The organism is Novosphingobium sp. BL-S-33 (assembly GCF_056857025.1).
In genome coordinates this window covers 115,343-171,814 of the sequence record NZ_CM166474.1, presented here as the reverse complement: position 1 = coordinate 171,814, position 56,472 = coordinate 115,343, and the positions used below count along the sequence as shown (strand labels likewise).

Genomic DNA, 56,472 nt, shown 5'->3' with positions numbered 1-56,472 from the left:
CGGCCTCGATCGCGCCGCTGGCCACCGCGCCCATCAGGCCCAGTCTGCCGCCGCCGTAGACAACGCCGATGCCCTTGCGGGCCAGAGTCGCACCCACTTCGCGGGCGAGTTCGATATAGCGCGGATCGGCGGGGGTGGCCGAGCCGCAGTAGACCGCGAGACGCTTCATGTCAGTCGATAACCTTCAATTGGACCGGCGCACCATCCGGCAGATCGCGTGTCTGCCGGGCAAGGTCGCCGGTAAGAAAGATCAGTTTCACGAATTCGATCCTGATCAGATTCTCGTGCGCATAGTCGCCCGCGAGCAAGGCCGGAAGCGTGAGACTGTAGACTTCCCCAATCGCGGGCGGGCCCAGTCGCTTCGCCGCCGCCTCTACCAGGGCCGTGGCGCGCCAGATCGCCTGCGTCTCTTCCAGCGCCATGTGCGCGCTGGCGGCGGCCTCGTCCCCCAGCATCGTCAGTTCGCCAAGGTCGGGGTCGAGGTAGTGGAAGGCGCCGGTGCTGTCGGTGACCAGCGCGTGGCCCATCAGGCTGTGCGCCACCACTTCGGCGAAGGTGACGCCGGTCCAGCCCCATGCGGCGTTCAGCGCATTGACCTCGCGGCTCATCGCAGTTGCTCGACCATCAGCTTGGCCGTGGCCTTGGCACTGGCGACGACGCCGGGAATGCCCGCGCCCGGGTGAGTCCCGGCGCCGACGAGGTAGAAATTCTTCAGCTTGTCGTCCCGATTGTGCCCCCGGAACCATGCGCTCTGCGTCAGCAGCGGCTCAAGGCTGAAGGCATTGCCCTTGTAGGCGCCGAAATCGCGTTCGAAATCGGGCGGGGCATAGTGGAACTTGGTGACGATCCGGTCGTCCAGATCGGGGATCAGGCGGCGGCTCACTTCGGCGAGCACGCGGCGTTCCAGCACCGGGCCCACTTCGTCCCAGTCGACCGGCAGCTTGCCCATGTTGGCCACCGGCACCAGCGCATAGAACGTGCTCTTGCCGGCGGGCGCCATCGAGGGATCGGTGACGCTGGGGTGGTGGAGATAGATCGAGAAGTCGCGCGGCAGCACGCCGTGCTCGTAGATATCGTCCAGCAGGCCCTTGTAGCGCGGGCCGAACAGCACGGAGTGGTGCGGAATGCCCGGCCATGCCCCTTCAAGGCCGAAGTGGACGACGAAGACGCTGGGCGAATACCGCTTGTGCGCCAGCTTCTTCGCCATTTCCTGCCCGCGCATGCTGCCTGCCAGCAAGTCGCGGTAGGAGTGCATGATGTCGCCATTGCTGGCGATGGCGTCGAAGCGAGCTTTCCAGCCGCTCTCGCATTCGACTTCGGTAACCTGATCGCCCACCGTGTGGATGTGCGCGACTTTGTCGCCCAGCCGCAGGGTGCCGCCGATCCGCTCGAACTGGCGGGCCATCGCCTGCGCCAGCTTGTTGGTGCCGCCGCGCGCCCACCAGACGCCGCCGTCCTTTTCCAGCTTGTGGATCAGCGCATAGATCGCGCTGGTGGTCATCGGATTGCCGCCCACCAGCAGCGTGTGGAACGAGAGCGCCTGCCGCAGGTGCTCGTCCTTCACATAGTGGCTGACCATCGAATAGACCGAGCGCCAGGCCTGATAGCGGGCCAGCGCCGGCGCGGCCTTCACCATGCTGCTGAAATCGAGGAATGCCTGGTGCCCCAGCTTGACGTAGCCCTCTTGATAGACCCCGGCGGCATAGCGCGAGAATTCCTCGTAGCCGCCGATGTCATTAGGGGCGACGCGGGCAATCTCGCGGCGCAGCGCGGGCTCGTCGTTCGCGTAATCGAACGTTACGCCGTCGGTCCAGTTGAGCCGGTAGAACGGCATGACCGGCATCAGTTCGATGTCGCTTGCCATGTCGTTGCCGGACAGGGCCCAGAGTTCGCGCAGGGCGGCGGGATCGGTGATGACGGTGGGGCCGCCGTCGAACGTGAAGCCCTCCTGCTCGCGGACCCAGGCCCGGCCGCCCACTTGCTGGCCCGCTTCGACCAGAGTGGTTGCCACGCCCGCGCTTTGCAGGCGGATGGCGAGGGCGAGGCCGCCGAAACCGGCGCCGACGACGCAGGCCCTGCTGGACTCGACAGTATTCATCGCAAAGGTTCCCGTGTGATGCCAAGATCGGCGCCAAGGTCCGCAAGCGCCCTGCCGCCGCCGGAAAGGCTGGCCAGCGCGGCACCCACCGGCACCGGCGGACGACCGATCAGCAGCCGGGCGCGGTCTGCCAGCGTCGATCGGCCCGCGTAGAAACGCTCCACCAGCGGCTCGGGCAGCCGGTAGAAACGTTCGAGCACGCGCCAGCGCGCACCGGGCGGTGCGGCAGCGAACAGCATGCGAGTCAACATCCGATAGTAGCGCCCCCCGCGCCAATGGTTTGCGGCCCATGCATGGCTGGCCCTTCCTAGGCTGTTGCCCGAGAGGTTGTCGAGAGTGGTGAGATGATGCGCGAACCGCACCGCGTCGGGCAGCGAATAGGACGTGAGCGGATGAACCAGCGCTGCACGCGTCCCGGCCCGCGCCATTTCCGGCTCGCCCGTTGCGGCCCAGAACGCCTCGAAATCCCCGGCGGCGATCACCGGCAGCACCCCGGTTTCCTGATAGTCCACAGCCGCCACCTGCCAGCCGCGTTGCCGCGCATAGTCGGCGATGCGGGCGTGCAGCACCGGCAGGTCCAGCACGGGACTATCGGCGTAGTACGTATCCTCGACGAAGACCTCGGTGGGCGAGAAGGGCAGGGCATAGACGAAGCGATAGCCGTCTACCTGCTCGACCCGCGCATCCATCACCACCGGGCGGTCGAGCCCGTGCGGCGCGGAGAGGCGCAGCATCTGCCCCGCAAATTTCTGCCATCCGCCTGCCATGTGGGGCAGAGCCCGCGCGCCGCGCGCGTCGATCACTGCATCGGCGGCAATCTCGGTGCCATCCGCCAGCGTGACCGAGACCGGCGTGGCGTGGCGCACGTCCGCCCCGGTGAGCACGGCTTGCGCAGGCAACGCCGCGCGCACAGCGCTGTCCAGCCGGTCGCTCGTCACGCTGGCGTAGGGGGTGGAGAGCCTGCGCGAAAATGCGGGAAAGTGAATGTCGTATCCGGGCCAGCGCGCCGCCACCAGCGGTTCCACCAGAGCGCGACCCTCCGCGTTCAGGTCGCTTTCGAAGAACGACCAGACATGCTCGCCGCCCAACGTGTTGCCGCGCTCGATCAGCAGCACGCGCAAGTCCGGACGGTGCCGCGCCATCGCGAGCGCGATCAGCGCGCCGGCAAGGCCGCCGCCAAGGATCGCCAGGTTGCAGGTGCGAGCAGTCATCGCACCACGTTTAGGCGGATAATGGATAAATGGAACGGCTCAGTCGGTTACCCGAAGGGATTTAGTGTTCCCGGATGCGCAGCTTGGCAGCCCGTTAGGTTTACGGCATATTTATGACGATGACTGGGGAACTGACTGTTTGCGACGCCCGGCTGGACGATGCCGCCGCGGTCGCCCAAATTTATGCGCATTACGTGCTGGAAAGCACCGCGACTTTCGAAACCGAGCCTCCGAGCGAAGCGGAAACGCGCCGACGCATCGCTGCCACGCTGGAGGCCGGCTATCCCTTCGTGCTGGTGCGCGACGGCGGAGAGACCGGGCGCGTGATCGGTTTCGGCTTCGCGCATCGCTACGGCCCGCGCGTGGGCTATCGCTACAGTGTCGAGACCACGATTTTCGTCGAGCCCACCAGCGTCGGGCGCGGCATCGGCGGCACCCTGCTCGGCGCGGTGCTGGCCCAGTGCGAGGCGCGGGGGTTCCGGCAGGCCTTCGCGGTGATTGCCGAAAGCGAACCGGCCTCGGTCGTGCTCCATGCCCGCGCGGGTTTCCGCCCGGTCGGCACACTTGCGGGTGCCGGGTGGAAGCATGGCAAGTGGCTCGACGTGTTCATCATGCAGCGCCAACTGGACGAGGGAAACCAGTCGCTTCCGCAGGAGACCGTGACCTGAACGGGCGGCGTACCCCGACCCGCTGACGCGCGCTGTCTCGCAACCGCACGGCGCGACAGGCGTTGGTGGGGAAAGGATGGAGAGAAATCCCATGCGTTTCCCGCCGACTACACTTACCCTTGGCCTACCTTTCGCGCTGCTTGCCACAGCCTTTCCGCTTGCCCCCGCAGCAGCGCAGGATGCCGCCGCGCAGGATGGGGCCGGGACCAGCGATGTCAGCAGCGATGCCGCCACTGCCGGCGGCGATAGTGCGGACAGCGCCGCGAAGCCTCACAAGGACGTGATGAAGGGCGATTATCTGCTCATCGGCGTCGGTGCCCTCTATGGGCCGAGCTACCAGGGCTCCAACGATCAGGTCTTCTCGGCGATACCCGTCGTGATGGGCCGGTTTCACGGCGTAAACATCAACCCGCGCCCGCGCGGCGTATCGCTGGACCTGATCCCCGACGGCAAGGACGCGAAGTTCGGCTTCGAACTGGGCCCGGTGGGGTCGATTTCATACAACCGGGTCCGGCATATCGAGGACCCGGTGGTCAAATCGCTCGGCAAGCTCGACCCGGCGATCGAATTCGGCGTCAATACCGGCGTCACCGCCAACCGGCTGCTCAATCCCTACGATTCCCTGACGCTTTCGACGGACGTGATGTGGGATGTGAATGCCTACCACGGCATGACCTGGAGCCCCGGGATCACGTATAAGACCCCGCTCAGCAAGGCGGTGATCGTCGCGCTCAACGTGCGCGCGCACCATGTCGATGACAAATACGCCCGCTATTACTTCTCGGTCACGCCCGAACAGTCGGCCAAGAGCGGCTTGCCGGAATTCGACGCGAAGGGCGGCTGGAGCAGCGTGAGCGCGGGTATCCTCGCAGGCTATGACCTCTCGGGTGACTTCACCGATGGCGGCTTCTCGCTGTTCGCGGCGCTGAACTATTCGGCGATGCTGAATGACGGCAAGCGCACGCCGTTTACGTCATTGCGGGGCAGTTCCAACCAGTGGACGTTGGGCGCGGGTGTCGCCTACACGTTCTAGGGGGCGAGCATATTCGGGCGCGAGTTCTGAGGGCAGGCCTCCCTTGCGGAAGCTGGGATGACGTGGAGGAGGACGAAGTTTTGCATCTTCCCAAATCGGGCCAATGGGCTGACCTCCCAACCTGCTCAGGCTGAGCTTGTCGAAGCCCCCGGCGGGCGTGGCGCTGACCTCACATCCTTCGACAGGCTCAGGATGAGCGGCGAGGGAGGGAATGGGTCAGAAAACCCCAACCTTTCTGCCGTTCAGACTGGAATTTACCCGCTCACCCTAGGCGCGCGCCAGGCGCGTATCAGGCCTCGCCGCATCTGCCCTTTACTCCCTTACTTGTGCGAGGCGCCGCTGGCATCGATCGGCGACATTGCTTTCAGTTTGGCCAACCCTTCCACGCTCAGCTTGGCCCAGACCGAGAAAAGCCTGTCGAAGTCGGACCGGTTGGAAACGCTGGTGCGGCGGAAGGTGGAGTTGTCGCCGGCAATGCGCCGGTCCAGTGCGCGTCCAAGCAGCGTTCCCGAAACGGAATCGCGCGCTTCCAGTGCGAGTGTCGCTTCGCCGGCTTCGTCCGCGTAAGTGCGGGATCTGCCGGCGGTCATCACGTCAGGGGCGACGACATTGACATTGAGGATGGCTGTCGAAACCCGCAAGGCGGCGGGATCGGGCTGCGAGACGACCTCATAGCCTGCCTCGGCGTAGGATTTGGCAAGCATCTCGCGGAACCGCTCACTGGCTTCGTCGATGGCCTTGCGGATATCTTCGTCGGTAATGCGACCGGACGCGCCCCGCCTGTCGTTATTGTAGTCGCGCTGCCAGTTCTTGCGAAACGCGACTTGCGGCGTATCGATGATCACTTTCGTATAAGTGCGAAAGTCGGCGGCGGGCATCAGGTACACGGCGTCGACCTGCTTGGCACTTACGCGCACAAGGCCGTCCCATGTGTCCGGCGGCTTTGCTGCAAATGTCGGGCTGCTCACTGCGATCAGGGCACCTGCAAGCCACGCGATCAGGGACGTGCGCATAGGATTCTCCCGATATGTCAGCGCCGGCTTGGTGGCGCATTGGCGGCAGCTCAAGCGGAGGCTGTTATGAGACTGAACGCAGGGATTTAGCTCTTTTGACTGCATTTTATTATCGGGAGAAACCCGCGTCACCGCAATTTACCGCGACAATTCCATTTCGACAGGCAGCCTTTTGTACAGCGTAACATGGGCTCGCCCAACCTCACCTACCCGCGAAAATCGATCCGGTTGACAAGGATCACTGCCTGCGTCCGGCTGAAGACATAAATCTTCTGCAGAATCGCCGAGACATGGGCCTTCACCGTCGTCATCGAGACATCCAGTTCATAGGCGATCTGCTTGTTGAGCTTGCCCGCCGCAAGCTGGCCGAGCACCACGCGTTGCTGCGGTGTCCAGGCTATCTATCCGCGCGCGGATCGAGGCGTCCTCGGCCGCGTAGGGGTCTCCGGCGAGGAGTTCCGGGCGATAGATCCCGCCCGCCAGTACCAGGCGCAGGGCCTCGACAAGCTGGTCGCGCCTCAGCGATTTCGGCACGACCCCGGCGGCGCCCGCGGCCAGCGCGCTGCGCACGGCCTGTGGGTCGGAGACGCCCGAGACGATCACCACCGGCGCCGTCGGGAAGCGGCCGCGCAGGGTTTCCAGGCCGGATAGCCCCTCGATCCCGGGGATCAGGAGGTCCAGCAGAACAAGATCGACATCGCCGCCCTGTTCACCGATGTCTTTCCCCGAACTCTCCATCCTGTCCAACGCTTCGGCAAGGTCCGCCGCGTCCAGCACCTCGCAGCCCGGGAAGGCCTGTTCGAAGACCGTGCGCAGGCCATCGCGGACCAGCGCATGGTCGTCGACGATCAGCACCCGCTCCGGGCTCACGAAGTCCGCGGCCACATTGTTCTCCCCCTGTGGTCTTTCGGGGTTCTACCCCGCCTGCGGCGGGAGCACCATCGGCGCTGGATCGGGTCTGGAGCAAACACCGCTTTTGGGGGCAGGGAAGGGCGCGAAGGGTCACGGGCCTGTCACACGCGCGCGGCATAGCCGCATAGGTAATGGCTTCTTCGGATCTCCCTGACAGCCGCGACGATGAACCGCAGCCGCTGCGGCTGATCGTGCTTGCCGGGCACGGACCCGGCGCCCCCAGCCGGGGCGCGGATGCGCTGGCCGCGCGGTTCGGCAAGAGCCACCGCTGCCTCGTCCCGTTGGCGGGGCGCCCGCTGATCGCGCACGTATTGCAGACCGCCGCGCAGCATCCGCGTGTCACCAGCCTCGCCATCTGCGTGGAGCGCGAGGCCTTCGATCCCGTGTGGGACGTGCTGACCCAGCTTCCCGGGCGCGGCACCGTGGCACTGGTGGAGGCGCAGGCGGACATCGCCTCCAGCGTGCGCGCGGCGGCAAAGGATTGGGACGGGCCGCTGCTGGTCACCACTGCCGACCATGCGCTGCTGTCCGCAGAGTCGATCGATGTGATGATCGAGGCGCTGGAAACGGCGGATGTCGCTTTCGCGCTGACCAGCCGCGCGGCGGTGGAGGCTGCACATCCGGGCGCCCAGCGCGGCTTCATCACGCTGCATGATGGCGACTATGCGGCTTGCGACCTCTACGGCATGGCCTCCGCGCATTTCGTCGATGCCGTGAAAGTGTTTCGCGGCGTGCGGACGGACCGGGAGGCGCTGCGGATCTGGCGCGCGATCGGGCTTGTGGGCTTCGTGATGGTACGGCTGGGCATGGAGACGCTGGCAGGCGCCATCGTGCGCGCCTCGCGGCGGCTGGGCATGCGGGTGCGCGCGGTGGTGCTGGCGGACGGCACGCAGGCGATCGATGTCGACGACGAGCGGACATACGCGATCGTGCGCGAACTGCTGGGCGATGCCGGTGAAGTGACGGATCTGAAGCGGGAGAGTAGCGGCAGCTCAAAAGCCGCATTCGCCTGACCGGAGCAGGGCCCCTAAGGGTAGTTCCAAGTATCAGGGAAAGAAAATCGGAAGGTGCCCGAAGGCTTTTATCAATTCCGATTTAGGGTGATGGTGCGGTCGAGAAGACTCGAACTTCCACGGGCTTTCGCCCACAACGACCTCAACGTTGCGCGTCTACCAATTCCGCCACGACCGCATAATCACCGGAGCTGTATTGCTACCGCTCCGTGGTAGGAGCGCGCCACTAGCAAGGAGCTTCGGACCCTGCAAGCGATTCGGGTTCGATTATTTATTCACAGGGCATTATTTTCCCAATTTCGGGCTAAAACCCGCGGAATTTCGCGGTTTCCGGCATGAAAGAAAATTGCGGGCCGGGTTGCGAGTGCAGGGACGCCTGATTCGCCGAGCCTCCGGGGCCGCTTCAGTCGGGTGTTCGCGCAACGGGCATTAGCCCTTTGAAGGTGCCCGAAAGGCGGCCGAGAATGCTCCACATCGTCAATGCACCACCCACGACCAGGAGCAGGGACAGGAGGATCGATTCGATCCGGCGGCCGGAACTGGCCGCCGCGCTCACGGCAAATGCCACCGCCAACACGCCGGAAAGTTTGGACGTAAGGTAAAGCGCTGCCGTCGGTCGGTCATCGAGCAGGTTTTCGACATGACGCAGCCGCCACCACAGATAGGGCAGGGGGCTGAGCTTCAGTGCCGCGAAAAGCAGCGTGAGGCCGGTGAAAAGAGTGGGCAAATCGAGCTGAAGATTCATTTCGTCCGCAATTCCCTGTGGCTGCGGACTTTGTCCCGCTCATCGGTACTCTGGCGCGGATATTGTAATGTGATCAAGGGCTGGTGTCGGTCGGACCTGAAATGGTTTCGCGCGGAGGCGCGGAGACGCGGAGAAGAAAAAAGATCCCATGGGCGCGGGTTGGCGCTAGTTAAGGCACACTGACCTCCCCGCTTTATCGTCAAGGAGGCTCTCCATGTCCGGTTTATCCCATGCCGCCGTCAGCACTCAGTTAAATGCGATCTTTGTGTCATTGGAGCTGAGCCGTTCCACTTGGTTGGTGACGTCTCTGTTGCCGGGGCGCGGCGAGCGCATTTCGCGGCACCAGGTGAAGGGCGGTGATGTGCCTGTCCTCCTCGAGCGGTTCGCGCAGTTACAAGCCAAAGCGCGCGAGCGGACCGGCAAGCAGTACCCATTGGTCGTTATTCAGGAGGCTGGACTGGACGGCTTCTGGATACACCGTTGCCTCATGTGCGAAGGAATCGAGAGTTACGTCGTCGATGCAGCCTCGATCGCGGCTTCGCGACGGAGTCGGCGTGCGAAGACGGATAAGCTCGACGGTGAGGCCCTGGTCCGTACGTTGCTCGCCTATAAACGTGGAGAGCCGAGGGTCTGCGCGATGGTCGCAGTACCAAGCGTCGAAGACGAAGACCGCCGTCGCATCTGCCGGGAGCGACGCTCGCTGGTGATCGAGCGCATCCGGCACGTTAACCGAGTGAAAGGCCTGCTGTTCGCGCAAGGAGTGGGCGACTACGAGCCGCTGCGCACCAACCGGCGGGCTCGGTTGGAAGAGCTCACTACCGGCGACGGACGACCGTTGCCACGCCATCTCAAGAATGAGATCGAGCGCGAGCTAGACCGGTTGGAGTTGGTTCTGGGGCAGATCAAAGACGTTGAGCGGGAACGCGATGCGATGCTGGAACTAGACACGGCGATCGAAGAGGCTCCAGCGTCAGCGTCGGCCAGCGCTCGTCTGCTTCAATTGCGCGGTATCGGCCCGGAATTCGCTGGCGTGCTTCATGCCGAGGGGTTGTTCCGCAGCTTCAGTAATCGACGACAGGTCGCCAGCTATGCGGGACTGGCGCCATCGCCGTGGCAAAGTGGTGCGATGGACCGAGAGCAAGGGGTGTCCAAAGCGGGCAATAAACGGCTGCGCGTCACGATGATCCAAGTCGCATGGCTGTGGCTGCGACATCAACCAACATCAGAACTGACACTCTGGTATGAGGAGCGGGTGCGAACCAACGGCGGCCGCGTCCGCCGCGTGATGATAGTGGCTCTCGCGCGCAAGTTGCTGATCGCGCTGTGGCAATTCAATTCCGCTGGCGTCGTGCCAAAGGGCGCAATCCTCAAAGCAGCCTGACTGGGTACTCATAGAAGATTTCCTGCGGGGCGACACCCGCCGGATCCAGGTAGACGGACCGTCGATCCCCCTTGGCTTCGATTGCCGATAAAAAGGTTGGTCCCGTTTTCCTGAGCCAAACCCGACGCAAGCGGGATTGTGGTGTAGCCGTGCATGAGCGGCGACCGGATGTGAGGTTAGAGCGGACCGGTTGATGGGACGCTTGTTGCAACAGGCTCAGACCATGGATCTGATATCGAGAGACAGCAAATGCCGTAGCTAGACCGACGATTGACACAAAGCTCCCCATGTGAGGGGGAAGGCGCAGGTGCGCCGAGGTTACGTGCGACAGGAAAACCGTTTTCTCCGCGTCTCCGCGCCTCCGCGTGAACCCTATTGGCTGGGCGTCGAAGAAAAGCGGGGCCCCCGCCTTCGCGGGGGCGACGGGTGAGTTTTGATAAGCGTGTTGGCAATCGGACGTGGGTGAAGGGCGGCTCTGCCTGCAGGGCCGCCCCTATCACTTCAAAACCTCAACGGCTGCCGAGATCGCCCTTGCCCACCGTGCCGCTCGCCATGTCGAGCATGCGGTCGAGGCTGCGCTTGGCGTCGAGGCGCAGTTGTTCGTCGATCTCCACGCGCGGCTCCAGGTCGCGAAGCGCGATGTAGAGCTTCTCCATCGTGTTGAGCGCCATGTAAGGGCAGATGTTGCAGTTGCAGTTGCCGTCCGCACCCGGCGCGCCGATGAAGGTCTTGTTCGGGATCGCCAGCTGCATCTGGTGGATGATGTGCGGCTCGGTGGCGACGATCAGCGTGTCGGCTTCCACCGTCTTCGCATAGTTCAGAATGCCGCTGGTCGAACCGACATAGTCCGCGTGGTCAACGATATGCGGCGGGCATTCCGGATGCGCCGCGATCGGCGCCGTGGGGTGCTGCGCCTTGAGCTTGAGCAGCTCGGTCTCGCTGAACGCCTCGTGCACGATGCAGACGCCCGGCCACAGCAGCATCTCGCGCCCGAACTTGCGGCTGAGATAGCCGCCAAGGTGACGGTCCGGCCCGAAGATGATCTTCTGGTCGGCAGGGATCTGCTGAAGGATCGTCTCGGCGCTGGAGCTGGTGACGATGATGTCGGACAGCGCCTTCACCTCGGTCGAGCAGTTGATGTAGGTCAGCGCGATATGATCCGGGTGTGCGGCGCGGAAGGCGGCGAACTTTTCCGGCGGGCACGAATCTTCAAGGCTGCAACCGGCTTCCATGTCCGGCAGCACCACGATCTTCTCGGGGCTGAGGATCTTGGCGGTCTCCGCCATGAACTTGACGCCGCAGAACGCGATCACGTCGGCATCGGTTTCGGCCGCCTTGCGGCTGAGTTCGAGGCTGTCGCCCACGAAGTCCGCAATGTCCTGCAATTCCGGGCGCTGGTAATAGTGCGCAAGGATAACCGCGTTGCGCTCCTTGCGCAGCCGTTCGATCTCGGCGCGCAAGTCGAGTCCGGAGAGGTTTGCGGGCATTGCGGTCATGGTGTCTCTCTGTCTGGCCGGTGCGGCCCGGTGTTGGAAAGTCCGGTGCCGGAATTCGGGGCCTATCTAGGGAGGCTTGCCGGAATGCCCAAGCAGAAAAAGCTCAGGCCGCGATGCGGTCCGCCAGAGCGATCCACCAGGGGGTGATCGCCAGCAGTTCGACGATCACGTGGCTGAGGATCACGGTCATGGCCACGGCCATGGTGGCCGGATGGGCATGGCCGATCTCGCGCCGGTCGTGGCGGACGATCAGCAGCACGACGCCAAGCTGGATCACCATCGAGAGCCATTCGCCCCACGGCACGATCAGCGGCATCGGCAGCAGGCGGCCGAGCGCCGGTTCCATCAGGAGCACGGTGGAGCCGACCATCAGCCGCTTGTGCCAGTCGCTCTGCCCGCGCCGCGCCACTGCCATGGCCACCAGCAGCGCGAAGAACGCCGCCTCGACATGGACCAGCGCGAGGAAATAGGCGGGCGTGAAGAACGGTGGATACATGTGCAGCCGAAGCGCGGTGAAGCACAGCGCGCTGGCCAGGGCGACGACCGTCGGCACCATGACCGCGCTGGCCCAGCCAAGCCGGCGATGGATCGCCAGCCCGCCCCTTCCGGCCAGCAAGGACTGCGTAGTCAGCAGCGCCAGCCATGTCAGCATCGCCATGCCATGCAAGTGCATGACCAGCGGCGCATGGGCATAATCGACAAAGCCGCGCAGGCCGAACTGCGCAAAGGCGAAGACGATGAACAGTGAAAGCCCGATTGCCAGCTTCTGCCAGAACGAAAAGGCGCCGATCCGCGCCTGAGGCAAAGTCGCCATGAATTCTCCCCAAGCATTGCATTGTTCTTGCGCCGTATTGCGTTTCGGCGCTGTCAATACTTGCGGAGAATACGTGAATTGGGGTTCAGGTCATATACCCGTTCGACGAATTACGAATTCGGCGCGACGAGCGTCCAGTCCTCTTCTTCGCGCTTTACAAGGCTTCTTCTTTCCAGATCAATCAGATGGGCCAGAACCGAGCGCCCCGCAGCGGGCCAGAGCCGTTCGTCGACGCCCTTGTACATCAGCGGCACCATCTGGCCGATCGAGTGGTGGCCCGCCGCGATCTGCTTCAGGATCTGGCGTTCGCGCTGGCGGCGGTGGCCGATCATGCCGCGCACGAGCTGACGCGGCTTTTCCACGGCCGGACCGTGGGCGGGGAAATAGATCGTGTCCTGCTGGCGCTCGTAGAGCTTGGACAGGCTTTCGAGATAGGCGGTCATGTCGCCGTCGGGCGGGGAGACGACGCTGGTGGACCAGCCCATCACGTGATCGCCGGTGAACACGGCGCCCGTCTCGACGAGTGCGAAGCACAAGTGGTTGGAGGTGTGGCCGGGGGTGGCCACGGCTTCCAGCGTCCAGCCGTCTCCGGAGATCGTCTCGCCATCGGCCAGCACCCGGTCGGGCCGGTAGTCGGCATCGAAGGCGGCGTCGGCGCGAGGGCCATCGTCGTCGAGCGTGAGCGCCGCGCAGCCGATGATTGGCGCGCCGGTGCGGGCCTTGAGCGGGGCGGCGGCGGGCGAATGGTCGCGATGCGTATGGGTGCAGGCGATTGCCACCACACGCGCGGAGCCGACGGCGTGGAGGATGGCCTCGATATGCTCGTCGTCGGCCGGGCCGGGATCGATCACCGCGACTTCGGCGGCGTCGCCGACGATATAAGTCTGCGTGCCGGTATAGGTGAACGGCGAAGGATTGCGCGCGAGCACGCGCCGTACGAGCGGGGCAATCCGCTCGGAGACGGCGTAAGGCTTGTCGATCAGGTCCGGTGCGTTCATCTGGCCGATATGGTCATTCGCGGCTCCGGTGTCGAGGTCGCGTATAAAGGTGCGAAAAGGGGAGTTGCATGGCGGGTGAGGGCGAACTGATCCTGGTGATCGATGCCGGGACCACCTCCAACCGGGCGATGGTCTTCGCGCTCGACGGCAGCGTACGCGCCACCGCGCAGCGCCCGCTGACGCAGCATTACCCGCAGCCCGGCTGGGTGGAGCACGATGCATCGGAAATCTGGCAGAGCGTGCTGGCCTGCGCGCGCCATGCCGTGTCACAAGTGGGCGGGGCGGCCCGGATTGCCGCTGTCGGCCTGGCCAACCAGCGCGAAACCGTGGTGGCCTGGGACAAGGTGAGCGGCGAGCCGCTGGCCCGCGCGCTCGTCTGGCAGGACCGGCGGACCGAGGCGATGTGCGCCGCGCTGCGCGAGGCCGGGCACGAGGCGGCGGTGCAGGGGGCGACCGGGCTGGTGCTCGATCCCTATTTCTCGGCCACGAAGATGCGCTGGCTGATCGATCATGAGCCCGCCGTGTGCGCGGCGGCCGATGCCGGGACGCTGGCGCTGGGCACGATCGATTCGTGGCTGCTGTTCAAGCTGACCGGCGGCGCGCACCTGACCGATGCGGGCAATGCCAGCCGTACGGCGCTGATGGCGCTGGCAGGAGCCTCGTGGGACGCGGGGCTGGGCGATCTTTTCGGGGTGCCGCGCGGCGCCTTGCCGGACGTGTGCGACAGCGCGGGCCTGCTGGGCACGACGCGGCCCGAATGGCTGGGCGCGGCGATCCCGATCACCGGCGTCGCGGGCGATCAGCAGGCGGCGACCATCGGGCAGGGCTGCCTCATGCCCGGCGCGACCAAGGCGACGTATGGCACCGGGGCCTTCGTGCTCGCCAACATGGGCCGCGAAGTGCCCGCCTCGCGCCACCGGCTGCTGGCGACAGTGCTGTACCAGTTGGGCGGAGAGCGGATTTACGCGCTGGAGGGATCGGTCTTCGTGGCGGGCAGTCTGGTCCAGTGGCTGCGCGACGGCCTAGGCCTGATCGACGCGGCGGGCGAGACCGAGGTGCTGGCGCGCTCGGTTCCGGACAGTGGCGGGGTGGTTATCGTTCCGGCGCTATCGGGACTTGGCGCTCCCCATTGGCGGCCGGATGCGCGCGCGGCGATCACCGGGCTGACCTTCGCGAGCAGCCGCGCCCACCTCGCCCGCGCGGCGCTGGAAGCGATGGCGATGCAGACGCGCGATCTGGCCGAGGCTTTCGCCGCCGACGGCGCGCGCTGGACGCACCTCAGGATCGACGGCGGCATGAGCGCCAACGACTGGATGGCACAGGACATCGCCGATGTGCTCGGCATTCCGGTGGAGCGGCCCGGCTTCGTCGAGACCACTGCGCTCGGTGCGGCGATTCTGGCGGCGTATGGGGCAGGGCTCTTTGCGAATCTGGAGGCTGCGGCAAGCGCGATGGCCGGTGAGCGCAGCGGCTTCGCGCCGCATATGACGGAAGAGGAACGCGCCCGCCGGATCGCGGCGTGGAATAAGGCTCTGAGTTCCGTCTGAGCGGGACGAGCGGGCAGACCATTGCCCTGATCGAAAAGCGACCAACCTAATTCCGTCATCCCCGCGCAGGCGGGGATGTGGATTCACATTCGAAGTGCAACGGTTGAAGAGAGCATGCCTCGGCGGGTGTTTTGAAGTCGAGGCATTTTCGCGGTGTATTGTTGTAGCGTTGGATGATGTCCTCAAAGTGGGCAGGCGAGAGATCCTCGATGTTGGTCTTGCGCGGCAGGTCGCGTCTGAGGCGGCCGATGGCGTTTTCGACGCCGCCCTTTTGCCATGGGGCGTGGGGGTCGCAGAAGAACGTATCGATGCCGAGACGGTGCAACCTTTGGTGCTGTGCAAACTCGGTGCCGTTGTCGAGGGTCAGGGTTTGGCGCAAGGCGGCGGGCCAGGGCCGCAGCATGGCGGCGAGCAGGTCGGCGGTGCGCCGGGCCTTTCGGTCGGGCGGATGGCAGATCAGGGTGTAGCGCGAGGAGCGTTCATGGGCGACGAGGATGGCCTGGCCGTATCGGGCGAAGAGCATGAAGTCGGCCTCCCAGTGGCCGGGCCGGGACCGATCCGCGGCCTCGCCCGGGCGCATGGCGATGGGTTGGCGCTTGGCGATGAAGCGGACCGAGGATCCGCCGGGCTTGCGGCGCCATCCGCGGCGGGCCTTGGCGCGGGGCAGATAATGGCGCCATGATCGATCGTTCGTCCGCCTGATCTGGGCATGGATGAAGCGATAGATGCTCTCGTGACTGATGATACGCACGCCGGCCTCGCGGGCCATGCGGCCGGCGATCTGCTCGGGTGACCAGCCGGCCGCGAGGCGGCCCAGCACGCCCTCGCGCAAGGCCTGATCGCGTTCGAGGCGCATGCCCGACCAGCGCCGGGCGCGCGCCTGCTCTTGCGCATAGCCGGGCCGATAGCCCACCGTGCTGCCGCTGTTGCGCTTCAGCTCCCGAAAGATCGTCGATGCCGAGCGATCCAGAGCTGCCGCGATCTGGCGCAGCGATTGCCCGTCTTCATGAAGACGGGCAATCGTACACCGCTCTTCCAGATCAAGCTGGATACCTCGAAGAACTGTCTGAAATCGGCATGATTTTGACGTGACGGCGCGGGAGGGCCCGGTGGGCCTCTGTTTCGTCCTCCTGATCTTGTGATTTTCGGGTGATGGACGGCCTTAAGGCCGGTTTTCGGCGTCACGCGGGCGCAGTTCGCCCCTCAAGCCAGGCGAGGCGTTGGAAATTATAGGCGAGGTTCGCCATTCCGATTTTGATGCGGGCGCGGGCGATGCCGATGGTGCGAACGACAAGCCGCATGCGGTGTTTCTGGCCGGCAAACACGTGCTCGACTGCTGAGCGCACGGCGGAGCGCTTCGCATTGGCCCTGGCGATGCGCTCGGGCATCGGCCGACGTGGCGGCTTCTTCTGATGGATGTGGCTGGTGAACATGCCCTTGGCGAGGAAGGCCTCGTTCTTCTTGGACCGGTAGGCGGTGTCGGCCCAAACGCCCGAGCCGGTGTTGTCCTTGCTGACCACCTCAGGCAGCCGCGCGCCGTCGTGGGCATTGGCGGCGCTCGCGTCCCAGGTGCGGATGAGGCCATGAGCGCGGTCGATGCCGATGTGATTCTTGTAACCGAACATCGGGATAGCGAGGTCAACCGGCTTCGCTGCCTTGGGATCAGCGCCCTCCTTCACCTTGGCCTTGGTGTACTTGACGCTCCAGCGCGCATCGCGATCCTTCTGCCTGATCTTGGCCGGCTTCCAGTCCTCGGGCACTCGGCCATCCTTGATCGCCATCTTCTCGGCCTCGGTGTTCCTCTGCTTGGGTGCCGGCACGACCGTGGCGTCGATGATCTGCCCACCCATGGCGAGATAGCCCCGCTCGGTGAGCGCGGCATCGAAGCGAGCGAACAGCCTGTCGATCGCCTTGGCCTTGACCAGCCTCTCGCGGAACAGCCACACCGTCGTTGCGTCCGGCACCGTGCCGTCGAGCCCGAGCCCTAGGAAGCGCTGGAACGACAAGCGATCCTTAATCTGGAACTCGGTGGCCTCGTCAGACAGCGAGTAGAGCGCCTGCAGTACCAGGATCTTGAACATGAGGACCGGATCGAACGGCGGCCTGCCGCCCTTGCCGCGGACACTCCGCCGCAGTGCTGCTACCAACGGACCGCGGAAAACCTCGAAGTCGACGACAGTCGCAAGCCGTTCAAGTGGATCGCCTGCCGCGCTCAACGCCTCGTATCGGTCCGAAAGATCGAAGAAACTCGGCTGTCCCGCCATCATCGCCTCCACCGTCGTGCAAAGGCAGTGAATCAGCTCAAGCCGCTAGGCGCCAGCGGTTTTTCGAGGTGTCCAGCTGTTCGTAAGCTCTTCGCATGACAACACCATAACCTGGTGTTGCACTTCGTTTGTGAACTTGGCGGATCCCGCTTCTGTTGTGCGGGGCGAGAGGTCGCAAAGAAGCGGGCCCCCCGCCTTCGCGGGGGCGACGATGTTTTGAAACCGAGAGCTCGCCGTCAAAATTGGGGGCATCATCGGGCGACATGTGGCGCCGAATTCTATTGGCCGCTCAGGTCGCTTTAGGTGTCGTTCGGGTACAGTCCGCGACTGTCAGCTGGCGAGGCGCTGTTCGATGCGTTCGCGCAGGCGTTCGATGACGCTGGGCGTGTTTTCGTCGGCCAGTTTCCAACTGCCTTCGAGCCGCAGCAGACGGTCATAGAAGCGGCGGGTGCGTTCGACCAGCCGGATGATTTCAGGCTCCAGCAAGGCCAGTTGCCGGGCATCGGACTGACGCATCACCGGAGACAACCGACCATGACGACGCAATTGGAACTCACTGATTTCGCCCATGAAATAGGCGCGGTGATTGAGCAGCCAGGCGATCGCATGCATCATCCGCGTGGTCGTGCGCAGCCCCTCGCTGGACAGCGCGACGCGGGCGAAATCGTCCTCGCAAGGCGGCACGCCGCTCAGCCGCCCCGAGTACGAGAAGGCATGGCGCACCTCGTCGGAAAGCAGCAGCGCTTCTGCATAGAGCGCTTCGACGATGCGTGGGTTTATGATCGCGGGTTCGGACATTCGACGGTCGATATTTCTTAACAACGACTCGCGAGCAACTGCCCAAAGGTAAATTTCCAAACCTATTTCGCGATTGTCCCCGTTCGGTACGCTTCGTGCCTAACGCTTGTTAACTGAATTCATTGGGAACATTTGGATCTCGAGTCGGATTTCGCGGGCTGGCGTCCAGCTACGGCCGCTCTCCGCTGCCCCTGCAAGAGCACGCCCGGACCATCAAGGCGAAGGCCGCGAGCCAGCGGCGGTCGCAAAGGCGCGGGCCGGGAAGCGACTCGGAGTTGGGCAGGGCCGGTCAGGCGATGATGTCGGGGATCAGGTAGTCCGCGATCAGCGAGATCTGGTCTTTCAGCTTCAGCTTGCGTTTTTTCAGACGGGCAATCTGCAACTGATCACCGGCCCCCGCCGCGTTGAGCGCGTCGATGGCGGCATCGAGATCGCGGTGCTCGATCTTGAGTATTTCGAGGCGCTTGCGCATTTCCTCTTCGGTCACTCAGGGAATCCCTACTCTCGATTTGGCCGTTTCACGGTGATTTTTGCGGGCCCCCGCTTGGCGCAGGTGTCACGCGATTCACCGATATGAAGCATTCACACTCTTCGCAAGATGGCGCGAATATGGTTCGATCCCTTTCGCGCCGCATCTGCACGATGCCGAGTCGCCAAAAGCGCCGTACCAAACCGCGGTGAACAGAACATTCGGTCGTCGGAAATTCGACGATTCAGCCTTCGCAAGAAGGCGGTCGCGGGTACGGGCTTCACCCCCCGAGAAGAGGAGAACTGTCCATGGATAGTCGTCACGTCAGCGCGCTGCAGCTCAAGCATGCCGGAATAGAACGTCAGATTCATGACGAAATGAGCCGCCCGATGCCTGACGCCGTGATGATCCAGGCCCTCAAGAAGCGAAAGCTCAAGCTCAAGGAGGAATTGTCGCGCCACTGAGCGCATTCTGACCGTGCTGTCGGCGGCGCCTTTTTTCGGGCGCCGCCCCCGCACCCAGGCCCCCGAAGGGCGCTCCGGCACGCGAAGCCTTATCGGCCGCTCGTGCGATAAGTGCCGATTTCAAGATAATGGCTGATTTCATGGGTCTGCCGCGTTTCCAAAGCGTGCGCTTTCGGTTAGTCGGGTAGCCATGACCAGCGGAGCCGTCGAAGCAGCCCGGAATATCCTCACCCGCCTCCATGAGGTCATGGCCTCGCGCAACCACGCGCAGTCCAAGCTCAACAACGTGGTGGAAGTGATCGGCGAGTGCCTCAATAGCGAGGTTTGCTCCGTCTATCTGCTGCGCGAGGGGATGCTCGAACTCTATGCCACGCGCGGCCTTGCGCAGGAGGCCGTGCACGTCACCCGCATGGCGGTGGCGGAAGGCCTCGTCGGCATGATCGCCGACCGGATCGAGACGCTCAACCTTGCCGAGGCGGCCGCCCACCCGGACTTTTCCTATCGCCCCGAGACGGGCGAGGATCGCTTCCACTCCTTCGCAGGCGTGCCGATCGTTCGGCGCGAACGGGCGGTGGGCGTGCTCTGCGTCCAGCATGTCGAGCCGCGCCGCTACGAGGAAGTCGAGATCGAGGCGCTGCAGACGGTGGCCATGGTGCTGTCCGAGCTGATCACCAATGCCGACCTCATCGACGAGGAAGATGTCAACGCCGCTGGTTCGCTCCAGTCGGGCCCGCAGCAGCTGCGCGGGCTGGCGCTGGTCAAGGGCCTCGCCTCGGGCGTGGCTGTCTACCATCAGCCGCGCGTCACTATCGAGCATATCGTTGCCGAGGATACCGAGGCCGAACGCCAGCGCGTGATCCTCGCCTTCGACAAGATGCGCGAACAGATCGACCGCATGTCCAGCCAGGCCGAATTCGGCGTCGGCGGCGAGCATGAGGAGGTCCTAGAGACCTATCGCATGTTTGCCTACGACGAAGGCTGGACGCGGCGCATCAACGAAGCGATCGATTCGGGCCTCACCGCCGAAGCCGCCATCGAGCGCGTGCAGCAGCGCACCCGCATGCGCATGCGTCAGATCGACGATCCGCTGCTGGCGGACCGCATGCACGATCTGGAGGATCTGGCGAACCGCCTGCTGCGCATCGTTTCCGGCCAGCTTGGCACGGCGGCCTCGATGGGTTTGCGCAACGACGCCATCCTGATTGCGCGCAACCTCGGCCCGGCGGAACTGCTGGAATACGACAAGCGCCGCCTCAAGGGCGTGATCCTTGAGGAAGGCTCGCTCACCAGCCATGTCGTGATCGTGGCGCGGGCGATGGGTATCCCGGTGCTCGGCCGCGTGCGCGGCCTGCGCGGCGTGGTACGCGAGGGCGACCAGTTGCTGCTCGATGCCGATCAGGCGACCGCGATGGTGCGCCCGCCGGCCGGTGTGGTCGAGGCGTTCGAGGCGCGTTTCGCCAAGAGCCGTGAGCGGCAGGCCGGCTATGCGGCGCTGCGCGACGTGCACCCGACATCGCGCGACGGCACGCGCATCCAGGTCATGATCAACGCGGGCCTGCGCGACGATATCGCCAACCTGACGATGACCGGCGCCGACGGCATCGGCCTGTTCCGCACCGAATTCCAGTTCCTCGTCTCCGCGACGCTGCCCTCGCGCGAGCGGCAGACGCGGCTCTATCGCGACGTGATGGAGGCGGCGGGCGACAAGCCGGTGAAGTTCCGCACGGTCGACATCGGCGGCGACAAGACCCTGCCGTACTTGCGCCACGACGACGGCGAGGGTGAGGAAAACCCGGCGATGGGCTGGCGCGCGCTGCGCGTCGCGCTGGAGCGCGAGGGGCTGCTCAAGGTCCAGGCGCGCGCCTTGCTCGAAGCGGCGGCGGGCCGCACGCTTCACGTCATGTTCCCGCTGGTGGCCGAACCGTGGGAGTTCGATCAGGCCAAGGAAGTCTTCGAGCGGCAGCTTGCCTATCTGCGCAAGCAGAAGAAGACCTTGCCCGAGGCGATCCACTACGGCGTCATGCTGGAAGTGCCCGCGCTGGCGGAGCAGCTGGACATTCTGGCGCCGAAGATCTCGTTCCTGTCGATCGGCACCAACGATCTCACCCAGTTCCTCTTCGCGGCCGACCGCTCCAATCCCAAGCTTGCCGAGCGCTACGACTGGCTGAGCCCGGCGATCCTGCGCTTCCTGCGCCGGGTCGTACGCAGTTGCGAGGGGCACAATGTCGAGATCGCGGTCTGCGGCGAGATGGGCGGCCGCCGGCTCGAAGCCCTGGCGCTGCTGGGGCTGGGTATCCACAGATTGTCGATCACGCCGGCCTCTGTCGGCCCGGTCAAGGAACTGATCGGCAAAGTCGATCTCGCCGAGATCGGTGCCGCGGTCGAGGGATGGCTGGCTTCGCCCCCGCCCGACTTGCGCGCGGCGCTGACGGCATGGGCGGCGGAGCGCGATATAGCGGTGGATTGATCCATTCGCGGCGCTTGTCGTTCCAGCGGCTCCGGTCGTCGCGAAACGACTGAGCTTGCACGGGTATTTGCGCCGGTTTGCCTTGCGGGAAGGGTACTCACCGTGCACGGGGTCGCATCCGCCGCAGATTTCTGAGAGAATAGCCGGGGCCCCGATTGACTTTGAGGGGCCACCCGGCTTGATGTCGATCCCGGTTCGGAACTATCACTTTTAGCGAAATTCCCTTCGGGAGCGGAATGGAACACGTCGAAAATCAAGACGCGACTGGGCAGGCGGGCGAGCAGGCAGCAACGACTGTCGGCCCTGTGCTGCGCCGCGCGCGCGAGGCTGCGGGACTGACCCGCGCCAACATCGCCACGCAGACCAAGATCGCCGAACGGCACCTGGCCGCGATCGAGGAAGACCGCCTGGGGGATCTGGCCGCGCGCACATATGCCGTGGGCTTTTCGCGCGCCTATGCGCGCGCGCTCGGGCTGGACGAGAAGGTGATCGCCGATATCGTGCATCGCCAGCTTGAAGCCGATGGCGGCCGCGAGCCGGTGGTGGTCCACGATTTCGAGCCGGGCGATCCGGCCCGTGTTCCTTCGGCCAAGCTGGCCTGGATCGCCGGTCTTGGCGCGCTGGTCGTGGTTGCGCTGCTGGTGGTGTTCTGGAGCAGCTATCTCTCGCCCGAGGGCAAGCTGCCCGACCTGATTTCGCCGCAGCCTGCACCCGCGCCGACCCATGTGGCCGTGCCGGTTCCCGTGGCGACGCCGACGGCCGCACCCACCACCGGGCCGGTCGTGCTGACCGCGACGGAAGAAGGCGTCTGGCTGCGCGTGACGGATGGTACCGGCACCCGCCTTGTCGAGACCACGCTCAAGAAGGGCGAGACCTGGACCGTGCCGGAAGGCGCGCAAGCGCCGAAGCTTCGCCTCGGCCGTCCCGATGCGCTGGCGATCACGGTCGGTGGCCGCACGCTGCCGCCGCTTGCCAGCAAGCCGATGACGATGTCGAACGTGTCGCTGGTCCCGGCCGATCTTATTGCGCGGACCAATCCGCAGGCCGCTGCCACCGTTCCGGGCGCCCCGGCGCGTGCTTCGGCGGGCGCGACGGTTCCGGTGACGACGGCCGCGGCCCCGAGCCCGGCAGCGATGCCGGCGGGCGGTGCGGCTGACGCTCCGGCGCCTGCCGTCACGCCGCTTTCCACGACTTCCGAATAGCCCCGCCTCGACAGGACGGGCGTCTTGCGGCACGTCTCTGTCGGCAGGCATTGGTTAATGTCCCGTTCGGAACGAGCGAGGCAGCCTCGGTCGCAAGCGGCCTGTTGAGAGCCAACTCGCCGGGCGATCAGCCTGCCGCGCAGAAGCGGTTGGCGTAAAGAGGGCGTGTCAACGGGCATCGTCCGAGACGGAGTTGATTAGGCAATGATTTCTTCACTGGGATCGCAGGGTTTCGGCAACAAGGCGCTTTCCCTGACCACCGTGCGGCGGATGCGGCTTGCCGCTACCGGCGTGGTCGCACTCGCGCTTGTCGGCATCAGCTTGCCCGCGCAGGCCGAGGATGTCTCGCCCGATGCCCGCCTCAAGAAGGTCGAGGCCGAAGTGCGCGCACTTCAGCGCAAGGTATTCCCCGGTTCGGACGGCAAGTATTTCTCGCCCGAGATCACCGCTCCGGCTGCCGCGCCGCCTGCGGCGCCCGGCCAGCCCGCTACCACGCCGCTGAGCGACGTGCTCGTGCGCATGGATGCGATCGAAGGGCAGATGGCGCGCCTGACCGGCCAGGTCGAACAGAACACCAACCGCATCAACCAGCTTGAAGCGAAGATGGCGGCGCTGGCGCCTGCGCCCGCTCCGGTCGATCCGCAGCCCGCAGCGCCGGCCGGTCCCGGCGCAATGCCGGCGAACTTCACGGCGACGAACGGCAACGTGTCCCAGCCGGCAGTAGTGCGGCCGAGCACCAAGCCTGCCGAACTCAAGCCCGCGGTAGAGACCCGGCCGGTCGGCCCGTCCAACGCGCGCGTCGATGGGGTCAAGGCGATTGCCAAGCCGCAGTCGGGCGATGCGGCGGACGATGAATATTCCTACGGCTATCGCTTGTGGGAAGCCAAGTTCTACCCCGAGGCGGAGCAGCAGCTGAAGCTCTATCTCGAACAGTACCCCAAGCATGCCCGCGTCAGCTGGGGCCGCAACCTGCTGGGCCGCGCCTATCTCGACGATGGCAAGCCGCTTGAGGCCGCCAAGTGGTTCGTCCAGAACTACCAGGCCGACAAGCGCGGCGACCGTGCGCCGGACAGCCTGCTGTACCTCGCCATCTCGATGAAGCAGATGAAGGACACCAAGCGTGCCTGCATCGCACTGGCCGAGTTCAGCGAGACTTATGCGGCCGAGGCGGCAGGTCGTCTGAAGGGCCTTTACGATACCACGCGCAGTGGACTTGCCTGTTCCTGATCCCGCGCTGATCCCGGCACCGGAAGCGGTTTCCCGCTTCCGGTCCGGGCTGGACGCGGTCTGGCCTGAGCTGGGCCAAGAGGCCACGCGATTGGGTGTGGCCGTTTCCGGTGGGCCGGACAGCACCGCATTGTTGCTGCTCGCGGCCGCCGCGCTGCCCGGACGGGTGGAGGCGGCAACGGTCGATCACGGCCTGCGCCCTGAAAGCGCGCGCGAGGCCGCCGATGTGGCGCTGCTCTGCGAGCGCCTCGGAATACCCCATGCAACGCTGGCGGTGACGGTCGCGCCGGGCAATGTGCAGGCCGAGGCACGCGCCGCGCGCTATGCGGCGATGGCGGGCTGGGTGACCGAACGCGGCCTTTCCGCGCTCGCTACCGCGCACCATGCCGACGATCAGGCGGAGACGCTGCTGATGCGGCTCAACCGGGGCAGCGGCGTCGCCGGGCTCGCCGGAACGCGCGGGCGCGGGCGGGTGCCGGAAACTGCGATCCCGCTCTTGCGACCGATGCTGGAATGGCGGCGCGCGGAACTGGGCGCAGTCGTTGCGGCGGCGGGCGTTTCGGCGGTCGACGATCCCAGCAATGCCAACGATAGATTCGACCGCGTGCGCATCCGCAAGGCATTGGCCGAGGCGGACTGGCTCGACGTGGCCGCCGTGGCGCGCAGTGCCGAGAATCTCGCGGATGCGGATGCGGCGCTGGAATGGATGGCCGCGCTTGAATGGCGGTCTTGCGTCAAGAAAGAGCCGATGGGGCTGCGTTACCGCCCTCAGGCTCCGCGTGCCATCGCGCTGCGCGTATTGGCGCGTTGCGTGGCCGAATTGGGCGGCGAAGAGCCGCGCGGAAGCGCGGTGGCGCGGTTGTTCGATGCCCTGTGTGAGGGCAAGCCCGCTTCGATCGGGGAACTCGTGGTGAGGCCGAATGCTGGGGGCTGGAGCTTCGCGAAAGCACCGGTGCGGGCGGCTAAGAAGATCAAGGGCTGACTGCGGCGATCCGTTCTTCGATCACATAGTCGCGCGTTCGGCAGTTCCTAAGTTCAAATCCGTCATCCCCGCGCAGGCGGGGATGTGGATTCACATTCGAAGTGCAACGGTTGAAGAGAGCATGCCTCGGCGGGTGTTTTGAAGTCGAGGCATTTTCGCGGTGTATTGTTGTAGCGTTGGATGATGTCCTCAAAGTGGGCAGGCGAGAGATCCTCGATGTTGGTCTTGCGCGGCAGGTCGCGTCTGAGGCGGCCGATGGCGTTTTCGACGCCGCCCTTTTGCCATGGGGCGTGGGGGTCGCAGAAGAACGTATCGATGCCGAGACGGTGCAACCTGTGGTGCTGTGCAAACTCGGTGCCGTTGTCGAGGGTCAGGGTTTGGCGCAAGGCGGCGGGCCAGGGCCGCAGCATGGCGGCGAGCAGGTCGGCGGTGCGCCGGGCCTTTCGGTCGGGCGGATGGCAGATCAGGGTGTAGCGCGAGGAGCGTTCATGGGCGACGAGGATGGCCTGGCCGTATCGGGCGAAGAGCATGAAGTCGGCCTCCCAGTGGCCGGGCCGGGACCGATCCGCGGCCTCGCCCGGGCGCATGGCGATGGGTTGGCGCTTGGCGATGAAGCGGACCGAGGATCCGCCGGGCTTGCGGCGCCATCCGCGGCGGGCCTTGGCGCGGGGCAGATAATGGCGCCATGATCGATCGTTCGTCCGCCTGATCTGGGCATGGATGAAGCGATAGATGCTCTCGTGACTGATGATACGCACGCCGGCCTCGCGGGCCATGCGGCCGGCGATCTGCTCGGGTGACCAGCCGGCCGCGAGGCGGCCCAGCACGCCCTCGCGCAAGGCCTGATCGCGTTCGAGGCGCATGCCCGACCAGCGCCGGGCGCGCGCCTGCTCTTGCGCATAGCCGGGCCGATAGCCCACCGTGCTGCCGCTGTTGCGCTTCAGCTCCCGAAAGATCGTCGATGCCGAGCGATCCAGAGCTGCCGCGATCTGGCGCAGCGATTGCCCGTCTTCATGAAGACGGGCAATCGTACACCGCTCTTCCAGATCAAGCTGTTCGTAAGCTCTTCCCATGACAACACCATAACCTGGTGTTGCACTTCGTTTGTGAACTTGGCGGATCCCGCTTTTCTTGCGACATGCGAGAGGTTGCAGAAGGAAGCGGGGCCCCCGCCTTCGCGGGGGCGACGGAGTGTTGTGATTGTGAGGTTTGTGGGGGGCAGGCCCCACCTTTCCGTCGATTGCAGAAAGCGGTCCCCCCTCCTTTCGTCATTGCGAGCGTAGCGAAGCAATCCAGAGCGGCCTAATGCGCCCCCTGGATTGCTTCGCTACGCTCGCAATGACGAAGGAGGAGAGGGACGGAATGCGGTAGCTTTCGCCAAACTCACGCCCCAACCAGATCGTCACCCAAACCGGCCTGCTTGCCGCGCGTTATGTAGACCTTGTCGCCCAGCTTGGTCACCGCGAACAGCTTGGCGGCGAAATCGTCCGGCATGCCGACGCAGCCATGGCTGGCGTAGCCCTTGGCCACTTCCGAACCGTGCAGGGTTATGCCGTCGTTGGTCAGGCGCTGCATGTAGGGCATCGGCGCGCCGGTGTAGATGTTCGAGACGTGATCCTTGTCCTTCTCGGTGATCGGAAACACGCCGAGCGGAGTAGGCGTGTCCTCGGTGCCGAGCAGTACCGCAGTCGCGCCGATCTCGTAGCCGTCACGGAACACCGAAAGCACGCGGGCGTCGAGGTCCACGGTGATGACGATCGGACCGGCAGGCACGCCCGCTTCGTCCCAGTGCCATTCGCCGTACTTGATCGCGCCTTCGATCGGCAGGATGCGCTTGATGACGAAAGCGCTGTCGGCCGCCGTTTTCGGGCTCGCAGCTTGCGCCGGAGCGGGCGCGGTCTTCGCGGCGGGATGGAATGTCGCCTCGGCGCTGGCCGGGGTTGAGGGCTGCATGGCCATGACCAGCACGCCCGCGATCACCGCCAGGGCAGGTGCCGCCGAAGCGAGGAGGAGCCGGGCCCTCATCGGGGCGCGCTTGCGGGGATGAGCGTTGTTTTCCACGAGACGCTTATCGCGCGGAATCGCGGAAGTTGCCAGAGTGTTAACTAATGGCGTCTCGTTGTGAGACTGCTTACCAGCCAAAGTGTTAACATGTTATGTTAGTCGGTTAGCTGCTTTCCGGAGCCGCGATGCCCTTGCGCAGGATCGAATTGGCAAGTTCGGCAACGTCTTCAGGCTGCATTTCGTCCGACCAGACGGTGTAGCGCAGGCCCAGGAACACGTTCATGCCCATGATCGCCCAGGCATGCGCTTCGCCCAGGCCTTCGCGCAGTTCGCCCTTGCGGACGCCTTCGCCGAGCCGCTCCGTGATGCGCCTTGCCGTCGATTCGTAGTGGATGCGGAAGCTGGCCGGATCGACGAATTCGCACTCGTCGATGATGCGGTAGATTTCCTTGTGATCACGGGCGAACTGGAGGAACGCGGTGAGCGCGGCCCGTTCGGTTTCCAACGCGGGCAGCGGCTCGCGCAGCGCCTCGCGCGCGGCCTGCCGGACTTTGCCGCTGAGGTCGTCCACCAGCGCGCGGAAGATCTCATCCTTCGAATCGAAGTAGGTATAAAAACTGCCCAGCGCCGTGCCCGCGCGCTGGGTTATGCCGGTGATTGAGGCTTCGTGAAATCCGCGCTCTCCGAACTCCACCGCCGCCGCGTCGAGCAGTTTGCGCAAGGTTTTACGGCCGCGCTCGGTGCGTGGGGTCTTGGCCGAGGCGAGCCGCTCTTCCGGTGCGATGTCGGCCGGGGGCAGGGGGGCATCTGTGCTCACAGGGACACAGCTAGACCCGCAACCGCCCCTTGGCAAATGTTCAATATTGAAACATGGTTCAACTATCAATATAACCCTCTCCAACGATAAGATTCATTGGGAGCGACTAGTGATGCAAAAGGCGCAGAGGGGCGGCCTGCGTGGCCGTGCGACCACCGGTTTTCTGACATTGGCAACGGTTCTGGCGGGCTTCGGCGCAGCCCCGGCACTGGCGCAGGAGGCGGCCCCGGCGGCATCCTCGGACGTGGGCGAGGGCGAGATCATCGTCACTGCCCGCCGCCGCGAGGAGCGCCTTGTCGACGTGCCGATCGCCGTCACCAGCTTCAGCGGCGCGCAGCTCGAACGCTCCGGCGCGGCCGACATCACCGATCTGGCCCAGACGGTACCTAACGTGACATTGGAGCCCTCAAGAGGCACCAACTCCACGCTTTCCGCCTTCATCCGCGGCGTTGGCCAGCAGGACCCGGTTTCGGGCTTCGAACAGGGCGTCGGCATCTATCTGGACGACGTCTATCTCAACCGTCCCCAGGCCGCCGTGCTCGATATCTACGACGTCGATCGCATCGAAGTGCTGCGCGGTCCGCAGGGCACTCTTTACGGACGCAATACCATCGGCGGCGCCGTCAAATATGTGACCAAGTCGCTGCCGGATGAGTTCGCTTTCAAGGCCCGTGCCACTTACGGCACCTACAACCAGCTCGACGGCGTGGTCACTGCGTCCGCGCCGATAAACGATATCGTCCGTGTCGGCGGTTCGGTGGCGCGGCTGACCCGCGACGGGTTTGGTGACAACATCACCACCGGCAAGGACAATTACGATAAGGACATCTGGGGCGCGCGCGGCACGCTGGAGATGGGTGGTAGCGGCCAGCCGGTGCTGATCCGCATCACCGGCGACTATACGCGTGACCGCAGCAACCCGCGCGGCGGGCACCGCCTGATCGCCGGTTCCGCGCCGGGCAGCGAGATCCTGCCCGACGTGTTCGACAGCGCCGGCGCCATCGACGATCCCAAGCAGGATATCGAGGCATGGGGCCTTGCCATGAACATCAAGGTGGACCTGTCGGACGCGCTGACCTTCAAATCGATCAGTGCCTGGCGCAAGGACCATTCGGCCACCCCGATCGACTTCGACGCCAGCCCCACGATCGATCTGGACGTGCCCGCCTTCTATGACAACGAGCAGCTCAGCCAGGAATTCCAGCTCGCCTACGACAAGGGCCCGCTTCAGGCGCTGGTCGGCTTCTACTGGCTGAACGCCAGCGCCGACACTTACTTCGATTCGCGCACTTACACCACGCTGCCCGCGCTGCTGCCGATGCTGACCGGCCATACCGAGGCCGATGTCGACACCAAGACCTGGGCTGTTTTCGGCGACGTGACCTACAACTTCACCGACCAACTCAGCCTCTCGGTGGGCGGCCGCTATACCTGGGACAAGCGCGAGGCGGATATCGTCAAGCAGACCTACTTCCTGGGCGGCGGCGCGCGCTTCGGCAATCCGGGCGTGCTGTTCTCCACCGACACCAATTTTTCCGGCAGCGCGGTCTACAAGAAGTTCACCCCGCGCGCCTCGCTCTCGTTCAAGCCGAACCGCGACAACAACATCTACGCAAGCTACAGCCAGGGCTTCAAGGGCGGCGGCTTCGACCCGCGCGGCGTTGGCAAGAACGCGCCGACCAGCAATGCCAACGGCATCCCCAGCGACGCCGAGATCGCCGATTACCTGAGCTTCAAGCCGGAAACGGTGAACAGCTACGAACTCGGCTACAAGGGCAACCTCTTCGGCGGCGCGCTCTATGTGGCGGCGGCGGCGTTCCGCATGGACTACAAGGACATCCAGATCCCCGGATCGGTGGCCTGCACCGTCAGCGGCGTGCCCACTTTCTGCGGCGTCGTGTCCAATGCGGGCAAGGCGCGTTTGCAGGGCCTCGAATTGGAGAGCACCGCGCAGCTTGCCCATAACTTCGTGACTTCGGGTGACAGGCTGAGCCTGTCCGGCTCGATGGGCTATATCGATGCCAAGTTCCGCAAGTACGAAACGCTGATCGCCGGCCAGACGGTGGACGTCGCCAAGTACCGCAATATCCAGAATACCCCCAAGTGGACCGCCAGCGGCACGCTCAGCTACGATACCCCCGTCGGTTCCGGCGACCTGCTGTTCCAGACCACGGTGTCCTACCGTTCCAAGGTCCACCAGTTCGAGTTCCCCAACCCTTACCTTGACCAGAAGGGCTATGCGCTGTGGGATGCCAGCCTTGTCTATTCGGCGCCGGGCGGACGCTGGACGCTGGGCGTCTATGGCAAGAACATCCTCGACAAGGAGTACATCACCTCGGGCTACAGCTACATCAGCCAGGATGCGCTGACCGGGGCGGTGAACCTCAATGCCGCCGGAAACCCGATCCCGACGCTGGGTACGCAAGGCACACTGACTGGGTTCTACGGCAATCCGCGTCAGGTGTTCGTAACGGGTACGGTCAAGTTCTAGGGCCCCCTTTCCGGTACAAGAGGATTTCGCAAGAGATGGACTACAGCCTCCACCGCTATCGCAGCGCCTGCGGGCGGCTGGACCTTGTCGCCCGCGATTATCCGGCCCGTGACTACACGCGGACCGGACCCGCGCCCGTGCTGCTGCTGATGCACGGTCTTACGCGCAACAGTGCCGATTTCGAGCCGCTGGCGGCGCACCTTTCCGGCACTTACCGGCTGATCGTGCCCGATCAGCGCGGGCGCGGGCTTTCGCAGTGGGACCCGGAGCCTGCGAATTACCGGCCCGATGTCTATGCGCAGGACATGTTCGCCCTGCTCGACGGGCTGGAGATCGAACGCGCCTGTCTTGTCGGCACCTCGATGGGCGGGTTGATGGCCATGGTGATGAACGCCCTGCGGCCGGGCCTTGCCACCGGGTTCGTGTTCAACGACATCGGCCCGGTGCTCGATCCGGCGGGGCTTGCGCGGATTCAGGGCTATGTCGGGCCGTCGGAGCCGATGGCCTCGTGGACGGCGGCGGCGGCGCGTTGCCGGGCGGTCAATGCCGTGGCCTTTCCGGACTACGGCAAGGCCGAATGGCTGGCCTTCGCCCGCCGCACCTGCCGTGAGAATGCAGACGGCACCGTCTCGCTCGATTACGACCCCGCCATCGCCCAAAGCATGGCGGGCGATGCGCCGCAGACCGTGCCGGTGGATCTCTGGCCGCTGTGGGATGCGTTGGACGCCGCGCCGGTGCTGGTGGTGCGCGGCGAACTGTCCGACCTGCTCAGCCGCGAGACCGTGCGCGAGATGGCGCAGCGCCATTCCGGGCCCTGCAGCCATGTCGAGGTGCCGCGTGTCGGCCATGCCCCGATTCTCGACGAGGTGTCCGCGCTCGCGGCGATCCTCTCATTCTGCAAGGAATATCTGGACTGACATGAGCGCCTCTGCCTCCTTGCCGAAGGTTTCGTCACGTAAATCCGCCTCGCCCAATCTGGTGCTGGCGATGCTGCTGCTGGTCTACGTGTTCAACTTCGTGGACCGCCAGATCCTCGCCATTCTGGCCGCGCCGATCCAGAAGGATCTGGGGCTGGACGATGCGCAGATGGGCATGCTGGGCGGGCTGGCCTTCGCGATCCTCTATTCCACGCTGGGCGTGCCGCTGGCATGGCTGGCGGACCGCACCAGTCGGTCCTGGGTCATCGCCGGATCGCTGCTGGTCTGGAGCCTGTTCACCGCGCTTTGCGGCGCGGCGCAGGGGTTCTGGCACTTGTTCGCGGCACGGCTGGGCGTCGGTGTGGGGGAGGCGGGCGGCGTTGCCCCGTCCTACGCGGTGATCGGGGACCATTTTCCCAGCGAGAAGCGGGCCTTCGCGCTCTCGATCTATTCGCTGGGCATTCCCATCGGCGCGGCAACGGGCGTGCTGGCGGGCGGCTATGTCGCTGCGCGGGTGGACTGGCGCACGGCTTTCGTGGTCGTCGGCCTGTCCGGCCTGCTGGCGGCGGTGCCGTTCCGCATGATCGTGCGCGACAAGCCCAAGCCGGCGGTTGCCCCGCCCACCGTGCGCTTTGCCGAAGTGGCCGCCACCTTGATGCGCAAGAAGGCGTTCTGGCTGCTCTCGTTCGGCGCGGCGTCCAGTTCGATGTTGGGCTATGGCGTGATGTTCTGGATGCCCAGCCTGCTCCAGCGCAGCTTCGGGCTCGATCTGGTGCAGACTTCGTGGTTCCTCGGCGCGGTCTTGCTGCTGGGCGGGACCGTGGGCGTGCTGGCGGGCGGACGACTGGCGGACCGGCTGGGCCGCGCCGACCGCGCGTTCTACGGCTGGGTTCCGGCCATGGCCTACGTGCTGGCGGTGCCGCTCTATGCGGGCGGGATCTGGACGCACAGCGTGCCCACCGCCTTCGTGCTGTTCCTGTTGCCGCAAGCGCTCGCCTACGTCTGGCTGGGCCCTGTGACGAGTGCGGTGCAGCACCTTGTCGAGCCGCCCGCGCGGGCGACCGCCTCGGCGCTGTTCCTGCTCATCAACAACCTGATCGGCCTTGGTGGCGGCATCTATGCGCTGGGCGCACTGTCCAAGGCGCTGACGCCGGTGTGGGGCGCAGAGGCGCTGCGCTATTCGATGTTGATCGGGCTCACGCTCTACCTGCTGGCGGCGCTGCTGATGGCGCTGGCGGGACCGGCGCTGCGCCGGGAATGGGTGCGCGAGGGCTGATTGCCTGATATGCTGCCACCTTCGTGAACGTCGCGGCCCGGGGGCGGCGGCGGCCGGCAGGGGGCTGCTCATGAACGATCTGACGCACGATCTGGCCATTGCGGAGGGCGTGCCGCGCACGTTCTCGGTCCATTCGATCCACATGGTGCGCACCGCCATGACCAATCACATGGCGCTCAGCCAGATGGCGGACCAGAAGGCCAATATCCTGATGGGCACGACCTTTCTGGTCTTCACGCTGTCCATGCGCGAATTCGATGCCGGGCATTATCGCTATTCGCTGCTGACCCTCGTCTGCTTCGCGTTCGTGGCGGCGCTGTTGGCGATGGGGGCGGTGATGCCGCGCACCCGGGCGCCAAGGCTGGAGGATGAGCGGCTGGACAACCTGCTGTTCTTCGGCGTGTTCACCGCGCTGGATCAGGAGGCGTTCGTCCAGCGCATGCTTGATCGCGCCGCGACCGATGAGGCCGTTCTGACCACCATGCTGCGCGATATCCACCAGAACGGCACCGTGCTCTGGCGATGATCGCCTTCCTGATCGAGAACCGGCAGGCCTTTGCGGCTTTTCTGCGGCTGACCTGAAAGGGGACAGCTTCGTGCGCCCCTTCGGCGGGGCTGGCCTGCGCGGGAGGGGCGGTATAAGCTCGGCGGCGGGATGGACAGCTGCGGTTCTATTAATCGAACGGGAAACTTGCGCGTGCTCCGCCGGGCGCCGTTGCTGCCCGCTGCCCTCTCTATCGCCGTTATTGCGGTTCCGGCCTTGGCGGATCCCGCGCGTACCACGGTTACTGCCGATTTCCGGCTCGATTTCGGCAAGATGGTGGTGGTCGACAGCGGCAGTCGGCGCATCTCGGCAAGCGGCATGGTGACTGACAGCGGAGTCATGCCCGTATCCGGCGGCAGCACGCGGCCGGCGCAGTTCACGGTGGCCTACGATCGCGGGAACGAGAACCGCAAGCCGCTCGACATCACGGTGGAAGTCGTGCTCTCCGCACCGGGAACGGTGGCCAGCGGCGCCGTCACGGGTAAGCTTTCCGCTTTCGAGACGGACTTGCCCGGATATGGCACGGTCGTGCCGGGGCAAGTGGTGCGCATCACGTTCGAAAGCTGCGCCCAGCGCATCTGCTCGCGCAGCTTCCGGGTCGGCGCGCGGATCGACCTGACGCGGCGCTATGGCGGCGGCACGCTGGCGATGCCGCTGCCGATCGATGCCACCGTTGTCGGCATCGACTGAAGCAAAGGTCACGGGCATTTCCCTAGCCGCGCGTACCGTCGGTCTTGCGATTTTCTTCCTAAAATGAAGGCGAAGGGCCCGGCATGTGTCGGGCGCGGAACCGGCTTGCCGTCCGTCCGTTTGCCATACGCAGGGCCCGACGACCCGGATGCGGCCCGTGCGCCGCGCTGCGAGAGAATGCCGTGTCCCGATCGCCTGTCCTTCCCGTCGCTGCCGGACTGCTCGCCGCCGGAGCGCTTGTCGAGGGCGCACCGGCGCTGGCTGCGGATGGCGTAGCCGAGGGCGCGCGTGCGGCTGGCGTGGCGAGTGCCACGGTGGTCGATCCGCTTTCGGTCCGCGCGCTTTCGGATCTCGACTTCGGATCGGTTGGCGATGTCGGTGCGCAGGGTGGCAGCCTGATGGTCCTGCCCGGCGGCGGCGAGGCGCGCTATGCCGGAGCCGCCCATTCCGCCTGCCCCGCTGCCGAGGCCAAATGCGCCGCACCTCACGCTGCGCGCCTGCGGGTTGAGGGCCAGCCCGGCCGCGCCTACCGTGTCGTCGTGCCGGAATCGGTCCTGGCCCACGCGGCGGATACCGCCGCCGAAATGCCGACATTGCCGGTCACCGGCCTGACCGTGCGGACCGACAGCCGTCCGCAGGCCGGCGCGCAAGGCGTGCTCGACGAAGCCGGCGGCGACGGTTTCGAGATCGGGGGCGAACTGCGCATCCCGCCGGGCACCGAAGCCTCGCACTACCGCGCGCAAGTACCGGTCATTGTTGTCTACGGTTGATTACATGCCATTTTGGGGAAGATTTCTCCGACAACCGTATGAAGCGCCTAGTACTTTGGTGTGAAACGGCAATATTGATTATTTTTCAGTAAGAATCCTCAGCATAAGCCCCTAGTCGACACGAGACGGGGGTCGCCTCGTGTGGTCCGGGCCCTCCGCTTTGTCCGGACTATTCAGGAGGTACTTATCATGAAGAAGCTTGCTCTCGTTTCCGCTCTGGCGGTTGCCGCCGCTTCGCCGCTTCTTGCCGGTTCGGCACTGGCGGCTACCGCGCAGGGTACTGCCACCGCCACTGTCGTCGCGCCGATCACGCTGACCCACGCTTCGGGTTCGGCGCTGGCCTTCGGTTCGTTCACCGCCGGCACGGGCGGCACCGTGATCGTCTCTTCGGCCGGTGCCGGTTCGAAGACCGGCGGCGTCGTCCTTGTCGCCGGTTCGACCAACACCGCCGATTCCTTCACGGTCGGCGGCGATGCCAGCCGCGCCTTCACGATCTCGACCACCGGCAGCACCGTTGCCAGCGGCTCGAACACGCTGAGCTTCACCACCCTTGCATCGGCCACCAGCGGCACGCTCAGCAGCTCGGGCGCGGCCAGCTTCACGGTTGGCGGCACGCTGACCGTTCCGTCGACCGCCGTCGCCGGCAGCTACACCGGCAGCTACGACGCGACCGTCACCTACAACTGATCCCGTTGGGGGTGGGCCCTCCGGAGGCGGCGCGGGCCGCCATCCGAAGGCTCGTCCGTGTCGGCCCCGAGGGGGATCGGGGCCGACATACCTTTCCGTCAGCAGCTGCAAAGGACGAGGATGACCGGCAGGAGACAGAACCGGGCCAATCTTGCCCTGCTCGGAGCCGTGCTTTGCACGCTGGCTCCGGGGGCAGCGCTGGCGGCCGGGGCCAAGGGTTCGGCCACCGCCGAAGTGGTGGCGCCCGCGCAGATTGTGCCGCTGGCCTACTTGCGCTTCGGCGCCTTCACGCGGCCGACCACGGCCGGAACCGAAACCGTCAGCACCACCGGTGCCGTCACCCGCACTGGCGGCATGGCGAGCAACCTTTCGCTGGCGCAGAGCAGTGGCGGCCGCGGCGCGGCCAGCTTCCAGCTCAACGGATCCGCCTATCGGCTGTTCCTCGTCACCCTGCCGGGCACCACCACGATCTCTTCGGGCGCGGCGACAATGCAGGTGAGCGACTTTACGTCGGACGCCGGCACGTTCGGCATCGGCGTACTGGGCGCTTCGGGGCAGGACACGCTCAATGTCGGCGGGACGCTCAATGTCTTGGCCAATCAGACGCCGGGCAACTATTCGGGTACTTTCACACTGACTGTCTATTATCTTTAAAGACCTAAGTATGATTGCGCCTGATTCCACGCAGTTGCATGGGTAGAATTACTAGGGGCATTCGGGGGTCGCAGTTTTGCGCGTCGCATCGGTACTGGGGAGCGGCGCGCGCCTGTTGCGCGTCGGCGGTTTGGCGACGCTTTGCGTTGCGAGCGCCGCCATGGCGCAGGACAAACCGCTTAAAGCCCCTCCACCTCAAGCCTCTACACCCGTGCCCGAAGGCGCTGTGGGCGGCATGGGCGATATCAACCTCTATCCCAAGCGCGTGGTAATCGACGACCGCGCGCGCATTGCCTCGGTCGGGCTCTACAACCGCAGCATCGAGCGCGGCGAGTACGACATCGCCATTGCCGACAAGATGATGACGAGCGACGGCCGCCTGCTCGATATCGAGACCGTCACCGACCTCGCCGAGCGCGCCAAAGTCCATGGCGCCGCCGCGATGCTGCGCTGGTCGCCGCGCCGCGTGGTGCTGGGCGGCAGCGAGGCGCAGACGATCCGCATCATGGCCCGCGTCGCGCCCGATACGCCGCCGGGCGAGTATCGCGCGCACTTTTCCGCCGTCGCGGTGCCGCCGGAAGATAGTTCCTATTCGATCGAGCAGGCGGCGGGCGGTCAAAAGCCCAATTCGATCGGCGTGCGCATCGTGCCCCGCTTCGGCATCTCGATCCCGGTGATCGTCCGCGTCGGCCAGACCACGCTGACGGCGGGGATTGAGAACGCGCATCTCGTGCCGCTGCCGGGTGGCGGCAGGGGCCTGCAACTGACCATCACCCGCTCCGGCACGCGCTCCGCCTTCGGCGATATCGCCGTGACCGCGCCGGGTGCGAAGGCGCCGCTGGCGGTGCTCAAGGGGCTGGGCGTCTATACCGAGATCGACGCGCGGCAAGTGACTGTCCCGCTCGACCCCGCCGCCGATCCGCGCCTGCTCGCGAGCGGCGCGAAACTGACCGTCACTTACACCGATGACGACGTCGATCCCGGCAAAGTGCTGGCGAGCCGGGATATCACCGTGCCGTGAGTCAAGGCCGGGGGGACGGCCGGGAAGCAGGACGGGGCGGGTTGCCGAGGGCGGCCAGGCTCGTACCGTTCCTTGCCGGCGCCTCGCTGCTGGCGCGCGGCGACCGTGCTGCGGTGGCCGTTGCGGCGGCTGGGGAGGACGCACCGCCCGCGCCACATCACGCGCTGGCGCAGCGCTCGGTTCCACGCCCGGGCTTCGCTGCGCTCGAACTGCCGGGGCTGACGGTGCGGGCAGCGGAGCCCTTCGCCTCGCCGATTGCCGCCCCGCGACCGGTGCTGGTGAGGGCGGCTTTGCGGGCTTCCACCGCCTCCATAGCAATGGTACCCGCCGAAGTCCGCGCCGCGCCCTTGCGGTTGGCGTTGCCACAGGTTTCGCAGCCATCCGAGACGGACCAGTCCGCCGCCGCAACTGGAACCGACGCAAACGGGCAGGCACTGACGGCGGCGGGGACTCGTCAAGACGCGCCAGGACCTGCGGCATTCGCAGCCCCAGCGGCGGACGCTGTACCGCGTAATGCGGCGTATCCGCTCGTACCGTTTGAGGAACCTGTTGGGCTGGCGTCGCCATCGGTCTCCGAGCCGACGTTTCCGGCGCTCGATTTGCCCGCTCGGGTTCCGCTGATTGCGCTGGCACCGCCCAAGGAGGTTGCCGGGAGCGATTGGCAACCGGCATTGCTGCCACATCCTGAGCATCTGGTGCCAGCGGCCTACGTGACCGAAGTGCCGGGAGCGATGCAGCAGGCGGCCGTGCATCCGGTTGAAAGTCCGCCCGCCCACGAGCCCGTGCCAAGCGCTTCCCCGCCCCAAGCTCTCGCCGTGGCGCGCGCGCTGCCTGCACCCAGTTTCGGCCTCGGAGGCCCGCAAGGCGCCGCGAAGGACACGGCGAACCTCGCGCCGGCCAATGCCACGCAGACCTTCCCCGCCAACGTCACGCCCGTCATCACGTACGACGACGAGGTGATCCTTGCGGTGAAAGTCGCCACCGGCACCGGCACCAGCGGGGGCGACGATACCGTGATCGCCTATGGCACGCGCGGCGGGCTCTACCTGCCGCTGGGGGCGCTGGCGCGGACGCTCGATCTGGCGATCTCGGTCGGGGACGAGGGCAATTACGCCAGCGGCTGGTTCCTCTCGGAAAATCGGCGGCTGACGATCAACTTGCGCGAAGGCACGGCTGAGGCAGGCGGCAGGGCCGTCTCGCTGCCGAAGGGCGATGCCGTGGCCTTCGACGGTGAACTTTACGTCCGCGCCGAGCGTATCGGCGATCTGCTGCCGCTGACGATCACGCCGGACCTGCGCGACCAGTCGATCACCATCAAGACGAACGAACCGTTCCCGTTCGAGCAGCGCCTCGCGCGTGAGGCCGAGCGCGAGCGGCTGGGCAATGAGCAGGCGTCCTCCGCCAATGCCGAACGCCGCTTCCCGCGTGAGGATACGCCGTGGCTGCCGATCTCGGTGCCGATGGCCGATATCGAGACGCGCGCGGTTTCCGATACGACGCTGGGCGAGCGGGTGGAGACCGACTTGCGGCTGGCGGGCGACCTTGCCTGGATGAGCGCGCAAGTCTTCCTCACCCATTCCACCCGCGATGGGCTGACGGCGGCGCATATCGAACTGGGTCGCACCGATCCCGATGCCGATCTGCTGGGGCCGCTCCGTGCCACGTCGTTCGCGATGGGCGACGTGGCGACCACCTCGCTGCCCATCGGCCTGCGCGGCGTGGCGGGGCGTGGCGGCACGGTGACCAATGCCCCGGTGGAGGCGGCATCGGTGTTCGACAGGATCGACCTGCGCGGCCAGCTTCCCGATGGCTACGAGGTGGAGCTTTACCGCAACGGCGTGCTGGTGGGATCGACGCGGCTGGCGGTCAACGGGCAGTACCAGTTCCTGCAAGTGCCGGTCGATTACGGGCTCAACCTGTTCCGCCTCGTGTTCTACGGGCCGCAGGGGCAGCGCAGCGAGGAAGTGCGGCGGATCTCGGTGGGCGATGGGCGGCTGTCGAAAGGGCAGGTCGTCTACACCGTGGGCGCGGTGCAGAAGGACGAGAACCTGCTGGGCGTCACCGCGCCGCGCTTCATTCCGGGGCTCGATTACGGCCGCTGGCGGGCGAGCGCGCAGCTGGCCTATGGCGTGACTTCGGGTGTGACGGCGGTGGTTAGCGGCGGCTGGTTCGACAGCGACTTCGGCGACCGCTGGCTGGGCAGTGCGGGCCTGCGTACGGGGCTGGGCGGGCTGGCGGCCAAGCTCGATTTCGCCATGCAGAACGGGGCGACGCCGCTGGGCGGCAGCGGCAAGGCCGGGCGTGCTATCGAGGCCGGGCTGGGTGGGCGCGTGCTGGGCGCGTCCTTCACGCTGACCCATGCCGAATATCGCGGCGATTTCCTCGACGAAGTGCGGGTGTTCGACGGGCAGCCGCTGCGCCGCGTGACCGAACTCGACGCCAATGCCACGCTGCGGCCGTTGGGCGAGGGCGGGCTGTCGATCCCGCTCTATGCGCGGGCGCGGCGGATCGAATATGCCTCTGGCGAAGTGCAGACCACGGCCTCTCTGCGCGGATCGATGCGGGTGGCGGGGGTGCTGGCCTCCAATACGCTGGAATATTCGCGCTATCAGCTCAGCAAAGACGTGGGCGGCGGCGCCAGCAACCAGTTGATCGGCACTTTCGATCTATCCACGCTCAACGGATCGCACACGCAAGTCCGCGCCTCCACCAGCTATACCGTGTTGCCTGATCCGCGCCTGGAGGCGGTGTCACTGGAAGTGGACCGTTCGCTGGACGATCGCACGCTCGTGCGGGCTTCGGTAGCGCAGACCTTTCATCGCAGCGATACGCAGTTCGGGCTTTCCGCAGAGCGCCGCTTCCGCCGCTTCACGCTGGCGTTCGACGGCACTTATGGCCTGCGCAACAAGGTCCATTCGCTGGCGCTGCGGCTGGGCTTCGGCTTCGGGCGCGATCCGGTGACCGACCGGGTCTACGTGGCGCCGCCGGGGCAGGCGTTGTCCGGCGCGGTGGCCTTGCGCGCTTATGAGGACCTCAACGGCGACGGCCGGTATGACGCGGGCGACAAGGTGCTGCCCGAAGTCGCCTTCGGTTCGGGCACCGGCACGGGCGAGACCGACAAGGACGGCGTGGTGCTGCTGACCGGCCTGCCTGCCGGAACGCGGGCCAGCGTACAGGTCGATCCCACGTCGCTGCCCGATATCGCGCTGGCCCCGGTGACGCGGGGCATCGAGCTGGTGCCGCGGCCGGGGCGCATCCACCGCACCGACTTCGCGGTAGTGGCGATGAGCGAGATCGAGGGCTCCGCCTATTTCGAAGGCGCAGGCCGTTCGCGCGGGGTTTCGGGGCTGCAACTCACCCTGCGCGATGCCTCGGGCGAGACGGTCGCCACCGCGCGTACCGAGGCAGACGGGTTCTATCTGTTCGAGCAAGTCCACCCCGGCCATTACACAGTGGCCATCGATCCGCAGCAGGCGGCGCGGCTGAAGATCGCCTTGCGCGACGCGATTGCGCTCGACGTGGGAGCGAAAGGCAGCACGCTGTCGCACGATGTTTTCGTGGTGCAGCAATAGCGCATCGATTTTTGCTCTCGGCGCCGTTTCCGTTGTACCGTCCGGGGAGAATGCGGCCCGCTGCGACAACCGGGCCGCCGCAAGGGGCAGACGCGTGAGCGAGAGCACTACGACGATAGAAACGCCCGACGGACCACGGGGCCCGCTGGAACGCTGGTTCACGCTGAGCGCGCGCGGCACCACTGCCCGTACCGAAGTGCTGGCGGGTGTGACCACATTCCTCACCATGGCCTATATCGTGCTGGTCAATCCGGCGATCCTTGGCACGGCGGGAATGCCGGTGGCCTCGGTCGCTGCGGCCACGTGCTTTGCGGCGGCTTTCGCGTCGATCCTTATGGGCTTCGTGGCCAATACTCCGCTGGCGCTGGCGCCCGGCATGGGGCTCAACGCCTATTTCAGCTTTACCGTGGTGCAGCAGATGGGCGTGCCCTGGCAGGTCGCGCTGGGCTGCGTGTTCGTCTCGGGCGTCGCCTTCCTCGTGCTGACCTTGACCGGGGTGCGCCAGTTGATCGTCGCCTCGATCCCGCAATACCTGTTCGCGGCGGTGGCGGGCGGGATCGGCCTGTTCATCGGCTTTATCGGCTTCAAGGACGCCGGGATCGTCGTGGCCAATCCGGCAACGTTCGTGGCGCTGGGCGATCTCAGGGCCCCCGGCGCGGCGCTGGCGATGTTCGGCCTCCTGCTGATCGGAGCGCTCAGCGTGTGGAACGTGCGCGGGGCCATGCTGATCGGCATTCTGGCGACCACCGTGGTCGCCTGGCTCTTCGGCATGGTCTCGGTCTCGCCCGAGCCCTATTCGCTGGCGGCGCTGACCGGCACCGCGTTCAAGCTGGACCTTGCAGGCGTGTTCGGGCTGGGCGGCAGCCACGGGCTGGGCCTGATGGAAATCCTCTTCGTGTTCCTGTTCGTGGATCTGTTCGACAATATCGGCACGCTCGTCGCCGTCACCAAGCGCGCCGGGCTGATGGACAGCGAGGGCCGTATCCCGCGCCTCAACCGCATCCTCATCACCGATGCCACGGCCACCATCGTCGGCTCGCTGGCGGGCACCAGCACCGTCACTAGCTATGTCGAGAGCGCGGCGGGCGTGCAGGCGGGCGGGCGCACCGGGCTGACCGCCGTCGTCACCGGCCTGCTGTTCCTGGCGACCATGTTCGTGGCGCCTTATGCGCAGCTGATCCCGCTGGCGGCGACGGCCCCGGCGCTCATTATCGTCGGCGGGTTGATGCTGCTGCCGCTGACCGAAGTGAAGTGGGAAGACCCGCTGGCGGCGCTTCCCGCTTTCCTGACGGTGGCGATGATCCCGTTCACGTTCTCGATCGCCAACGGCCTCGCTTTCGGCATCACCGCCCATGCCGCGCTGAAGATCGTGCGCGGGACGGTCGAGAAGAAGGACTGGTTCCTGCTTCTGCTGGCAGTGCTGTTCGTGGCCCGCTTCGTCTGGATGGGTGCCACCTGATGCGGGCCTTTCGCGGCGAATTCCTCTCCGTTTCCCGAGACCCGCGCAGCGATCCCGAAGCCGTCCGTCATGAGGCCGACGGGTTGCTGGTGGTCGAGAACGGCGTGGTCATCGCGCGCGGCGCCTATGCCGAACTGGCCGGGCGCCATGCCGATGTCCCGGTGGAGACCTTGCCTGGCCTCGTGGTGCCCGGCTTCGTCGATTCCCACATCCACTACCCGCAGACGGACCGCATCGCCTCGCACGGCGAGCAGTTGCTGGACTGGCTGGAACGGCACATCTTCCCTGCCGAAAAGGCTTTCGCCAGCAAGGCCCATGCCGATGCCGTGGCGGCCTTCTTCCTTGACGAACTGCTGAAGAACGGCACCACCAGCGCGCTGGTCTACCCGACGGTGCACGAGCAGTCGGTCGATGCCCTGTTCGAAGCCGCGCTCGAACGGAACATGCGGGTGATCTCGGGCAAAGTGCTGATGGACCTTGGGCCGGAGGGGCTGAACGACACGCTCGCCTCGGGCCGCGCGGCCAGCGAGGCGCTGATCCGCCGCTGGCGCGGTCGCGGGCGGCTGGGCTACGCGGTGACGCCGCGTTTCGCACTGGCTTCGACCGACGCGCAACTGGCGGATGCGGGCGCGTTGCTTGCCGAGCATCCCGAGGTGCTGATGCACACCCATCTTGCCGAAAACCTGCGCGAGTGCGCCGAAGTGGCGGCGCGGTTTACCGAGGCGGCGGACTATCTCGACGCCTACGACCGTTTCGGTCTCGTCACCGGCCGGTCGGTCTTCGCGCATGGCGTCCACTTGCCGGATCGGGCCTGCCGCCGCTTGCACGAGAGCGGGGCGGGCATTGCCGTCTGCCCCGCGTCCAACCTGTTCCTCGGGTCCGGCTTCTTCGATTTCGGGCAGGCGGACCGGCACGGCGTGCGGCTCGGCCTTGGTACCGATGTGGGCGCGGGCACGACCTTTTCGCTGCTGCACACACAGGGGATCGCCTATCAGGCCGCGCTGATGAAGGGCATGGCGCTGGACCCGTTCCGGGCGCTGTGGCTGGCGACGGCGGGCAGCGCCGCGCTGCTACACATCGATGACCGCGTGGGCAGCCTCGAAGTGGGGCAGGAGGCCGATTTCGTGGTGCTCGATCCGCAGGCGACACCGCTGCTGGCACGGCGGACGCAAGGCGCGGACTTTGCGACGCGGCTTTTCGCATTGCAGGTGCTGGGCGACGACCGCGCCGTCGCGCGCACTTATCTGCTGGGCCAATGCGCCTGGAACCGGGACACGCCATGACCGACCTCGACACTTTCATCGCCGGCCTGCCCAAGGCCGAATTGCACCTCCACATCGAGGGCAGTCTTGAGCCCGAACTGATGTTCGCGCTGGCCGCGCGCAACGGCGTGTCGATCCCCTTCGCCAGCGTGGAAGAGGTGCGGGCGGCTTACGATTTCACGAACCTTCAGGACTTCCTCGACATCTATTACGCCGGGGCCGCAGTGCTGCTGACGCGGCAGGATTTCCACGATCTGGCCATGGCCTACTTCGCCCGCGCGGCGGCGGACGGGGTGGTCCATGCCGAGATCATGTTCGATCCGCAGACCCACACCGATCGCGGTGTGGCCTTTGCCGAAGTGATCGAGGGCCTGCTCTCCGCCATGGCCGCGGCCGAGGCGCGGTTCGGCCTGACCAGCAGCCTGATCCTCTCGTTCCTGCGCCACTTGCCGGAAGCGGCGGCCTTCGCGACGCTGGCCGAGGCGGAGCCGTGGCTGGACCGCATTGCGGCGGTTGGGCTCGACTCTTCCGAAGTGGGGCACCCGCCGGAAAATTTCGCCCGCGTCTTTGCCGCTGCGCGGGATAAGGGCCTCAGGATCACCGCCCACGCGGGCGAGGAGGGCCCGCCGGAATATGTCCATCAGGCGCTTGACCTGCTGGGCGTCCACCGCATCGACCATGGCAACCGCGCGCTGGAAGATCCCGCGCTGATCGCCCGGCTGGTGCGTGAGGAGATGACGCTGACGGTCTGTCCGCTGTCCAACCACAAGCTCTGCGTGGTGGCGGATCTGGCGGATCACCCGATCGACGCGATGCTGGCGCATGGCCTGAAGGCCACGATCAATTCGGACGATCCGGCCTATTTCGGCGGCTATGTGGCGGACAATTACCGCGCCGTCGCCACAGCGCGCGGATTGGACCGGGAGGCGCTGGCGACACTGGCGCGCAACAGCTTCACCGGCTCGTTCCTGCCGGCTGAGGCGGTGGCGGCGCACCTCGACCGGATCGATGCCTATATGGCGGCGCAGGACTGAGTTTTACCGGAACACGCTGACGGCGACGCGTCGGACCTTTGTCATGCAGGCCAAACACCAAGCTTGCAAAACACATTCCGTCGCCCCCGCGAAGGCGGGGGCCCCGCTTCCTTTTCACCCCGCCCGCCAAGAAAAGCGGGGTCCCCGCCTTCGCGGGGACGACGGGGGTTTGTATCCGGAACTCGCGCTATCCCTCAGGCCAGCCGATCGGGAACCGAGCGCGCCTCTTCCATGATCGAATCGCGCGTGCCCACGGATTCCCACGGGAACACGAACCAGCGCTTGTCCTCGGCGCGGTCGATCACGTCGACCCACAGGTCCACCTCGACCTTGGAGCGCTGGTTGTTGATGAGGACCGCGAAGCGCAAGTTGTCCGGCATGCTGCCATTGCTGGCGAGCAGGCCGCGAATGTACTCGATGGTGCCGCCGGAATCGTTGATGTCGTCGATGAACAACAGGCGCGTGCCTGCCGCGCTCATGGCCGCGACTTTGGCGAGCAGTTCGTCGGCAAAGCCCGGCACTTTGGCCGAATGGTCGATCGAGAGCATCGGCAGGTCCAGCTGGTGCGAAAGATAGACCGCCGGAACCAGCCCGCCGCGACCGACGCCGATCACGAAGTCGGGCTTCCAGTCGCCCTCCCGCACCTTGCGCGCCAGCAGGCGTACCTTGGCGAGGAAGTCCTCGTAATATTCGAGGAAGTGGAGCTGGGGCTCGTTGGGGTCGGACATGACTTTCGATCCTGGCGGAAAAGAGAATTGGTTATGCCGACTATCGGGTTCGCGCGCGATGGGCAATCGGGGGCAATCGAGCACCCTATTTCGCGGCGGCGGCGTAGCCCAGATCGGCGAAACCGTTCTCGATCTCGCCCAGCACCAGCGCGGCCGCATGCGACGGCGTGCGCGCGGTGGCGGTGCACAGCGCCAGCGTCATCGGCCGCAGCAAGGGGTCGGAAATGCGGGTGAATTGCAGCAGCCCGCGCCGTACCTCGGTGGCGACATCGAGCGAGGTGAGCACACCCAGACCCGCCCCGCGCATGACCAGCGAGGTGATGATCTGGATATTGTCGCTGGTGATCTTGCGGTCAGGCGTGACGCCGGTGGCGCCTTCCAGCACGGCAAGCTGCTGGCACACCGCCAGCGGCTCGGCGGGCGCGATCAGCGGTTCGCCCGCGCAGACCGAAAAGCGTGCCTCTGCCTTCTCGCCCAGCGGATGCCCCGGCGGCGTCAGGAAGCCGGGCACCACTTCGACAAAAGCGCGCACCGTGAGGTCGCGGTAGGAATGCGGCTCGAACAGGATGCCGAAGTCCACCTCGCCCTCGGCGATGGCGCGGCGGACCTTGTCGTTGCCCAGCACTCTGACGCCCACGGTAATGCCGGGATAGCGCTGCTGGACTGCGTGGATCATGTCCGGGACGTAGCCCTTGGCCAGCGCGTCGATCACAGCGATGTCGACATGCCCGCGCTTGAGCCCGCGCAAATCCTCGATCCGGGCGCGCAGGCTGGCCATGTCGTGCTGCCATTGACCGCCCGATGCCATCATCATCTCGCCCGCCGCCGTCAGCCGGAGCCCGGTGGGCAGGCGTTCGAACAGCGGCAGGCCGAGTTCGGCCTCCACATTGAGGATCTGCCGGTCGATGGCGGAGGCGGAGACGTTCAACTCGTCCGCCGCCTTGCGGATCGAGCCGAGCCGGCCGACCGCCATGAAATATCGGAGAAACCGCGAAAATGCCGGCATCGGTACCCGCTCTAATTTTTGCAACGCTGCGTGGAAATCATTGCGTTTGCTGGCAGTGAGTCAAGCCCTTACGCAATGGGAAGCAACAGGAGCGGCACGGACGCCCTCCCGAAAATGCGCGGATTTTCGCGCTTTCGGGAGGGCGGACTGGTGGGCTGTTGGATCGGGGGCGCAATTTCCACAAGGGTTTCCCAACACCCGGACTGGGGAAGGCGCCCCATTGCGGGGGCGGGATCATGGCTCGGATTTAATTGGTGATTTCCTGCCGGGAGTGATGGCCGACGACGATCGTCTCCAGGATCGTTGTTAGCCTTTTCGCTTCGTCCGCGTTGCCGGGATGGAACGGCGCGCAGATGAAACCCAGGCGCCGTGTCAGGCCGAAATTCCTCACTTCGGCCGTCGCTGTCCCTTCCGGGGCCAGCGAGCGCGGCGCCACCGTGATACCAAGCCCCGCCGCGACCATGCGCAGGCAGCGGTCCTCGTTCTCGCTGCGCAGCGCGAAGCGGGGGCGCACGCCGGCATCGGTGAAGAAGCGGCTGGTGCGCTGCAGGGCCTCGCACGAGCGGCGGGCGATCATGATCTCGCTGGCAAGTTCCTCGGCGGCGACTTCGGCGGTTTCGGCCAGCGGATGGTTTCCGGCCATCACCATCACATAGGGTTCTTCCAGCAGCGGCACGATTTCCGGGCCGCTCTCTGTCTGGCCCAGCAGGGTGAGGGCGAGCTGGATTTTCCCGCTGGCGAGTTGGCCGCGCAATTCGTGGTCGTCTCCCTCCACCAGTTCCACGCCATAGTCCCGCGCCAGTTCCGCCGCGATCGCTTGCAGCATCGGGCCGGAGACGGTGGGGATCACGCCGAGCTTGAGTTCGGGCCACTGCTGCTCGGGGTGCTGCGAAGATTTGGCGAACTGGTCGGCGCGGCGGAAGCCGGATTCGAGATCGCGGGCGATGGGCAGGAAGGCGCCGCCCGGCTCGGTCAGGCGCACATGGCGCCGGTCGCGCACGAAGAGGGCGGAGCCGACCAGACGCTCCAGTTCGGCGATGCTGGTGGAGACGGTCGGCTGGGTGACGTGCAGCCGCGCGGCCGCCTGCTTGAAGCTGCCCGAATCGGCAACGGCCAGAAAGTGCCGGATATGGGCGCGCTTTATCATTGGTAAAATCTATTCAATGTGCCTGTAAGTTTCAATTTGTTTGCATCAGGACCTTCCGGTAATTTGCGCGCAAAGGCCGCACCGACGCGCCGTGGAATTTTTGGGAAGACGAGATGAAGGCCACCCCCGACTTCGATTTCGCACTGGGCGAAAGCGCCGATATGATCCGCGAAAGCGTTGCCCGCTTCGCAGACGAACAGATCGCGCCGCTCGCCGCCAAAGTGGATGCCGAGGACTGGTTTCCGCGCGAACTCTGGCCTGTCATGGGCGAACTGGGCCTGCACGGGCTGACGGTCGAGGAAGAGTGGGGCGGCACCGGGCTTGGCTATCTGGAACATGTGATCGCGGTGGAGGAAGTCAGCCGGGCTTCGGCCTCGGTCGGCCTGTCCTACGGCGCGCATTCGAACCTTTGCGTCAATCAGATCCGCCGTTGGGGCAATGACGCGCAGAAGGCGAAGTATCTGCCGAAGCTGATCTCGGGCGAGCATGTCGGCAGTCTGGCCATGTCCGAAGTCGGCGCCGGGTCGGACGTTGTCAGCATGAAGCTGCGCGCCGACGCGGTGGAGGGCGGTTTCCGCCTCAATGGCACCAAGTTCTGGATCACCAATGGCACGTATGCCGAAGTGCTGGTGGTCTACGCCAAGACCGATGCCGAGGCCGGATCGAAAGGCATCACCGCCTTCCTGATCGAGAAGGACATGCCCGGTTTCTCCATCGGCCAGAAGATCGACAAGATGGGCATGCGCGGCTCGCCCACCTGCGAGCTGGTGTTCGACGACTGCTTCGTGCCCGCAGAGAACGTGATGGGCCCGCTGAACGGCGGCGTGAAAGTGCTGATGAGCGGCCTCGACTACGAGCGCGTGGTGCTGGCGGGGCTTCAGATCGGCATCATGCAGGCCTGCCTCGACACCGTGATCCCCTATGTGCGTGAGCGCCGGCAGTTCGGCACTGCCATCGGCACGTTCCAGCTGATGCAGGCGAAAGTGGCGGACATGTACGTCGCGCTGCAATCGGCGCGGGCCTATGTCTATGCCGTGGCCCGCGCTTGCGATGCCGGGCAGACCACGCGTTTCGACGCGGCGGGGGCGATCCTGCTCGCCAGCGAGAACGCTTTCCGCGTCTCGGGCGAGGCGGTGCAGGCGCTGGGCGGTGCGGGCTATACCAAGGACTGGCCGGTCGAGCGCTATCTGCGCGATGCCAAGCTGCTCGATATCGGCGCGGGCACGAACGAAATCCGCCGCATGCTGATCGGCCGAGAGTTGATCCGGGCCTGAGGTAATAGGGGCCTGAGCCCCGAGCGAGCTACCCGTCGTCCCTGCGCAAGTGGGGACCTCGTTTCCATCCAGCCCCCCTTGCAAGGAAGCGGGGCCCCTGCCTTCGCGGGGGCGACGGGTTCGCTGTATTAGTCCTGCGGCTTGACCCGCAGCAGGCCTTCCTGCGCCACGCTGGCCACCAATGTCCCGTCGCGCGAGTAGATCGCGCCGCGCGCGAAGCCGCGGGCGTGGCCGGACCAGGGGCTGTCCATCGCATAGAGCAGCCAGTCGTCGATCGGCGGGGTCTGGTGGAACCAGATCGCATGGTCGAGGCTGGCGCCGGACACGCCGGGCGAGAAGAAGCCCATCCCGTGCGGCATCAGCGCGGTGGAGATCAGCGCGAAGTCGCTGGCATAGGCCAGCACCACGCGCTGCATCACGGCGTCATCGCCCAGCGGCGCGGCCAACCGGAACCACTGGCAGCGGTGCGGCAGGCCGCCCTGCGGGACCGGAGGGCAAGGCCGGATATCGAATGCGGCGAGCCGCTCCAGCAGGAAAGCGGGCAGCTTTTGCCCGGCGGCGGTAAGCGCGGTGCGGAAGTCCGGGCACTGTTCGGGCGCGGGCACGTCCGGCATCGGCACGGCATGGGACAGCCCCTCTTCGGGCCGGTGGAACGAGGCGGCCAGATTCAGGATCGGCTTGCCGCCCTGCATGGCCACGACGCGGCGGTTGGAAAAGCTGTTGCCGTCGAAATCGGGCAGCACGCGGTAGATGATCGGCCGCCCGGCATCGCCCGCGCGCAGGAAATAGGCGTGGAGCGAATGGGCCTGCCGTTCGGGATCGATTCCCCTTGCGGCAGCGGCCAGCGCTTGCGCGACGACTTGCCCGCCATAGACGCGGCCCGGCTGTTCGGCCACGGCAGCGCCCCGGAAGATGCCGGTATCGATTTCCTCGACGCTCAGCAGATCGCGCAGTGCCGCTACCGCGGTTTGCCCCTCAGTCATGGGCGCCGCCCAGCGGATTGCCCGGCGTACCCTTGAGCCAAAGGAGCGACTGGTGTTCGATCGAGAGCAGTTCCTGCAAGGTCTGCTCGATGGCGATGCTCTGCTTGCGCAGTTCGTCGATCCGGTCGCGAATGCGGGCAAGGAGCTGGCGCACCTGCTCCTGATGCTCGGGATCGACATCGTAGAGGTCCAGGAATTCCTTGATCTCGCGGATCGAGAAACCCAGCCGCTTGCCGCGCAGGATCAATTGCATGCGGCCCATCTCGCGCTTGGAATAGATGCGCGTGGTGCCGACGCGGGTCGGCGCGATCAGGCCCTTGTCTTCATAGAAGCGCAAGGTCCGCATGGTCACGCCAAGCTGGGTGGCGGCTTCCTGAATGCCGACCATGTCCGCGTTCTGGCCCGCTTCCGCCTGCGGCCCACCTTCCGCCTGCGGCCCGTCTCCGTCGATGGCTGCCCCCGCCCCGTTCACGCAGCCGGCCCCCCGGCGGCGCGCTTGGCGGCTTCTTCCTCGACCAGTTCCTTCTTGGACAGCTTGCCGACCAGCGTCTTGGGCAGGCTGTCGCGGAATTCGATGGCGCTGGGCATCTCGATCTTGTTGAGCCTGTCCTTGAGGAACGCCATCAGCGTTGCCTCGTCCAGCACGTCGCCCGAATGAAGCGCCACGAAGGCCTTGGGGCTCTGCCCGCGATAGGCATCGGGAACGCCGATGACGATGGCCTCGTGCACCAGCGGATGCTCATAAAGCGCATCCTCGATCACGCGGGGATAGACGTTGTAGCCGCCGCACAGGATCATGTCCTTGATGCGGTCCACCAGGAACAGATAGCCGTCCTCGTCCAGATAGCCGATGTCGCCGGTGCGCAGGGCGCCGAAGATGAAGGTCTTTTCCGATTCCTCGGGGCGGTTCCAGTATCCGGTCATGATTTGCGGGCCGCGCGCGCAGACTTCGCCGCGCTCGCCCTGCGGCATCAGGCGGTGGGTATTGTCGGGGTCGCGGATTTCCAGCGTGGTGCCCGGGAAGGCCGGGCCGCAGGAGTTGTTCTTGACCAGCCCTTCAAGCGGATTGCAGGCGATGATCGGAGAGGCTTCGGACAGGCCGTACCCCTCGACCACGCGCACGCCGGTACGCTGTTCGAACTTCTGGCGCACTTCCAGCGGCAGCGGCGCGCCGCCCGAAATGCAGACCCGCACTTCGTCGAATTCGCCGTGCAGCGTCTGGTTGTTGAGCGCGGTATAGAGCGTGGGCACGCCGAAGAACTGCGTGGGCCGCGTGCGCTTGGCAGTGGCCAGGAACGACTTCATCTCGAAGCGCGGAAGCAGGATCATCTCGGCCGAAGTGTCGACCGAGTAGTTGAGCACCGTCGTCAGCGCGAAGACATGGAACAGCGGTAGGACGCCCAGCGTGCGCTCCTGCTGTTCGGGCATGTGGCCGACGTGGGCGACCATCTGCGCCGAATTGGCGGCGAGGTTCGCATGCGTCAGCATCGCGCCCTTGGGCACGCCGGTGGTGCCGCCGGTGTACTGGAGCACGGCAAGGTCGGAAGGCGAGCGCTCGACCGGTTCGGGATCGGCATTACGCGCGATCAGGTCGGCAAAGCGAATGAAGCGCAAATCGTGCGGCTCATGCGCGATGTCCTTGCGCTTGAGCAGGCGATAGGCGCGGCCCTTCAGCTTGGGCAGGGCATCGGCGATCGGGCAGACCACCACGCGCTTCAGCGCGCCGCCGCAGCTGGTGGAGCCGACCAGCGGCTCGATCTTGGGCAGCGAGAGCGCAAGGTCGGAGGCGATGATGATCTCGGCGCCCGAATCCTTCACCAGATGCGCCATCTCGCGCTCGGTGTAGAGCGGGTTGAAGTTCACCACGATGCCGCCGATGCGCAGGATCGCGAAGTAACAGACTACGTAATAGGGCGTGTTCGGCAGGCAGAGGCCGACGCGGGTGCCCTTTACGACGCCAAGGTCCTGAAGGCCCCGCGCGGCGCGCCGCGCGAGGTCTCCGACTTCGGCATAGGACCACTTGCGGCCCATGAAGTCGATCGCCGGCCAGGCGCCGTGGGCTTCCACGGCGTGGTCCAGCAGATCGGTAAGCAAGCGCGGCGAGATCGGCGGCATTTCATCCGCGACATGGGAGGAGAGGGGAGTTTCCAAAATACCTCCATTCACGGGGGAGTTGTCGTCAATCGTCGCCGCTGTGCTCATTAGAAGCTCACGCGTGCGCCCAGCGAGAAGACCATCGCGTAGGCGTCCTGAAGCGAACCGTTGGTGATGACCGGGGTCTGTACCGGCGTGCCGACATAAGCCGCCGTGATGCGGTTGATGGGGGCGTCCTTGAACGAGATGTACGAGGCGGCCGCATCGATCGCGATCTTGCTGGTCATGTTGTAGGTGGTACCGGCCGAGAAGTTCCAGCGGTTGCTGTCCGGCACGCGGGCATCGCGGTCGCCGCTGCTGGTCGGGGTTTCACCGTACTGGACACCGCCGCGCACCGTCCACTTCGCGTTCACGTCGTAATCGGCGCCGAAGGCGTACGAGAAGCCGTCCTTGTAGTTCTCGGGGATGGAGGTGTTGACCGGGGCGCCGAGCTGGATGGCGTTGAACTTGCTCCAGCCGTAAGCCACGACCTGCGCGTTCAGCGTCAGCTGCTTGGTGGCCTTCACGCGGGCCGACATGATCGCCTGCCACGGGGTGGTGAATTCCGCCGTGGTGTCGAGCGACATGTTCTGGCCGGCCAGCGGACCAAGCAGGCCGTCGATGGTCAGCGAACCGTCAAGCTTGTGCTTGATGGCAGACTTGTAGGCGACGCCGATCGAGGCGGGGCCGTTGTGGTACTGGGCGCCGACCGACCAGCCCACATCCCAGCCGCTGCCCTTGAGCTGCTGATGACCGTCCGGCAGCGTTGCCAGAAGGTTGGGCAGGTAGTTGCCAAGGGTGGCGTCCACATGCTCGACGTTCGCCGCCGCGCCGACGTAGAGGCCTTCTACCGGCTGGAAAGCGATGCTCGGCTGGATGTCGATGGTGCGCAGCTTGGTCTTGTCGGCCGAATAGCGCGCCCAGCTGTCCGAAGCATAGTCGGTGGTGAACGAGTAGGGCGAAGTCACGGTCAGGCCGAAGGCGACCTTGCCGAAGCCATAGGCGATCGAGCCCGAGGGCAGCACGCCGTTGTTGATCGGGTTCTTGGCCACCGGATTGCCGCCGACCGAGGCGGGCGCCTGGCCCGGACGGACGATCGCCGTGCCGTCATCGACGACCTTGCCCTTGGGCAGGATTACGCTGGCGTGCACCGATGCCTGGCCGCCTTCGAGGCCGCCGATGGCTGCCGGGTTCCACCAGAGCGAATCGACGCCGGTATCGGCAGCTTCACCCGAGAAAGCGCGGCCTTGTGCGCGCACCGACTGTTCCTGAAGGTAGAAGGCCTGCGCATGGGCGGCCCCGGCTGCACCGAGCGCCATGGCCGAAGCAGTGCCAGCCAGCAGGATACGGCCCGTAATCTTTTTCATTTTTTATCTCCCTTACTTCTCTTTTCCCTGAACTTTATCGAATTGTCCGTCGCGCATCAGGGGGAGTGCGGGACAGGACCTGTCCCGTTTAGGGAATACGCTTCCACGTCTGCGTCTTGCACAGCGGCCAGACGATGCAGCCCTTCAGCTTGAGCGTGTTGGCGTCGACCGGGGTGATCGTGGCCTTGTAGGTGCCGCCGTCTTCGGGATTGTAGATCTGGCCTTCGACCCACTCCTCGCCCTGGCGCTTGAAGCCGCCGACCATCTGCAAGCCCTTGATCTTGCGGCTGCGCAGCGAGGCGTCCTTGTTGTTCACATCGCGAATGTCGGGATTGGCCCTGACGCCGTCCGAATCGACGACATGTCCGCAGAGCGATTCGCCGCAGCGGCTGAGTTCGATTACGCCGTGCTTGGAAGGCGTGAGCCACTTGCCGACGACCTGGTCGGCGCTGGCCGCAAATGCCGGATTAACACCGAGAATTGCCGGAATGACGGCGGCAACCAAAGCCACCCCCACGGGTTTCCAAAGTCTCATGAGCGACCTTTCCATCATCTCTCCAACGGGCACCTTCTGCACCTTGGGGCGTGTGCCCTTAGGGTGGGGTGTTCCGAAGACGTAACCGAAAATTTGCTTGACGTATAGGGAAAGAATTGCACCCTTAGGGAAGAACGGTGACGCTCTCCGACAGGTGGGGAGCGGTCGAGCTCCGACGGAGAGAGTGCATGAAAAGTGTCGTGATCGCGGGTTACGCCCGCTCGCCCTTCCATCTGGCCAACAAGGGCGCGCTGGCCCGTGTTCGTCCCGACGACCTTGCCGCGCAGGTGATTCGCGGGCTCATCACCAAGACCGGCGTCGAATCGGCTGATATCGAAGACGTTGTCGTCGGCTGCGCATTCCCCGAAGGCGAGCAGGGCTTCAACATCGCGCGCCTCGTGGCGTTGCTGGCGGACCTGCCGATCACGGTCGGCGGCATGACCGTGAACCGTTTCTGCGGTTCGTCGATGAGCTCGATCCACTACGCCATGGGCCAGATCGCCATCGGCGCGGGCGAAGTCTTCGTCTGCGCGGGCGTCGAATCGATGAGCCGCGTGCCGATGATGGGCTTCAACCCGCTGCCCAATCCGGCGCTGGCAGCGAAGAGCGCCGCCTACATGTCGATGGGCGAGACGGCCGAGAACGTCGCCACCAAGTACCAGATTTCGCGCGCCGATCAGGAAGCGCTTGCCGTCTCCAGCCAGCACAAGGCCGCCGCCGCGCGTGACGCCGGCAAGCTGACCGATGAGATCGTGCCGATCCAGACCAAGGGCGGCGTCGTCAGCGAAGACGGCACCATTCGCGGCGACACCACCGCCGAAGCGCTCGCTGGTCTCAAGCCCGCGTTCGACGCGGCCGGCTCGGTTACCGCCGGTACTTCCTCGCCGCTGACCGACGGCGCCAGCGCCGTGCTCGTCACCACCGAGGAATATGCCCGCGCCCACGGCTTGCCGATCCTCGCCCGCATCAAGTCGGTGGCGATTTCGGGCTGTGCGCCGGAAACCATGGGCCTTGGCCCGATCCTCTCCAGCCAGAAGGCGCTTGAGCGCGCGGGCATCGCTGCCGGCGATCTCGACGTGGTGGAACTGAACGAAGCCTTCGCTTCGCAGGCACTGGCCTGCATCAAGGACCTCGGCCTCGACGTGGCCAAGGTGAACATCGACGGCGGCGCGATCGCGATCGGCCACCCGCTGGGCGCCACCGGCGCGCGCATCGTCGGCAAGGCGGCCTCGCTGCTGAAGCGCGAAGGCGGCAAGTATGCACTCGCCAGCCAGTGCATCGGCGGCGGTCAGGGCATCGCCACGATCCTGGAGTCGGTGGAATGAGCGACACCATTATCAAGAAAGTTTGCGTGATCGGCGCCGGCACCATGGGTGCCGGGATCGCGGCTCAGGTCGCCAATGCCGGCGTGCCGGTGCTGCTGCTCGACATCGTACCCAAGGATGCCACCAATCGTAACGTGGTGGCCGAGGGCGCGGTGGCGAAGATGCTCAAGACCGAGCCTGCGCCGTTCATGAGCAAGTCGGCCGCCAAGCTGGTCGAGACCGGCAATATCGAAGACCACCTCGACAAAGTTGCCGAGTGCGACTGGGTGATCGAGGCGGTGATCGAGCGTCTGGACATCAAGCAGGGCCTCTACGCCAAGCTGGAAGCGGTGAAGCGCGACGGCACCGCCGTTTCGTCAAACACTTCGACGATCCCGCTTGCCAATCTGGTCGAAGGGCGTTCGGACGCGTTCAAGCGCGACTTCCTGATCACCCACTTCTTCAACCCGCCGCGCTACATGCGCTTGCTGGAGATCGTCACCGGCCCGGCGACCGACGCTGCCGTCGCCGCCAAGGTCGAGCAGTTCGCCGACATTTCGCTGGGCAAGACGGTGGTCACGGCCAAGGATACGCCGGGCTTCATCGCCAACCGTATCGGCACCTACTGGATCCAGCTTGGCCTCAACGCCGCGTTCGACATGGGCATCACCGTCGAACTGGCCGACGCCATTGCCGGAAAGCCGATGGGTGTGCCCAAGACCGGCATCTTCGGCCTTGTCGATCTGGTCGGCATCGATCTGATGCCGCACTTGCAGGCCAGCCTCACCTCGACGCTGCCGGCTGGCGACCTCTATCACGGCATCGCCCGCGACATTCCGCTGATCAACAAGATGATCGGCGAAGGCTACACCGGCCGCAAGGGCAAGGGCGGGTTCTACCGCCTCAATAAGGAGGCCGGTCGCCGCAAGGAAGCCATCGACCTCCAGACCGGCGAATACCGTCCGACCATTACCGCACAGGGCCCGCGCGGCGCGGCTTCGCGTGGTGATCTCAAGGCGCTGGTCGAAAGCAAGGGTGAGATCGGCGCTTACGCATGGGCCGTGCTCGGTGCCACGCTGGCCTATGCCGCCAGCCTCGTGCCCTCGGCCGCCGATGACGTGGTTGCCGTCGATGACGCGATGAAGCTGGGCTACAACTGGAAGGCCGGCCCGTTCGAGATGATCGACAAGCTGGGCGCCAAGTACCTTGCCGAACGCCTCGCCGCCGAAGGCAAGGCCGTGCCGGAAATCCTGACCGTGGCGGGTGACCGCACGTTCTACCGGATCGAAAACGGCAAGCGCCAGTTCCTCGGCCTCGATGGTGAATACCGCGACATCGTTCGCCCCGAAGGCGTGATGCGGCTTGCCGACGTGAAGCTTTCGTCCAAGCCGATCCTCAAGAACGCTTCGGCGGCGCTCTGGGATATCGGCGACGGCGTCGTCTGCCTTGAATTCACCGGCAAGATGAACGCGCTCGACGGCGAAGTCATGAAGCTGATCGGGCAGGCCATTCCGCTGGTGGCGGCGCAGTACAAGGCGCTCGTCGTCTACAACGATGCCGATACCTTCTCGGCCGGTGCCAACCTTGGCCTCGCGCTCTTCGCGGTGAACATCGCGGCGTGGGGCGAGATCGAGAAGCTCGTTGCCGGTGGCCAGCTCGCCTACAAGGGCCTGAAGTATGCCCCGTTCCCCGTCGTCGGCGCGCCCGCCGGCATGGCGCTGGGCGGCGGCTGCGAGATCCTGCTGCACTGCGACGCGATTCAGGCCTATGCCGAACTCTACTGCGGCCTTGTGGAATGCGGCGTCGGCCTCGTTCCGGGCTGGGGCGGCAATGGCGAGATGCTCGACCGCTGGCGCAAGGCACCGGGCATGCCCAAGGGCCCGATGCCGGCGGTGGCCAAGGTGTTCGAGATGGTCTCGACCGCGCAAGTCTCCAAGTCTGCCCAGCAGGCGCGCGAGATGATGATCCTGCGCAAGGATGACGGCATCTCGATGA

General features: G+C 65.7%; 52 protein-coding genes and 1 tRNA gene (2 of these 53 only partly in view). 26 read left to right on the top strand and 27 right to left on the bottom strand.

Going from position 1 to position 56,472, the window contains the following annotated elements:
• The 4 genes in view from AC1VVM_RS00705 to crtY are tightly spaced (at most 1 nt apart) and all read right to left on the bottom strand, a layout consistent with a single transcriptional unit that may run on beyond the window.
• On the bottom strand, positions 1–169 hold the 5' end (the start) of the coding sequence (locus tag AC1VVM_RS00705) for an LOG family protein (RefSeq protein ID WP_482955608.1). Its footprint begins 428 nt before the window's first position; the window shows 169 of its 597 coding nt (coding positions 1–169); it begins with the start codon at positions 167–169; its stop codon lies beyond the left edge, outside the window.
• Position 170: 1 nt separating this feature from the next.
• On the bottom strand, positions 171–608 hold the full coding sequence (locus AC1VVM_RS00700) for a hypothetical protein (RefSeq protein ID WP_482904851.1): 438 nt from the start codon (positions 606–608) through the stop codon (positions 171–173).
• Positions 605–2,098: a phytoene desaturase gene (locus tag AC1VVM_RS00695; RefSeq protein WP_132387168.1), complete on the bottom strand. Its 1,494-nt coding sequence runs from the start codon at positions 2,096–2,098 to the stop codon at positions 605–607. Before AC1VVM_RS00695 ends, AC1VVM_RS00700 begins: the two co-directional genes overlap by 4 nt.
• Positions 2,095–3,309: a lycopene beta-cyclase CrtY gene (crtY, locus tag AC1VVM_RS00690; protein WP_482955607.1), complete on the bottom strand. Its 1,215-nt coding sequence runs from the start codon at positions 3,307–3,309 to the stop codon at positions 2,095–2,097. The genes AC1VVM_RS00695 and crtY overlap by 4 nt, the downstream gene beginning before the upstream one ends.
• A gap of 113 nt (positions 3,310–3,422) precedes the next feature.
• Between crtY and AC1VVM_RS00685 the strand changes: the two genes are divergently transcribed.
• Together AC1VVM_RS00685 and AC1VVM_RS00680 are read left to right on the top strand one after the other, a co-directional pair.
• Positions 3,423–3,977 (top strand): GNAT family N-acetyltransferase, encoded by a 555-nt coding sequence (locus tag AC1VVM_RS00685; RefSeq protein ID WP_482955606.1) that lies wholly within the window; start codon positions 3,423–3,425, stop codon positions 3,975–3,977.
• A 91-nt stretch (positions 3,978–4,068) separates the two neighbouring features.
• Positions 4,069–5,010, top strand: a complete 942-nt coding sequence (locus tag AC1VVM_RS00680) for a MipA/OmpV family protein (protein WP_482955605.1) — start codon at positions 4,069–4,071, stop codon at positions 5,008–5,010.
• Positions 5,011–5,330: 320 nt separating this feature from the next.
• Here the strand turns inward: AC1VVM_RS00680 and AC1VVM_RS00675 are convergent, their stop codons facing one another.
• From AC1VVM_RS00675 to AC1VVM_RS00665, 3 genes are all read right to left on the bottom strand, one after another.
• Positions 5,331–6,023 carry a DUF3313 family protein gene (locus AC1VVM_RS00675; RefSeq protein ID WP_482904846.1) on the bottom strand — a complete coding sequence of 231 codons (693 nt, stop codon included), beginning with the start codon at positions 6,021–6,023 and terminating at the stop codon, positions 5,331–5,333.
• 206 nt (positions 6,024–6,229) lie between these two features.
• Positions 6,230–6,397 (bottom strand): LuxR C-terminal-related transcriptional regulator, encoded by a 168-nt coding sequence (locus tag AC1VVM_RS00670; RefSeq protein ID WP_482955604.1) that lies wholly within the window; start codon positions 6,395–6,397, stop codon positions 6,230–6,232.
• Complete coding sequence (locus AC1VVM_RS00665; protein WP_482955603.1) at positions 6,348–6,908, bottom strand: response regulator; 561 nt, start codon at positions 6,906–6,908, stop codon at positions 6,348–6,350. The genes AC1VVM_RS00670 and AC1VVM_RS00665 overlap by 50 nt, the downstream gene beginning before the upstream one ends.
• Positions 6,909–7,066: 158 nt before the next feature.
• Here AC1VVM_RS00665 and AC1VVM_RS00660 point away from each other — a divergent pair, with 158 nt between their 5' ends.
• Positions 7,067–7,948: an NTP transferase domain-containing protein gene (locus tag AC1VVM_RS00660; protein WP_482955602.1), complete on the top strand. Its 882-nt coding sequence runs from the start codon at positions 7,067–7,069 to the stop codon at positions 7,946–7,948.
• 91 nt (positions 7,949–8,039) lie between these two features.
• On the opposite strand, the gene AC1VVM_RS00655 is transcribed toward AC1VVM_RS00660, so the two are convergent.
• Together AC1VVM_RS00655 and AC1VVM_RS00650 are read right to left on the bottom strand one after the other, a co-directional pair.
• A tRNA-Leu gene (locus AC1VVM_RS00655) sits at positions 8,040–8,126 on the bottom strand.
• A 225-nt stretch (positions 8,127–8,351) separates the two neighbouring features.
• Positions 8,352–8,693: a hypothetical protein gene (locus AC1VVM_RS00650; protein WP_482904843.1), complete on the bottom strand. Its 342-nt coding sequence runs from the start codon at positions 8,691–8,693 to the stop codon at positions 8,352–8,354.
• A 214-nt stretch (positions 8,694–8,907) separates the two neighbouring features.
• On the opposite strand from AC1VVM_RS00650, the gene AC1VVM_RS00645 reads away from it, so the two are divergent.
• Entirely contained in the window at positions 8,908–10,074 is a 1,167-nt protein-coding gene (locus AC1VVM_RS00645; RefSeq protein ID WP_482905801.1) for an IS110 family RNA-guided transposase, read from the top strand.
• A gap of 509 nt (positions 10,075–10,583) precedes the next feature.
• On the opposite strand, the gene nadA is transcribed toward AC1VVM_RS00645, so the two are convergent.
• The 3 genes from nadA to AC1VVM_RS00630 form a co-directional block, all read right to left on the bottom strand.
• On the bottom strand, positions 10,584–11,570 hold the full coding sequence (nadA, locus tag AC1VVM_RS00640; protein WP_132387156.1) for a quinolinate synthase NadA: 987 nt from the start codon (positions 11,568–11,570) through the stop codon (positions 10,584–10,586).
• 103 nt (positions 11,571–11,673) lie between these two features.
• On the bottom strand, positions 11,674–12,384 hold the full coding sequence (locus AC1VVM_RS00635; RefSeq protein WP_482955601.1) for a hypothetical protein: 711 nt from the start codon (positions 12,382–12,384) through the stop codon (positions 11,674–11,676).
• A gap of 110 nt (positions 12,385–12,494) precedes the next feature.
• A complete protein-coding gene (locus tag AC1VVM_RS00630) occupies positions 12,495–13,382 on the bottom strand; it encodes an MBL fold metallo-hydrolase (RefSeq protein WP_482955600.1) in 888 nt (295 codons plus the stop codon).
• 68 nt (positions 13,383–13,450) lie between these two features.
• Between AC1VVM_RS00630 and glpK the strand changes: the two genes are divergently transcribed.
• The gene (glpK, locus tag AC1VVM_RS00625; RefSeq protein ID WP_482955599.1) at positions 13,451–14,929 is read left to right on the top strand and encodes a glycerol kinase GlpK; all 1,479 of its coding nucleotides are present in this window, start codon (positions 13,451–13,453) and stop codon (positions 14,927–14,929) included.
• 55 nt (positions 14,930–14,984) lie between these two features.
• Here the strand turns inward: glpK and AC1VVM_RS00620 are convergent, their stop codons facing one another.
• The 4 genes from AC1VVM_RS00620 to AC1VVM_RS00605 all read right to left on the bottom strand — a co-directional run bounded on the left by AC1VVM_RS00620 (position 14,985) and on the right by AC1VVM_RS00605 (position 18,478).
• The gene (locus AC1VVM_RS00620; RefSeq protein WP_482956369.1) at positions 14,985–15,980 is read right to left on the bottom strand and encodes an IS30 family transposase; all 996 of its coding nucleotides are present in this window, start codon (positions 15,978–15,980) and stop codon (positions 14,985–14,987) included.
• Positions 15,981–16,110: 130 nt separating this feature from the next.
• Complete coding sequence (locus tag AC1VVM_RS00615; protein WP_482905110.1) at positions 16,111–17,193, bottom strand: IS5 family transposase; 1,083 nt, start codon at positions 17,191–17,193, stop codon at positions 16,111–16,113.
• A 330-nt stretch (positions 17,194–17,523) separates the two neighbouring features.
• Complete coding sequence (locus AC1VVM_RS00610) at positions 17,524–17,991, bottom strand: DUF1465 family protein (RefSeq protein ID WP_482904838.1); 468 nt, start codon at positions 17,989–17,991, stop codon at positions 17,524–17,526.
• A gap of 289 nt (positions 17,992–18,280) precedes the next feature.
• Complete coding sequence (locus AC1VVM_RS00605; RefSeq protein ID WP_132387146.1) at positions 18,281–18,478, bottom strand: YdcH family protein; 198 nt, start codon at positions 18,476–18,478, stop codon at positions 18,281–18,283.
• Positions 18,479–18,768: 290 nt separating this feature from the next.
• Between AC1VVM_RS00605 and AC1VVM_RS00600 the strand changes: the two genes are divergently transcribed.
• The 5 genes from AC1VVM_RS00600 to tilS all read left to right on the top strand — a co-directional run bounded on the left by AC1VVM_RS00600 (position 18,769) and on the right by tilS (position 24,802).
• A complete protein-coding gene (locus AC1VVM_RS00600) occupies positions 18,769–18,924 on the top strand; it encodes a DUF465 domain-containing protein (RefSeq protein WP_482955598.1) in 156 nt (51 codons plus the stop codon).
• A gap of 190 nt (positions 18,925–19,114) precedes the next feature.
• On the top strand, positions 19,115–21,391 hold the full coding sequence (gene ptsP / locus AC1VVM_RS00595) for a phosphoenolpyruvate--protein phosphotransferase (protein WP_482904837.1): 2,277 nt from the start codon (positions 19,115–19,117) through the stop codon (positions 21,389–21,391).
• A gap of 236 nt (positions 21,392–21,627) precedes the next feature.
• Positions 21,628–22,593, top strand: coding sequence for a helix-turn-helix domain-containing protein (locus AC1VVM_RS00590; RefSeq protein ID WP_482955597.1), 966 nt, complete (start codon positions 21,628–21,630; stop codon positions 22,591–22,593).
• Positions 22,594–22,863: 270 nt separating this feature from the next.
• A complete protein-coding gene (locus AC1VVM_RS00585) occupies positions 22,864–23,820 on the top strand; it encodes a tetratricopeptide repeat protein (RefSeq protein WP_482905127.1) in 957 nt (318 codons plus the stop codon).
• A complete protein-coding gene (gene tilS / locus AC1VVM_RS00580; RefSeq protein ID WP_482904835.1) occupies positions 23,801–24,802 on the top strand; it encodes a tRNA lysidine(34) synthetase TilS in 1,002 nt (333 codons plus the stop codon). The genes AC1VVM_RS00585 and tilS overlap by 20 nt, the downstream gene beginning before the upstream one ends.
• Before the next feature lie 62 nt (positions 24,803–24,864).
• On the opposite strand, the gene AC1VVM_RS00575 is transcribed toward tilS, so the two are convergent.
• The 3 genes from AC1VVM_RS00575 to AC1VVM_RS00565 all read right to left on the bottom strand — a co-directional run bounded on the left by AC1VVM_RS00575 (position 24,865) and on the right by AC1VVM_RS00565 (position 27,605).
• The gene (locus AC1VVM_RS00575) at positions 24,865–25,875 is read right to left on the bottom strand and encodes an IS30 family transposase (protein WP_482955596.1); all 1,011 of its coding nucleotides are present in this window, start codon (positions 25,873–25,875) and stop codon (positions 24,865–24,867) included.
• A gap of 310 nt (positions 25,876–26,185) precedes the next feature.
• Complete coding sequence (locus AC1VVM_RS00570) at positions 26,186–26,827, bottom strand: L,D-transpeptidase family protein (RefSeq protein WP_482904833.1); 642 nt, start codon at positions 26,825–26,827, stop codon at positions 26,186–26,188.
• 142 nt (positions 26,828–26,969) lie between these two features.
• Positions 26,970–27,605: a TetR/AcrR family transcriptional regulator gene (locus tag AC1VVM_RS00565; RefSeq protein WP_132387489.1), complete on the bottom strand. Its 636-nt coding sequence runs from the start codon at positions 27,603–27,605 to the stop codon at positions 26,970–26,972.
• Positions 27,606–27,735: 130 nt separating this feature from the next.
• Here AC1VVM_RS00565 and AC1VVM_RS00560 point away from each other — a divergent pair, with 130 nt between their 5' ends.
• The 13 genes from AC1VVM_RS00560 to AC1VVM_RS00500 all read left to right on the top strand — a co-directional run bounded on the left by AC1VVM_RS00560 (position 27,736) and on the right by AC1VVM_RS00500 (position 44,000).
• Positions 27,736–30,114, top strand: coding sequence for a TonB-dependent receptor (locus AC1VVM_RS00560; RefSeq protein ID WP_482904832.1), 2,379 nt, complete (start codon positions 27,736–27,738; stop codon positions 30,112–30,114).
• A 35-nt stretch (positions 30,115–30,149) separates the two neighbouring features.
• Positions 30,150–31,031 (top strand): alpha/beta fold hydrolase, encoded by an 882-nt coding sequence (locus AC1VVM_RS00555; RefSeq protein ID WP_482955595.1) that lies wholly within the window; start codon positions 30,150–30,152, stop codon positions 31,029–31,031.
• A gap of 1 nt (position 31,032) precedes the next feature.
• A complete protein-coding gene (locus tag AC1VVM_RS00550; RefSeq protein WP_482955594.1) occupies positions 31,033–32,307 on the top strand; it encodes a spinster family MFS transporter in 1,275 nt (424 codons plus the stop codon).
• 70 nt (positions 32,308–32,377) lie between these two features.
• Entirely contained in the window at positions 32,378–32,833 is a 456-nt protein-coding gene (locus tag AC1VVM_RS00545) for a Pycsar system effector family protein (RefSeq protein ID WP_482904829.1), read from the top strand.
• 171 nt (positions 32,834–33,004) lie between these two features.
• Positions 33,005–33,541 (top strand): DUF4402 domain-containing protein, encoded by a 537-nt coding sequence (locus tag AC1VVM_RS00540; RefSeq protein WP_482955593.1) that lies wholly within the window; start codon positions 33,005–33,007, stop codon positions 33,539–33,541.
• A gap of 182 nt (positions 33,542–33,723) precedes the next feature.
• A complete protein-coding gene (locus AC1VVM_RS00535; RefSeq protein WP_482955592.1) occupies positions 33,724–34,311 on the top strand; it encodes a DUF4402 domain-containing protein in 588 nt (195 codons plus the stop codon).
• Between the two features lie 189 nt (positions 34,312–34,500).
• Positions 34,501–34,998: a DUF4402 domain-containing protein gene (locus tag AC1VVM_RS00530; RefSeq protein WP_482904826.1), complete on the top strand. Its 498-nt coding sequence runs from the start codon at positions 34,501–34,503 to the stop codon at positions 34,996–34,998.
• Between the two features lie 120 nt (positions 34,999–35,118).
• Positions 35,119–35,652 (top strand): DUF4402 domain-containing protein, encoded by a 534-nt coding sequence (locus AC1VVM_RS00525; protein WP_482955591.1) that lies wholly within the window; start codon positions 35,119–35,121, stop codon positions 35,650–35,652.
• Positions 35,653–35,728: 76 nt separating this feature from the next.
• Positions 35,729–36,673 carry a fimbrial biogenesis chaperone gene (locus tag AC1VVM_RS00520; protein ID WP_482955590.1) on the top strand — a complete coding sequence of 315 codons (945 nt, stop codon included), beginning with the start codon at positions 35,729–35,731 and terminating at the stop codon, positions 36,671–36,673.
• 41 nt (positions 36,674–36,714) lie between these two features.
• Positions 36,715–40,245 carry an SdrD B-like domain-containing protein gene (locus AC1VVM_RS00515; RefSeq protein WP_482955589.1) on the top strand — a complete coding sequence of 1,177 codons (3,531 nt, stop codon included), beginning with the start codon at positions 36,715–36,717 and terminating at the stop codon, positions 40,243–40,245.
• Positions 40,246–40,339: 94 nt separating this feature from the next.
• Positions 40,340–41,704 (top strand): NCS2 family permease, encoded by a 1,365-nt coding sequence (locus tag AC1VVM_RS00510; RefSeq protein WP_482904822.1) that lies wholly within the window; start codon positions 40,340–40,342, stop codon positions 41,702–41,704.
• Complete coding sequence (gene guaD, locus AC1VVM_RS00505; protein ID WP_482904821.1) at positions 41,704–42,987, top strand: guanine deaminase; 1,284 nt, start codon at positions 41,704–41,706, stop codon at positions 42,985–42,987. Before AC1VVM_RS00510 ends, guaD begins: the two co-directional genes overlap by 1 nt.
• The gene (locus AC1VVM_RS00500; RefSeq protein ID WP_482955588.1) at positions 42,984–44,000 is read left to right on the top strand and encodes an adenosine deaminase; all 1,017 of its coding nucleotides are present in this window, start codon (positions 42,984–42,986) and stop codon (positions 43,998–44,000) included. The genes guaD and AC1VVM_RS00500 overlap by 4 nt, the downstream gene beginning before the upstream one ends.
• Before the next feature lie 194 nt (positions 44,001–44,194).
• On the opposite strand, the gene AC1VVM_RS00495 is transcribed toward AC1VVM_RS00500, so the two are convergent.
• From AC1VVM_RS00495 to AC1VVM_RS00485, 3 genes are all read right to left on the bottom strand, one after another.
• Positions 44,195–44,728 carry a phosphoribosyltransferase gene (locus AC1VVM_RS00495; RefSeq protein ID WP_482904819.1) on the bottom strand — a complete coding sequence of 178 codons (534 nt, stop codon included), beginning with the start codon at positions 44,726–44,728 and terminating at the stop codon, positions 44,195–44,197.
• Positions 44,729–44,813: 85 nt separating this feature from the next.
• Positions 44,814–45,734, bottom strand: a complete 921-nt coding sequence (locus tag AC1VVM_RS00490) for a LysR family transcriptional regulator (RefSeq protein WP_482904818.1) — start codon at positions 45,732–45,734, stop codon at positions 44,814–44,816.
• A 247-nt stretch (positions 45,735–45,981) separates the two neighbouring features.
• A complete protein-coding gene (locus AC1VVM_RS00485) occupies positions 45,982–46,881 on the bottom strand; it encodes a LysR family transcriptional regulator (protein WP_482904817.1) in 900 nt (299 codons plus the stop codon).
• Between the two features lie 113 nt (positions 46,882–46,994).
• Between AC1VVM_RS00485 and AC1VVM_RS00480 the strand changes: the two genes are divergently transcribed.
• Positions 46,995–48,155, top strand: a complete 1,161-nt coding sequence (locus AC1VVM_RS00480; protein ID WP_482955587.1) for an isovaleryl-CoA dehydrogenase — start codon at positions 46,995–46,997, stop codon at positions 48,153–48,155.
• A gap of 128 nt (positions 48,156–48,283) precedes the next feature.
• Here AC1VVM_RS00480 and AC1VVM_RS00475 read toward each other — a convergent pair whose 3' ends face one another.
• The 5 genes from AC1VVM_RS00475 to AC1VVM_RS00455 all read right to left on the bottom strand — a co-directional run bounded on the left by AC1VVM_RS00475 (position 48,284) and on the right by AC1VVM_RS00455 (position 53,173).
• Positions 48,284–49,138: an acyl-CoA thioesterase gene (locus AC1VVM_RS00475; protein ID WP_132387101.1), complete on the bottom strand. Its 855-nt coding sequence runs from the start codon at positions 49,136–49,138 to the stop codon at positions 48,284–48,286.
• The gene (locus AC1VVM_RS00470) at positions 49,131–49,526 is read right to left on the bottom strand and encodes a MerR family transcriptional regulator (protein ID WP_132387487.1); all 396 of its coding nucleotides are present in this window, start codon (positions 49,524–49,526) and stop codon (positions 49,131–49,133) included. Before AC1VVM_RS00470 ends, AC1VVM_RS00475 begins: the two co-directional genes overlap by 8 nt.
• An 80-nt stretch (positions 49,527–49,606) precedes the next feature.
• Entirely contained in the window at positions 49,607–51,253 is a 1,647-nt protein-coding gene (locus tag AC1VVM_RS00465) for a long-chain-fatty-acid--CoA ligase (protein ID WP_482905126.1), read from the bottom strand.
• 86 nt (positions 51,254–51,339) lie between these two features.
• On the bottom strand, positions 51,340–52,638 hold the full coding sequence (locus AC1VVM_RS00460) for an OmpP1/FadL family transporter (protein ID WP_482904815.1): 1,299 nt from the start codon (positions 52,636–52,638) through the stop codon (positions 51,340–51,342).
• A gap of 88 nt (positions 52,639–52,726) precedes the next feature.
• A complete protein-coding gene (locus tag AC1VVM_RS00455) occupies positions 52,727–53,173 on the bottom strand; it encodes a DUF2147 domain-containing protein (RefSeq protein ID WP_132387097.1) in 447 nt (148 codons plus the stop codon).
• A 188-nt stretch (positions 53,174–53,361) separates the two neighbouring features.
• Between AC1VVM_RS00455 and AC1VVM_RS00450 the strand changes: the two genes are divergently transcribed.
• Both AC1VVM_RS00450 and AC1VVM_RS00445 read left to right on the top strand, forming a co-directional pair.
• Entirely contained in the window at positions 53,362–54,498 is a 1,137-nt protein-coding gene (locus AC1VVM_RS00450; RefSeq protein WP_482904813.1) for a thiolase family protein, read from the top strand.
• Positions 54,495–56,472: the 5' portion of a 3-hydroxyacyl-CoA dehydrogenase/enoyl-CoA hydratase family protein gene (locus AC1VVM_RS00445; RefSeq protein ID WP_482904812.1), read on the top strand. The gene runs 353 nt beyond the window's last position; the window shows 1,978 of its 2,331 coding nt (coding positions 1–1,978); its start codon is at positions 54,495–54,497; the stop codon falls past the right edge of the window. Before AC1VVM_RS00450 ends, AC1VVM_RS00445 begins: the two co-directional genes overlap by 4 nt.

Excerpts from the sequence above, each read along its gene's own strand:
- AC1VVM_RS00630 (WP_482955600.1), bottom strand. The coding sequence starts at position 13,382 with ATGAACGCACCGGACCTGATCGACAAGCCTTACGCCGTCTCCGAGCGG.
- AC1VVM_RS00570 (WP_482904833.1), bottom strand. The coding sequence starts at position 26,827 with ATGAGGGCCCGGCTCCTCCTCGCTTCGGCGGCACCTGCCCTGGCGGTG.
- AC1VVM_RS00575 (WP_482955596.1), bottom strand. The coding sequence starts at position 25,875 with ATGGGAAGAGCTTACGAACAGCTTGATCTGGAAGAGCGGTGTACGATT.
- nadA (WP_132387156.1), bottom strand. The coding sequence starts at position 11,570 with ATGACCGCAATGCCCGCAAACCTCTCCGGACTCGACTTGCGCGCCGAG.
- AC1VVM_RS00450 (WP_482904813.1), top strand. The coding sequence starts at position 53,362 with ATGAAAAGTGTCGTGATCGCGGGTTACGCCCGCTCGCCCTTCCATCTG.
- AC1VVM_RS00555 (WP_482955595.1), top strand. The coding sequence starts at position 30,150 with ATGGACTACAGCCTCCACCGCTATCGCAGCGCCTGCGGGCGGCTGGAC.
- AC1VVM_RS00660 (WP_482955602.1), top strand. The coding sequence starts at position 7,067 with ATGGCTTCTTCGGATCTCCCTGACAGCCGCGACGATGAACCGCAGCCG.
- AC1VVM_RS00485 (WP_482904817.1), bottom strand. The coding sequence starts at position 46,881 with ATGATAAAGCGCGCCCATATCCGGCACTTTCTGGCCGTTGCCGATTCG.
- AC1VVM_RS00685 (WP_482955606.1), top strand. The coding sequence starts at position 3,423 with ATGACGATGACTGGGGAACTGACTGTTTGCGACGCCCGGCTGGACGAT.
- AC1VVM_RS00550 (WP_482955594.1), top strand. The coding sequence starts at position 31,033 with ATGAGCGCCTCTGCCTCCTTGCCGAAGGTTTCGTCACGTAAATCCGCC.
- AC1VVM_RS00480 (WP_482955587.1), top strand. The coding sequence starts at position 46,995 with ATGAAGGCCACCCCCGACTTCGATTTCGCACTGGGCGAAAGCGCCGAT.
- AC1VVM_RS00645 (WP_482905801.1), top strand. The coding sequence starts at position 8,908 with ATGTCCGGTTTATCCCATGCCGCCGTCAGCACTCAGTTAAATGCGATC.
- glpK (WP_482955599.1), top strand. The coding sequence starts at position 13,451 with ATGGCGGGTGAGGGCGAACTGATCCTGGTGATCGATGCCGGGACCACC.
- AC1VVM_RS00600 (WP_482955598.1), top strand. The coding sequence starts at position 18,769 with ATGGATAGTCGTCACGTCAGCGCGCTGCAGCTCAAGCATGCCGGAATA.
- AC1VVM_RS00695 (WP_132387168.1), bottom strand. The coding sequence starts at position 2,098 with ATGAATACTGTCGAGTCCAGCAGGGCCTGCGTCGTCGGCGCCGGTTTC.
- AC1VVM_RS00470 (WP_132387487.1), bottom strand. The coding sequence starts at position 49,526 with ATGGTCGGCATTCAGGAAGCCGCCACCCAGCTTGGCGTGACCATGCGG.
- AC1VVM_RS00590 (WP_482955597.1), top strand. The coding sequence starts at position 21,628 with ATGGAACACGTCGAAAATCAAGACGCGACTGGGCAGGCGGGCGAGCAG.
- AC1VVM_RS00455 (WP_132387097.1), bottom strand. The coding sequence starts at position 53,173 with ATGAGACTTTGGAAACCCGTGGGGGTGGCTTTGGTTGCCGCCGTCATT.
- AC1VVM_RS00700 (WP_482904851.1), bottom strand. The coding sequence starts at position 608 with ATGAGCCGCGAGGTCAATGCGCTGAACGCCGCATGGGGCTGGACCGGC.
- AC1VVM_RS00615 (WP_482905110.1), bottom strand. The coding sequence starts at position 17,193 with ATGGCGGGACAGCCGAGTTTCTTCGATCTTTCGGACCGATACGAGGCG.
- AC1VVM_RS00610 (WP_482904838.1), bottom strand. The coding sequence starts at position 17,991 with ATGTCCGAACCCGCGATCATAAACCCACGCATCGTCGAAGCGCTCTAT.
- AC1VVM_RS00675 (WP_482904846.1), bottom strand. The coding sequence starts at position 6,023 with ATGCGCACGTCCCTGATCGCGTGGCTTGCAGGTGCCCTGATCGCAGTG.
- AC1VVM_RS00490 (WP_482904818.1), bottom strand. The coding sequence starts at position 45,734 with ATGCCGGCATTTTCGCGGTTTCTCCGATATTTCATGGCGGTCGGCCGG.
- AC1VVM_RS00680 (WP_482955605.1), top strand. The coding sequence starts at position 4,069 with ATGCGTTTCCCGCCGACTACACTTACCCTTGGCCTACCTTTCGCGCTG.
- AC1VVM_RS00545 (WP_482904829.1), top strand. The coding sequence starts at position 32,378 with ATGAACGATCTGACGCACGATCTGGCCATTGCGGAGGGCGTGCCGCGC.
- AC1VVM_RS00560 (WP_482904832.1), top strand. The coding sequence starts at position 27,736 with ATGCAAAAGGCGCAGAGGGGCGGCCTGCGTGGCCGTGCGACCACCGGT.
- crtY (WP_482955607.1), bottom strand. The coding sequence starts at position 3,309 with ATGACTGCTCGCACCTGCAACCTGGCGATCCTTGGCGGCGGCCTTGCC.
- AC1VVM_RS00525 (WP_482955591.1), top strand. The coding sequence starts at position 35,119 with ATGACCGGCAGGAGACAGAACCGGGCCAATCTTGCCCTGCTCGGAGCC.
- AC1VVM_RS00465 (WP_482905126.1), bottom strand. The coding sequence starts at position 51,253 with ATGCCGCCGATCTCGCCGCGCTTGCTTACCGATCTGCTGGACCACGCC.
- AC1VVM_RS00495 (WP_482904819.1), bottom strand. The coding sequence starts at position 44,728 with ATGTCCGACCCCAACGAGCCCCAGCTCCACTTCCTCGAATATTACGAG.
- AC1VVM_RS00475 (WP_132387101.1), bottom strand. The coding sequence starts at position 49,138 with ATGACTGAGGGGCAAACCGCGGTAGCGGCACTGCGCGATCTGCTGAGC.
- ptsP (WP_482904837.1), top strand. The coding sequence starts at position 19,115 with ATGACCAGCGGAGCCGTCGAAGCAGCCCGGAATATCCTCACCCGCCTC.
- AC1VVM_RS00530 (WP_482904826.1), top strand. The coding sequence starts at position 34,501 with ATGAAGAAGCTTGCTCTCGTTTCCGCTCTGGCGGTTGCCGCCGCTTCG.
- AC1VVM_RS00585 (WP_482905127.1), top strand. The coding sequence starts at position 22,864 with ATGCGGCTTGCCGCTACCGGCGTGGTCGCACTCGCGCTTGTCGGCATC.
- AC1VVM_RS00635 (WP_482955601.1), bottom strand. The coding sequence starts at position 12,384 with ATGGCGACTTTGCCTCAGGCGCGGATCGGCGCCTTTTCGTTCTGGCAG.
- guaD (WP_482904821.1), top strand. The coding sequence starts at position 41,704 with ATGCGGGCCTTTCGCGGCGAATTCCTCTCCGTTTCCCGAGACCCGCGC.
- AC1VVM_RS00650 (WP_482904843.1), bottom strand. The coding sequence starts at position 8,693 with ATGAATCTTCAGCTCGATTTGCCCACTCTTTTCACCGGCCTCACGCTG.
- AC1VVM_RS00500 (WP_482955588.1), top strand. The coding sequence starts at position 42,984 with ATGACCGACCTCGACACTTTCATCGCCGGCCTGCCCAAGGCCGAATTG.
- AC1VVM_RS00460 (WP_482904815.1), bottom strand. The coding sequence starts at position 52,638 with ATGAAAAAGATTACGGGCCGTATCCTGCTGGCTGGCACTGCTTCGGCC.